Here is a 57,671-nt window from a genome sequence, read left to right as displayed (position 1 = left end):
CGTCGCAGAGAGACCGAGCGCGGACGCGGCTTCCACCTGCCCATGATCGACGCCGAGAAAGCCCCCGCGAATAATCTCCGCGCTGTAGGCGGCCTGCACCAGCGTCAGGCCGATGACCGCAGCGGGAAACTGCCCCAGCACATTGATGGTTTGAAAGTGGCCCCAGGCCAGCGTGGTAAAGGGCACGCCAAACGACAGCTGGTCATAGAGGTAGGAGAAGTTATACAGAATAATCAGCACCACAATCAGCGGCAGCGAGCGGAACAGCCAGATATAGCCCCAGGCCAGGCTGCTGAGCAGCCAGGACGAAGAGAGGCGCGCCAGCGCCAGAAAGCCGCCAAAAATCAGGCTGAACACGGTGCCAAGCAGCGTCAGCAGCAGCGTCTGCCCCAGACCGTGCAGGATCACCGGGTCAAAGAACCAGCGGGCGAAAACGCCCCACTCCCAGCGCGGATTGAGCGCCACGGATTCCGTGACGCCCGCCAGAATAAACAGGGCGACGATCGCCCCGATAGTGCGCGCCGGATAGCGCGCCGGCACCACTTTTAAGTGTTGATGATCCCTGCTCATCGTTTCTCCTTAACTTGCCTGAGCGACGCTGTCGGCGTCGATGACTTTGGTAAAACGCAGACGACCGTCATAAGGGGGCTGCCCGTAGCGCTCAAGATCGCCGCTGAGATCAAACTGCGGCTGATAACCGAAACTGCTGTAGAGATGCACCGCTTCCGGCTGCCGAAACCCGGTCGTAAGGTAGAGACGGCGATAACCGGCAAGCCGCGCGCGCCGCTCCAGCTCCTGCACCACCCGTAGCGCCAGCCCCTGACGCCGCAGATCGCTGCGCGTCCAGATGCGCTTTAATTCGGCGGTCTCGCTGTCAAACGGCTTATAGGCCCCCATGGCGATAATTTCCCCGTCGCGCTCCAGCACGATAAACAGGCCGCGCGGCGGCAGATACCACTCCGTCTTTTCCACCTCCTGGTTATTGCGGAAAAAATCGCCATAGCGCGAGGCGTAAAACGCAAACAGCCCAGTGAGAATCGGCTGAAGCTCCGGGGCCTCCGGCGAGACGTCGCGGAAAAATTGCTGACTCATCTTTCCCTCCTTAGTCGCCCAGACCCGGCGGGTTGATTTCAGAGCGGTCGATCTTCTCCACGCCCTCGCCCCAGCGATTCAGCACCTTGAGGTAGTCACCGTTCTGGATCACCCCGTTTAGCGCGGTATTGATCGGCTCAGCGAGACCGCTGCCTTTTTTCACCGTCACCGCGATATGCGCGACTTTCGGCCAGCCGCCGTCGAAGCTGCCCACCAGACGGGTTTTGCCGGTCAGCGCCGCTTTCCACGCGCCAATCACGTTCGGTCCGAAATAGGCGTCGGCGCGTCCCGCCTGCAACGCCAGCGTCTGGCTGGCGTCATCTTTGGTATAGATCGGCGTGAAAGGCTTCAGCCCTTTCGCCTGATTGGCCTTATCCCACTCCAGCAGCACCGCTTCCTGATTGGTGCCGGAGCCGACGATAATGCGCAGCCCGGCAATATCTTCCGGCTTCGCGATGGCGCGAATCTTGCTGTCGGCCTTCACGTAGAAGCCAAGCGTATCGCGGCGATAGGTGGCGAAATCAAACTTCTCTTTACGCTCTCTGGTGACGGTTACGTTAGAGATGGCCGCGTCGTATTTGCCCGACGCCACGCCAAGCGGCCAGTCTTCCCATGAGGTCGGCACCACGTTGAGCTTCAGGCCAAGGCTGTCGGCAACCAGACGCGCAATATCCACCTCGCTACCCAGCAGCGTTTTGTTATCGTCGGAGAAAACCGTCAGCGGCGGCGAGTTCTGCGCGGCGACCGCCACGGTAAAGGAACCCGGCACCACAAAGTGATGGCCTGCCGGGATCTGCGCCACCGCCCGATCGTTTTTCGGGGTATTGATAGGCTGTTTATTGGCTTCAAGGCTGACGCGCTGGCCGTTGTAATCGACCTGCGTTCCTTCGGCAGAGACGCCACCTGAAACCGTCAGCAACAGCAGGGCGATAAGGGTTTTACTGGTCTGCATAGCAAGGGTGCTCTTAACGTTGTGAAAATTGATTAGCCGGTTCTGCAAGGCCCAGACTGGCGCGCAGAGTTGTGCCGGGATAGTCGCGTCGCGTCAGGCCGCGCGCCTGTAATACCGGCACCACGCGATCGACAAAACGCTCAAAGGTATCGGGCGTGCCGCCCTGAATGATGAAGCCGTCGGTCGCGCCGTTGTCGAACCAGTGTTGCAGACCGTCCGCCACCTGTTCCGGCGTGCCGTAAAACAGCGGGCGCGGCGTCGCCGCTTCCAGCGCAGCCTGACGCAGGGTATGACCATGCTGACGCGCCTTGCGCTTGATCTCGTCGGTGGTGCTGCGAAAGCTGTTCTGACCGATATCGCCCAGCTCAGGAAAGGGTTCGTCCAGCGGATACTGGGAAAAGTCGTGATGGTCGAAGAAGCGCCCCAGATAGTTGAGCGCATCCTGAATCGATACCAGCGCGGCGGTGGTCTGGTACTGCTGCTCCACATCCTCGGCGCTGTCGCCGACAATCACGCTGACGCCCTGAAAAATATGCAAATCGTTCGGCTGACGGCCGTTTTCCACCAGCTGGCGCTTAACGTCGCGGTAAAAGGCCTGCGCCTCCTCCAGCGTCGCCTGATGGGTAAAAATGGCGTCGGCATGACGCGCCGCCAGCTTTTTACCATCTTCAGAGGCGCCTGCCTGGAACAGGATCGGGCGGCCCTGCGGCGTGCGCTGGATATTCAGCGGTCCGGCCACCTGGAAAAAATCGCCGTGGTGATCGATGGCGTGCAGCTTACTGGGGTCAAAGAACTGGCCGCTGGCTTTATCGCGGACAAAGGCCCCCTCTTCCCAGGAGTCCCACAGTCCTTTCACCACGGTAAGGTACTCATCGGCGATGCGGTAGCGTAGCGCATGTTCCGGATGCTGCTTGCGGGAAAAGTTTTTGGCCGAGCCTTCCAGCGGCGAGGTCACCACGTTCCAGCCCGCCCGGCCGCCGCTCAGATGATCGAGGCTGGCGAACTGGCGCGCGGTAATAAAAGGCTCGCTGTAGGAGGTAGACACCGTGCCCACCAGCCCCAGATGCTCGGTCGCGCCCGCCAGCGCCGACAGTAGCGTCAGCGGCTCAAAGCGGTTAAGGAAATGAGGAATCGATTTTTCATTGATATAGAGACCATCGGCGACAAACAGGAAGTCAAGCTTGCCCTCTTCCGCTTTGCGCGCGATGCGTTTTGCATACTCCAGGCTAATGCTGGCGTCGGCCTGCGCGGCGGGATGTCGCCACGCGGACATATTGCCGGACGCGCCATGTAAAATGGTACCCAGTCGAAGCTCTCTTGTGGTCATGATGTGCTCTCTGTTTTTTGTGACAGCGACGCCTGCCGCACGGCGGATCGCTGCGTGCGTAGGCCGTCTCGTTCAGGGGATCAGGTCAGAATGGCGTCGCGACATCGCGCGTTAAGCTGTTCCAGCGCCTGCTGGGCCAGCTGTGCGAAGTAGCGCGCGGCGGGAGCGATAAGCGCCTCGTCGGGATTAAAAGCGGCATGATGCAGGCCAGATGCGCTGGCGCTGCCAATACTGACAAAGGCGCCAGGCAGTTTTTGCAGATAGAAGGCGAAATCTTCTCCGCCAAGATGCAGATCGGCGGTCTGCACGCGATAGCCCGCCTGTTCAGCGATCTCGCTGGAAAAGTGCGCCCAGTGCGGATCGTTGACCAGTACCGGCGGGCCGGCGTGCCAGCTTAGCGTCGCCTCCGCGCCCGCCGCCTCGGCGAAATGGGTAACCAGCGCGCGCACGCGCGCCTCCAGCCCGGCGCGCACCTCGCGATCGTGCGTGCGGGCGGTGCCGCCAAACTCCACGCTGCCGGGCAGCACGTTCCAGGTTTTTCCCGCGTCGATGCGCGTAATGCTCAGCACCAGGCTATCGAGGGTATTAAAGCTGCGGCTGGTCAGGCTTTGCAGCCCCTGAATAATCTGGCTGGCGGCGACGATGGTATCCACGCCCTCTTCCGGGTGCGCCGCGTGCGCCCCTTTGCCGTTGACGCGGATAATAAACTTATCGGCGTTGGCGTAGAATGCGCCGCCGCGCGTGGCGAACACGCCAGTTGGCAAGCCTGGCTCGTTGTGCATACCGAAAATCGCCTGCACGCCGTCCAGCACGCCTGCGTCGATAAACTGACGCGCGCCAGCAGCAATCTCTTCGGCAGGCTGAAACAGAATACGCACGCGGCCGTTAAGCTGCGCCTCCTGCTGTTTCAACAACAGCGCCGCGCCCAGCATCACTGCGCTATGCACGTCGTGCCCACAGGCGTGCATCACGCCGGGATGACGCGAGTGAAATGATACGCCGCTGGACTCATGCACCGGCAGCGCGTCAATATCGGCGCGCAGCGCAATCAGGGCGTCGCCCTGACCCACTTCAGCCACCAGACCGGTTTTCAGCGGGTAGTCCAGCAGCCTGATATCCGCCGCCTGCAACCATGCGCGCAGGCGCGCGGTGGTCGCCTCTTCCTTGCCGGACAGCTCTGGCCAGGTATGGAGTTCGCGACGCCACGCAATCAGCTGAGTTTCAAAGGAGGTGCTCATGGTTGTCTCCGCCAGATCAGGCCGCTACGAGAAGATGTGTCGCCAGCAGCTCCAGCGAGCGCGCGCGCGCGCCTGGCTCTGCGATGGGCGTATCGATAACAAACTCGTCGATGCCATAGTGCTGATGCAGCGCATCAAGCTGGGCGTGCACCTGCGCAGCGGTGCCTTTCAGCAGAGACGGGGTACGGGGTTCGATCACATAGTCGGTAAAGCCGCCCTGACGCACGTAGCGTTCAGCCTGTTCAAGGCTGGCGACATTGACGCCCTGGCCGCCGTTGACCTTAACGTGGTAGTGGCGCAGCCCCTTGACCAGCAGATCCGCTTCCGCCGGGGAGTCGGCCACCACCACCTGCACCGCCACCAGCGCGCGCTGGCCGCTGAGGCGATGGTAGGTGCCGAGGGTGTTCTCCATTAGCTGACGATCGCCGTTGAGATGCGCGGCGAACACCAGCTGCCAGCCCTGCTGCGCCGCGAGCGTGGCGCTCTCTTCGCTCGCGCCCAGCAGAAAACGGTTCGCCGGACGCGGCGGCAGCGGCGTGGCGCGCAGCGTCTCTTCGTCGTCAGCCGCAGGCTGCGGCGGCGCGTCGAGCCACTGGCCAAGCTGCTTCAGCTGATCGGCAAAGCTGCCTTTAGCCTGTGCATCCACACCCGCCTGAAGCGCGCGGGTAGAGAGCGGCAGCCCGCCCGGCGCTTTGCCGACGCCAAGGTCGATACGGCCCGGCGCCAGCGACGCCAGCAGATTAAAGTTTTCCGCCACCTTATAGGGGCTGTAGTGTTGCAGCATCACGCCGCCGGAGCCGACGCGAATATGCTGCGTCTGCGCGATGATCCAGGCGATCAGCACTTCCGGCGACGGACTCGCCAGCTGCGCGCTATTGTGATGTTCGGCCAGCCAGAAACGGTGATAGCCCCAGCGTTCCGCCTGTTGCGCCAGCTGCAAGGTGCGCTGTAGCGCGCTGCTGGCCGGCTCATTGGCGAGCATCGGCGATTTATCCAACAGACTCAGACGATATGACATTCACCCTTCCTCACTTATATCCAGTTGCGACTCAGTGTGAGGCGAGGTTAATCGTTCGTAAAACAACAAATATGAAAAAGGGATGGAGGAAAATGGCATAGCGAAATTTATTTTACCGATAACAAATTTATAGCGGCCTTATATTCAGCCTCGCAGATCAAGGAAAGAAAAATAGTTTTCAGGCGCAGGAGAAATTAATCTTCTTTTCACTGAGCGGCTTATTGTTATTTTTACATAAGCTTTGCGCAATTCGTTGGTTCATTTGCCTCGCGCCGCGTCCGATGATGAATATCGCCGTTAAAGGCGGTTGATAACAAAGGAATTAACATGACGCGATTTCGTTTTTCGCCGCTGCCGCGCGCACTGGCGTTTGCTCTGCTTGCAGGGAGTCTCACGGTTCACGCGGCAGAAACGCCGGTGAAAGGCGGCACGCTGATCTATCTTGAACAGCAGGCGCACACCAATCTCTATCCGCCTGCTGGCGGCTTCTATCCCAACGGCGGCATCCTTAATCAGATTACCGACAAGCTTACCTGGCAGAATCCCGAAACCTTGCAGGTTGAACCCTGGATCGCAGAGAGCTGGAGCAGCAACGCCGATAAAACCGAATACACCTTTAAAATTCGCCCCGGCGTGACCTTTTCCGACGGCACGGTTTTAGATGCGAACGCGGTCGCAAAAAACTTCGACACCTACGGTCTGGGAAATAAAGCGCAGCGTCTGCCGGTGTCGGAGGTGATTAATAATTACGACCACAGCGAAGTCATCGATCCGCTGACGGTTAAGTTTTATTTTAAAAAACCTTCCCCCGGTTTTTTACAGGGCACCGCCACCATTGGTTCCGGTTTAGTGTCGCTGAGTACCCTGGCGCGTAATTTCGATCAGCTTGGCGATGCGCGCCATATTATCGGTTCAGGGCCGTTTGTGGTGAGTGATGAAAAGCTGGGCCGCGAAGTCGACCTGACCGCGCGTAAAGACTATCACTGGGGACCGAAAAACGGACGCCATCAGGGACCCGCCAGTCTCGACGGCATTAAAATCATCGTCACGCCCGAAGACAGCGTGCGTATCGGCGCGTTGCTGGCCGGTCAGGCAGATATTATCCGGCAGGCACAGGCCTATGATGAAAAACAGGCGAAGGATCAGAACTTCCCGATCTACGCCGCCCCAACGCGCGGCGTGAACGACAGCATCAGCTTCCGTCCTGATAACCCGCTGGTCAGCGATATTCGCGTGCGTCAGGCGCTGCTACACGCCACCAATGCGAAGCAGGTGGTCGATACCCTGTTTTCACCCAACTATCCGCAGGCCAAATCGGTGATTGCCGCCAGCGCGGCGGGTTTTGTCGATCTCAGCGACAAGCTGAAGTTCGATCCGGAGCAGGCGAAAAAGCTGCTGGACGAGGCGGGCTGGAAAGCGGACGCCAGCGGCATACGCGCCAGAGAGGGCAAACCGCTGGCGCTGACGGTTTATGAATCCCTGCCGCAGCCGCAGAATAAAGAGGTATTGCAGCTAATCGCCCAGCAGTGGCGTCAGGTCGGCGTGGCGCTGACGGTAAAAGCCGGCGATGCGGGCAGCAAGACGCTCGACAACCTCGATCCGCTGAAAACGCCGCTTACCGTCTCGGAGGTTGGCCGCGCCGATCCTGACGTGGTCAAAAGCCAGTTCTATCCCGCCAACCGCGACGCGCTGCTGCAAAAAGGCGGCTCCAGCGACAAGGTACAACAGTTCCGCGACGATAAACTCAACGCGCTACTGCTGGCGATCTCTGCCGAAGTCGACCCGGCGAAGCGGCTACAGCTAACCGGCGACGCGCAGCGCTATCTGCTGGATAACGCCTACGTCATTCCGATTTTCGAAGAGCCGCAGGTATTCGCCGGCGCGCCCTGGCTGAAAGGCGTGCGCTTTGAAGCGGTCGGTCGTCCGGCGTTTTACGGCGCCTGGCTGGAAAAACACTAAGACGGGGGTGAATGATGCGACACTCTCTGCTGCATCGGCTGGGTACGGGGCTGCTGGTACTGTGGGCGGCCTTTACCCTCTCCTTTGTGCTGTTGCAGGTACTGCCCGGCGACGCGGTGCTGATTAAGTTTCAGAACCCGGATCTCGGACTCAGCCCGCAGCAGATTGCCGAAATGCGTGTTGCCTACGGCGCGGACAGCCCGCTGTGGCAGCAGTATCTGCATACGCTGCTCGCCATGCTGCGCGGCGACTTTGGCTTTTCGGTGCAGGCAGGCGTGCCGGTCAGCGCGCAGATTGCCGATAATCTGCCAGGCACGCTGCGCCTGGCGCTGTGCGGCTTCCTGCTCGCCGTGCTGCTGGCTTTTACGCTGGCGGCGCTGTCGCGTCAGCCTGCGCTGCGCGCGCTGCGTTCGCTGTTGCAGTCAGCCCCAGCGCTCTTTATCTCCATTCCGACCTTCTGGCTCGGCATTGCGCTGATTCAGGTGTTCTCCTTCCAGCTGCGCTGGATCCCGGTGATCAACCCCTCGCCGTGGCAGGGGCTGCTGCTGCCGATTGTGGCGGTCGCCGTGCCGATCTCCGCGCCGCTGGCGCAGATCCTGCTGCGCAGCATTGATGACGTCTCTAGCCAGCCCTTTGTGGCGGTGGCCCGCGCCAAAGGCGCAAGCGAAAGCCGCGTGCTGTGGCGTCACGTGCTGCGCAACGCCATGCTGCCGGTCCTGACCATCGCCGGGCTGCTGCTTGGGGAATTAATCGCGGGCGCGCTGATCACCGAAACCGTATTCGGACTCGGCGGCCTTGGCCAGCTGACGCAGCAGGCCGTAAATAATCAGGATGTCGCCGTATTGCAGGCCATCGTCATGATCTCCGCGCTGGCCTTTGTGGTTATCAACCTGCTGGTGGATCTGCTGATGCCGCTCTTTGATCCGCGTCTGAAATCCGTTGCCGGAGGTACCCTGTGAGCCTTGTGGATTACGCCAGCGCGCGCCGCGCGCCCTCCCAGACTAAAGGCGCCGCGTTGCGCATTCAGCCCGGCCTGTGGCTGGCATGGCTGGTCGTGCTGCTGGCGATCGGCGCGGCCATCGCGCCGGGACTCTTCACCCACTACAGCGCCACCGAAGGCGTTGCCGGGGCGCAGCGCCTTGCGCCGCAGGCAGGACACTGGCTCGGCACTGACCAGCTGGGGCGCGACCTCTGGGCGCGCATGGTTTACGGCGCGTCGGCGTCCCTTTCCGCCGCGCTGATTGCCGTCGCCATGGGGCTGACGGCAGGCACTCTTCTCGGCGTGCTGGCGGGCGCAAGCGGCGGCAAAATCGAGACGCTGATTATGCGCGCCGTGGATGTGCTGCTGGCTATTCCTTCCCTGCTGCTGTCGCTGAGCATGCTGATCCTGCTCGGCTTCGGCACGCTGCACGCCGCGCTGGCGGTGGGCATCGCCTCCATCGCCAGTTTCGCCCGTCTGGCGCGCGGCGAAGTGGTGCGCATTCGCCACAGTGACTATGTCGAGGCGGCCTTTGGCAGCGGCGGCACCTTTCTCGCCGTGCTGCGTCGCCATATTCTGCCTAACGCGCTGACGCCGGTTATCGCCTTTGCCGCGCTTCAGTTTGGTCAGGCGATTCTGGCGCTCTCGACCCTGAGCTTTCTTGGCTACGGCACGCCGCCGCCCGCTCCCGAATGGGGGCTGTTGATCGCCGAAGGCCGTAACTATCTCTCTACCGCATGGTGGCTGACCACTTTTCCCGGCCTGCTGGTGATCGCCGTGGTGCTGGCCGCCAACCGCATCAGTATTCAGCTTGCAGGAGGCCGCCGATGAGCGCTGTCACGCCGCTGCTGCGGGTTGAACATCTCAGCCTGAGCTATCGCAGCGGGCATCAATGGCGTCAGGTGGTGCACGACGTCAGCTTCTCGCTTCAGGCCGGGGAAATGGTGGCGCTGGTCGGCGAATCCGGCTCCGGCAAAACCACCACCGCGCAGGCGATTATCGGCCTGATGGCAGAGAATGGCCGCCGCGACGGCGGTGAAATTCGTCTTCACGGCGAGAATATTGCCGACTGGCCGCAGCAGCGTCTCGACCGGCTGCGCGGCGTGCGTATCAGCCTGGTGCCGCAGGATCCCGGCAACTCGCTCAACCCGGTCAAAACCATAGGCGCGCAGGTGGATGAAATCCTGCGCCTGCACAGCGCGCTTAACGGCGAACAGCGACGCAGTCGCGTGGTGGAACTGCTGACGCGCGTGGGTCTCAGCCATCCGCAGCAGCGCATCGATCAGTATCCGCACCAGCTGTCTGGCGGCATGAAGCAGCGCGTGCTGATCGCCATCGCGCTGGCGCTCAGCCCGGATATTATTATCGCCGACGAGCCGACCAGCGCGCTCGACGTGACGGTGCAAAAGCGCATTCTCGATCTGCTTGACGCCCTGCGCCGCGAGTCCGGCACCGCCGTTCTGTTTGTTACGCACGATCTGGCGTTAGCCGCCGAGCGCGCAGACCGCATCATGGTGTTTCGGCACGGCGAAATTCAGGAAACGGCCCCTGCGGCGCAGCTGGTCAGCGCGCCGCAGCACGCCTATACCCGTCAGCTGTTGCAGGACGCGGCGCCGCGCGCGCATTCGCGCCGCCTGCCCGAACGGCAAGCCGCGCCGGCGATCCGCGCCAGCAACATCAGCAAAGCCTTTGCGCTGGGTAAAAACCAGCGGCTTCAGGCGCTGAGCGACGTCAGTGTTCAGGTGGCGCGCGCCTCGACGCACGCGCTGGTCGGCGAATCCGGCTCCGGTAAAACCACGCTGGCGCGCATTCTGCTGGGTTTTGAACAGGCCGACAGCGGTAGCGTGACGCTGGATGGTCTCTCTGTCGGCGGGCTGCGCGGCGAGGCGCTGCGCCAGCTGCGGCGTAAGATCCAGTTCGTTTACCAGAACCCTTTCGCCTCGCTCGATCCGCGTCAGACGCTGTTGCAGATCGTTGAAGAGCCGCTTCGCAATTTCGAGAAACTCAGCGCCGCCGAGCGCCGTAAACGGGTCGAGGCGGTGATAGCCCGTGTGGCGCTGCCGGAGGAGATCCTGTCGCGCAGCGCGCGCGAACTCTCCGGCGGCCAGCGCCAGCGCGTTGCCCTTGCGCGCGCGCTGATCCTTAACCCTGAAATTCTGGTGCTTGATGAGGCCACCTCGGCGCTCGACGTCACGGTTCAGGCGCAGATATTGCAGCTGCTGCAACAGCTTCAGAATGAACTGGGTCTGACCTATCTGTTTATCACGCACGATCTGGCGACGGTACGCCATCTGGCCGATAGCGTCACGGTGCTGCGCGCGGGCAGCGTGGTGGAAAGCGGTGACGTTGTCACCCTTTTTACCGCGCCGCAGCACGCCTATACCCGTGAACTCATCGCCGCGATCCCCCAGTTTTCTCCGCGAATGAGGGCTTCCGCATGACGCGACGCATTGGTTTTTTTACCCGACTGCTGGATAAGGCGCCTGCGCAGCAGCGCTACCGCCTGGCGACCGAGCAGATCCAGCACGCCGAGCGGCTCGGCTTCGACAGCGCCTGGATTGCCCAGCATCATTTTCACGAAGCAGAAGGCGGCCTGCCCGCGCCTCTGGTGTTTCTGGCGCATATCGCGGCTCATACCCGCTCTATTCGCCTCGGCACCGCCATCATCACCCTGCCGATGGAGAATGCCCTGCGCGTAGCGGAAGATGCCGCCGTGCTGGATCTCCTGGCGAATGGCCGTCTGGAGATCGGACTGGGTTCCGGCGGCACGCCAGACTCCTTTCTGCCGTTCGGCCTGACGTTTGACCAGCGCGCCGAGGCCTTTGCCGACAACCTGCACCAGCTGCTCAGCGCCTGGCGAGGCGATTCGCTGGCGCATCCCGACAATCATCTTTACCCCGCCGCGCCGCAGCTGGCGAACCGCGTCTGGATCGCGACCTTTTCCGCCGCAGGCGCAGCGCGCGCCGGGGCGGACGGACACGGTTTAATGCTGTCACGCACTCAGCCGCGTCCGGCGGATGAGGCCGGGCTGCCGCTGGATGCGATCCAGAATCCCATTATTGATGCCTATCTGGACGCGCTGCCAGCGGGCGTCGCGCCACGCATTCTGGCCTCGCGCACCGCCTTTATCGCCGATTCGGATGGCTATGCGCGTCGCATCGCCGAACCCGGCATCCGCCGTCAGGCGCAGCAGTATCGCGCGGCTGGCCACGCCCTGCGCGGGGAATCGCTGGACGATCTCTTCGCCCAGTTCGATGCGCATGTCGGTGACGCTGTCACGGTGCGCGCCTCCCTGGCGCAGGACTCGGTGTTGTCGCGCGTAACGGATATTTCATTTCAGGTGCACTCGGTTGAACCTTCGCCCGCCGACACGCTGCGCTCTATCGAACTTATTGCCGAACAGATTGCGCCCTGGCTGCGCACGCTCACACCTCAGGAGAGATCATGACTCAATCCAACGACCTGCTGGCTGAACTGGCCGACATCGATCCCGCCAGCGAGCTGGCGCAGGCGCGCGCCACGCGCGATGCCGCAACCCGACATACGCAGGGCAGCTATGATGTGCTGTTCAGCCAGCAGGACAGCGATTTTCCGCTGGTCGAGCGCGTCGCGCTGGCGGCGCAGGTGGCTGACTGGCACGGCGCGGAAAAACTGCGCGCGCACTACAGAGCGCATCCGGCGTTTCAGCCGCTGGATGACGCGGATCGTCAGCGGCTGGCGCGTGATTTCGCCAGACGCCTGACTGAAGAACCCGTCGCGGCCGCGCCGGAACATATTCAGGCGCTGCGCGACGCGGGCTGGAGCGCGCGCGGCGTGGTTACGCTGGCGCAGCTGGTGGCGTTCGTCAGTTTCCAGAGCCGCCTGCTGGCGGGTCTGCGTCTGCTTCAGGGCAGTGAAACGGGCAGTGAACCCCACGCCGCCGTTGCGGGCCGCTGGCATACCGCCGCGCGAACCGCCAGCGGCCAGACGGCGCTGACCGCCTTTACCCAGGCGGAGCTGGGCTGGGAACCCTGGCTGGCGGCGAAACCGCTGGCGGAATTCGACGCCGACGAGCAGGCCCTCCTGGCGCGCTTCGGCCACAGCGACTCTGACTATTTTCGCCTGCTGGCGCGTAACCAGCCGGTGCTGGAGCAGCGAACCCTGACCGACAAAGGGATTTTTTATACTCCGGGCGGCCTGCCGCGCGCCGAACGGGAACTGGCCGCGACGGTGGTCAGCAAGATCAACGGCTGTATCTACTGCGCCTCGGTGCACGCGCGCAAGGCGTCGCAGCTTTCTAAAGATAACGATGCGGTGCAAAAACTGCTTAACGTCGCGCCCGGCGCGGCGCTGGCGCATGGGCAGTCGCCGCGCTGGGCGGCGGAAATCGAGTTCGCCGCCGCGCTCTCCGTAACGCCCCCCGCGGCCAGTCTGACGCAGCTTCAGGCGCTGCGCGCGCAGGGTCTGGATACGCTGGCGCTGCTTGATCTGATCCAGTCCACCGCTTTCTTCGCCTGGGCCAATCGTCTGATGCTCACCCTTGGCGAACCCTTTCTGCCCGCTGATACACAAGGATAACCATGTCTCTCTCTGAACAACTGATCGCCTGGCGGCGCGAGCTGCATCAGCATCCTGAACTGTCGAATCAGGAATTTCAGACCACAGGACGGATTACGCGCTGGCTGCAACAGGGCGATATTCGCCTGCTGCCGCTGCCGCTAAAAACCGGCGTGGTGGCGGAGATCGGTCACGGCGAGCCGCTGATTGCGCTGCGCGCTGATATTGACGCCCTGCCGATTGACGAAGCGGTCGACCATCCGTGGAGGTCCCGGCAGCCAGGGGTGATGCATGCCTGTGGTCACGATCTGCATACCGCCGTGATGCTCGGCGTGGCGCATCGTCTGCGCCAGCAGGAATCGCAACTGCCGGGTCGGGTACGCATTCTGTTTCAACCGGCGGAAGAGACCTTTAACGGTGCGCAGCAGCTGATCGACGCCGGAGCGCTGGACGGCGTGCAGGCGATTTTCGGCATGCATAACGCGCCGGATCTGCCGCTCGGCACGCTGCGCACTCGCGGCGGGGCCTTTTATGCCAACGTCGATCGTTTTGTCATACGTATTCACGGTAAAGGCGCGCACGCGGCGCGGCCACATGAAGGTATTGATTCGATTGTGACGGGCAGCCATATCGTCACCGCGTTGCAGACTCTGCCGAGCCGGGTGTTTAGTTCGCTGGAGTCGGTGGTCCTGAGCGTCACGCGCTTTACCGCGGGCAATAGCTGGAACGTGCTGCCGCAGAGCGTGGAGCTGGAAGGCACGGTGCGCACGCATAACAGCGCGATCCGCGAGGCGATGCCGCATAAGATGCGTCAACTGATCGGCAGTATCGCCGCCGGTTTTGGCGCGGAAGCGGAGCTGGAGTGGATTGCCGGGCCGCCCGCGCTGGTCAATACCCCCGGCTGGGCGGACTTCGCGCTGGAGCTGGCGCAGGCGCAGGGTTTCCGCACCGAGCGCGGAACGCCGCAGATGGGCGGCGAGGACTTCGCGTTCTATCTGCATCAGGTACCGGGCGCGTTTGTCAGCATCGGCAGCGCCAGCCAGTTCGGCCTGCATCATCCCGGCTTCGATCCGGATGAGGGCGTTATCGCGTCGGCGGTAGAGTATTTCACTCAGCTGGCGCCGCGCGCGCTGGATATCGTGGCCAGCGCATGACAAACAAAAGGAGATCAGCAATGACGATTCCCGTTCCCGTACCGGTGCTGGATCACGTGGTGATAAACGTGGCCGATCGGCTGGATGAGGCGAGCGCGCTCTATCGTCGGCTGGGGTTTCAGCTCAGCGAACGCGGCCACCATACGCTCGGCTCAAGCAACCATCTGGCTATTTTCGGCGAGAACTATCTGGAGCTGCTGGGCTACGAGTCGGGCCGCGGCGAGCAGCGTAAAGATCTGTGGCAGGCCCCGCTCGGTCTCACCGGTCTGGTGTGGAAAACCGAGGATGCAGAGCGGGAGTTTTTGCATTTGCAGCGCCAGGATCTGGACGGCGATGCGCCCGCTCTGTTTCACCGCCCCGTGACGCTGCCGAACGGCGAAGCCAGCGAGGCGCACTTTCGCACCGTGCGGCTGCGCCCGGCGCTCATTCCTAACGGCCGCAGCTTTTTCTGCCAGCACGACACGCCGCATGCGGTGTGGCAGTCAGCCTGGCAGTCGCATCCCAACGGCGTGCGCAATATCAGCGAATTTGTCATCGTCGCGCAGGACCCGGCGCTTTCCGCCCAGGTTTACAGCCACCTGTTCGGCGCGGATCGCATTCTCGCCTGCCAGGATGGCGCGTTCGTGCTGAAGGCCGGTGAAGCCAGAGTGCGTTTCGCCTCGGCCGCCTATGCACATGCGCGCTTCGGCTCGCTGCCGGAAGATTATGACGGCTCGGCGCGCATGTCCGCCCTCAGTTTCCGCAGCGACGATCTGGCGAAGGTGAAAGCCAGCCTGCTGCTGGGCGATATTCCGTTCCGCGAGGAGCAGGATGCGATAATAGTGGCGGCGGAACAGGGGTTTAACGTGGCGCTGCGCTTTCACTTGTGAGGGGCCTGTAAAACAGAAAGGGGGCGCGATTAGGGCGCGCCCCTCCTGACATTATCTGCTGAATAACAGCTCAGCCGCCCTTAACGAGCCGATTAAAAAGACCATCTCACGCCCGCGTTATAGCGCCAGCCTTTGGCGCCGTTACCGTCGATCTCTTTGCGGTAATCGACCTCCGCATAGAGAGAAATATCCTTTTTAAAGGTCGCGGTGCCGCCGAGACCGACGTCCCACATCTGGCCAAATTTGCCGCTGTAGAAGTTCTGCGCGCTGTCACTACTGCCGGAGCCGACTTTTACCTTCGCTTCGCCGCCCCACCCACGATAGTAATTAACGCGCAGATAGGGCGTATACGCGCCCTGACGGTCATCCTGCCAGGTACGATCGAGGCGCGCGCCCAGACGGCCAATAGTCTGCTCATACCTGTCCCATGCAACTGTAGCGTCATCCTTATCGGTAAGATCATCCATTTTGAGGCTCAGATGCGTCAGCTGCGCCTGCGGCTCCAGGTGAAAACCATTGCCCAACGTCAGCGGGTAGCCTGACTCCAGCGATGCCGTCCAGCCGTCGCCCTTGGGCGATGCCACCTCTTTTTGCCGCGCAATGTCGGTTTCACCGCGGTGCCAGTTCCACGCCAGCGAACCATCCAGATAGAGACCGCCGTCGCGCTGCCAGGTGCCATATAGCGCGACGCTGTCGCTGTCGAAGCTGGTAGAGCTATATCCGTCGGCGGCGTGCGGACGGATGCGCGTGTTGCCGTGCGTCCAGGCGACGCCGCCGCGCAAACTATCCTGCGCGCCGTCGACACGCAGCAGATTGCCGCCAAGCTGTACCGCGTTGTAGTCGAGATCAAAATCATAACCATACCGGCTGAGCGTCCGGTTGCTTTGCCATTCCATATTAGAGCCGAAATAGCGCAGGAACATCTCGCCGCCGACGGCATCCGGCGTCGTTTGCTGATGACGCAGTTCGCCGAGACGTCTGTGAAGATCGTCGGTAACCGCCAGCGTGTAATAGGCCAGACCAACAGGCGCGGAGAGATAGGAAGGCACCTGCGGCGTCACCGCAGGGCGAACTGCCGCCTCGCGGCTTCCCGTCTGCGGCTGACATAAAGCTCCATCCTCACACACCCAGGCGTTCGCCAGCCGGTAATCCCAGAAAGGCTCGTCGCTGCCCGGCGCGAAACTGTAGAGCCTGTATTGCCACGGTCCCGACGCGACGTAGCCGTTTTGCAACGCAAAGCTGCCTGCTTCGGCGCTGCCTGACACCTGCGCCAGGGAGACGCCTTCAGCGACATCGGTCACCCGGTTGTCATTGGCGTCGGTTAGCGTGCCGCCCGCCAGCGTATCCTCGATAAGGGTGACGCCGCTGACGTTGCCGTTGACGCGCAGCAGATCGCTCTGCGCGGCGGTGGAATTAAGGCGCAGACGGCCGCCTGTTGAGACTAAGCTGCCGTTGATGGTCAACGTATTTTGCGCCGTCGCGCCGCCATTGGTCAGATCCAGCGTGCCGGCATTATTGACGATAAGCGAATCGTCTGCGCCGCCCTGTAACACCGGATTGACGTTATCGCCAGCGAACAGCGTTGACCCGCTGTCGATATTGATGGTGCTGTGCGCCATCCGAATATTATCTGTCAGGGTCCAGCGGGTGTGGTAAAAGTTAAGCGTGCTCCAGCCGGAGCCGAGATTGGTGCCTTTACTGAGATCGTCGTCAGCGAAAGAGCCGCCGCGCGCATTAATGTCGCTCAGGTTCAGCGTACTCTCCGCGCCGCCCGCAGAAGTAATATGACGGGTATCGCCCAGATCCACCCGCTGAACGATGGCCTGATTGCGCGGCCCGCTGCCCATTGCCAGGCCACCCTCCAGAGTCCCGCCTGCCAGAATAAGCGTATCGCCGCCGTCGCCGGTGTTGACCTCTCCCACTACGCTGCCGTCCAGCAGCGCGATTTTATCGCTGGTCGCGCCGCCCGCGACGACTACGGTGTCAGGATCGGGCGTAAAAATCGTTCCTTCGTTAATAAACACCGTCTGCCCGCCGCGTAAATCAATAACAGGCGCAACCCGGCTGAATGAGGCGATGGCGCCCTGATTAATGACTTCGCTGGCGGTGCGGGTAATGATTGCGGAGCCGCCGCTGACGTCCCTGATGGTGATAGCGCCCTGCGAAACGACGCGGCCGGTGGTGTTAGCGCGAATGCCGTCGCCTTCGCCGGAGACGACGATCGCGTAGTCCCTGCCCGTCGTCAGATCGTTGTGGGTTGTTGAGCCATCGGCGTTGGCGAAAAGGTAACCGGTGCCGCCATTGCTGACGTTAATACGCGCGCTGCCGTCGGGATCGAACGAGGTGGCCGAGCGAATGCCGGTGCTGCCGTTCACGTCGAGCGTGACATTTTGCAGCGAAATAGCTGGGGTTTCGGCGCGATTATTGATGACGCTTCCCTCGCCGTCAGCGGACAGCACCACATTGCTGATCTCAGCAGAACGCGCCCCGACATCCAGCAGCAGCGCGTCAGCGCTGCCGCCGGCCCGTATTATACCGCTCTCCTGATTATCGCCGTTAACGCGCAGCGAGGCGTCCTTGCCGACGCGCAACGCCGCGATGCCGTCATCGGCGCGCAGCTCGCCCGCTATCGGCCTGTACTCGCCCAGGCCGCTGCTGACATTTAGCCCAGTGCCGGATGCCACACGCACGCTGCCGCTATTGATAAAGCGGCCGCCGTCATACAGGCGCACGCCGGTGCTGTCGGGACCGGTCAGTTCGACCTGTCCCTGCTCCTGATTCTCTAGCATCGCGCCCTGACCCGCAATGAAGGCGGTCGCGTTAGCGCCGTCGCCAGCGACGCGGGACGACACATAGGCCGTCGCCGCATCGCCTTCGCTGACCACCCCGACGCTGCTTTTGCCATCCAGCGTAATGGTCTGAGAAATGTTTCCTTCTGCACCGTCGGCGATGCGCACCGCCGTTGCCCCTTCGCCTGTGACCCTGAAATTATCGGTGCCAAACAGAACCGTACTCTCGCCGGATGCGATAATCCCGTTGCTGTTGGCGCCGCTCAGCGTCACGCTGGCGGGCGTCAGCGGATAGAAGGCCGCGCCGTCGCTGAGGCGGTATAAGGTGGAACCCGCGGTGCTGACATCGTTGCTGCTGGCGCGGCTGACCAGGGCTGAATCGAGCTCCTCGGCCTGATAACCCGTTTGACCTGGGCCGTGGAACACAACTTTGCTGTCTGGCCCCAGATTAATCGTTGCGCCTGTTAAGGCTTGCGCGCCCACAACCTTATCCCCGTACAGATTGATGGTCCCGTTCTGATTAACCCGCGTGACCGTGTCGGAGGCCAGTATGCCGTAAGTGGGCGACGTTCCGACGCCTGTTCCGCCGTAAATATTGAGCGTGCCAACGTTCGTGACCAGCGTTGGCTCAGTTAACTCAAGGGTATAGTAATAGCCATAGGCGCGAATCCCGGTGCCGCCGCGCGCCACGGTTACGTCGCCGCTGTTCATGACTTTTGCGCCGCTGTAAGCCTCAATGGCGGTGCTTATCCGGCCGCTAAAGGTGAGATCGCCGGTATTGACCAGTTGCGCCTGATTCATCGCCTTCAGGCCCGACTGGAAGTCCGCAGCGCCGTTAACAGCAGCGTGGTTAGTGAGTAGCGTACTGGTCCACAGGGCCGCGAACGGATCGATGTATTCGCTGTTCAGCTTACGTTTATTGCCATCCACCGTTGCCGCGTTGGCACTCTCCGCGGTCATATTAAGCCTGGTATCTGCATCAATAGTGCCCTGCGCGCCGCCCTCGACCAGTACGCCGGTTGCCAGCTGACCGATATTAATGGTCGCGTCATGGGTCTGGATTTCGGTGCCTTCGCCGCTGCCCATCACCCCAACGGAGCCGTAGCCTTTAGGTGACAGCGTCATGCCCCGGCCGTCAAAATCCGCTCCATCCTGATAGCGAAACAGCGTCGAAAAGTAATTTGACGTTGCATAGCTGCCGTTAGCCGGCAGGTTGATTCTGGCGTCCTGACCAATCGCCAGGAAATGGATCTGGAACCAGCCCTCGCCTGTTTGCGGCACCGCTGAGGAGGTCAGATTAGCCGTGGCGTTGCCTTCGGCCCGGATACCGATACCGGCATAGCCGTTTAGCCTTATCGGGCCGCTGATGTCCGCTTTTACATTGCCTCCCTCTTCACCCAGCAGCCAGACCGCGGTGTTATGCTGATCGGCATTATAATTAGCGTTGCCGTTTAGGTTGATCGAGCCGGTGGAGAAGATGCTGGCGCTGCTGTTGTTACGGGCGATCGCTCTAATGCCGGTAGCGTAATTACCGTTGAGGTTAATGTCGCCGATATTGCCGACCCGTCCGCCGCTTCCGGCGTTGATTGCCAGCATGCCGATACTTTCGGCTGAGACTGTGTCCAGCGCGGCGTTGATGTCAATCACGCCGCTGTTGATCGCCAGCGCATTAGGCCCCTCTTCAATGCGCATACCAACCGCGCCCTGCATCTTAGAGCCAATGACAATATGGCCGTTATTGATCGCGCTGGAATTTCCGCTCTGATCGATGGCGCTGACGCTGCCAGCCGGATCGACCTCCAGATCCGTGGTGGCATCGGTTTTTTTGTTCTGCGGCGAGCGGCCAAGATAAAGGGTGCCTTGTTCCCCGTTGATAAAGGTGCTGTTACCACTCAGTTTCACGCCGGTCATCGCGCTGGCGTTTGCCACCTCCGCCACGCCGACGTTTATCGTGCCGTTGTTGACCGCGCTGCTCTTGTCGAGCCAGATGGCCTGACTGCTCACTGATGCAGGAGCCAGCGCGGCAGAGAGGTTAATAACGCCGTTGTTGGTGAACTGGCTGCCGTTAAGAACAGCGACGGCCTGGCTGATATAGCCCAGCGTGTCCCGGTCTACGCCACTGCCGTCGGCGTTGTTAAAAAAGCCGCCGTTAATCACGCCGTTGTTAGTGCCAGTACTGCCATTGATCAATTCCAGCGCCCTGCTGTGCGGCTGAACCGGCCCGGTACTGGCGAGTTTGCCGTCTACGGTCGCGGCGGCGCCATTGCTGGCGCGCATTGCGGCGGTGCTGTTGTTCATCACCTCAAGCGTTTTGCCGCTGCGAATGGCGACGCTGGCTCCAGGACCATCCGCGCTTAACACGACCTGATCGCCCAGCTGTTGCGCGATTTCATCGCCGCTATTATCCGTGCTCATAAGGTAAGTGACGCTGCCGTCGCTCAGCGAGAAGGCTTTATTGAATTCACTGTTATAGCTGTCCGGCTTCAGGTTCGATCTCGCCAGCTGGCGAATCAGCCAGGTGTTATAGTTTTGCAGATCGCTGAGGCTGGAAACGTTGAACGTTTCGCTATTGCCATCCAGGGTGGTAACAGCAATGTTTCCCTTCCAGGTTACCACGCTGTCTTTAGTGAGCGAGAGCTGGTTACCCGTAGTGGGCGGCGTGGCGGCGGTGAAGGCGATACGGTTGCTGGAATCCCAGTTTAGCTCTCCCTGTCGGGTCGCGGTAAAAAGCGCGCTCTGCTTCGCCGCCATCGACCAGCTATTGGTGGCTGCGCCGGGCGCGGCGGCAGGATCGCCGATGTTTATATTCAGCACGCCCCGTTTGACCGAGGCTACCCGCGCATTAATATACTGCGCGTCGTTCACGTCTATGTAATCCGGCACCACCGTGTCCGGCGCGACAACCGGCAGGTTGGCGATCTGATTATTATCGTAAACCTGATAGGTCGAGAAGGTATTAGTCTCAGCATTAAAAATCAGGATGTCGCGATTTTGCTCGCCGGGATCAAGACGCTCCTTATTAATCAGGTCGTCATTGATAATTTTGCCGGTACGCTGTAGTTCGTTCAGCGTTACGCTGATTTTGCCGCTTGCGCCGCGCGCAAACTGCGGCAGACCGCTTAAGGTTTGCGTTGTGCCGTCGCGCACGCAGTAAGCCCCGACTCGGTTGTCATTTAATTCAGGCGAATAGGGTTTTAATTCAATTGCCAGGCCATTGAGGGCAGGAAACATCACACCCAGCGACGCAATAAGCGACAACGTTATTTCATTGAGTTTGCACAAAATCTTTCCCTCCCCAGGAGAAAAGAAATTGCCTGTATGACGATTCCCGTCATGTTGTTTGTGCAATCCGCTAATTTAACTGCTTTTTAAAGAAAGTTATTCAGAGTTAAACCCTGCCAGCCACTTCGCTTCTCTTTGAAATTAGCGAAACACTTAATGATTTTAGTCTGTAAAAATATATTTAAATAAATTTCACTGTAAGGCAATCGATTATGAGATTATAAAATTTGCATAATCATAACGTTGCCACTTTATTCTATTGTTAAATAAAAGCAGCCGCCTGATTATCGCTTTTTAATATAAATACTTTTTCCTTGCATTTTGTTTTATCACTGGAATAAGTCTTATTTGGTAATTAATTGTTTGCGTGTCTGCATTTCCCGGTCTGTGCTGGGATAAAGTCAGTTTGCATAGCGCTCTGAAGCGTCACGCTACTTTATTTATGAGGACGCGCTGCGCATTATGCCAACTGGCGTCGGCGCTGATGCCTCCCGCTACGGACATCAGGCGATACAGGGCGCTGCGCGCAACCTCTCTCATATGTGCCTGCTCAAAACCGCTGTCACATCACTCTCTGCCCTCCTTCCCACCAGCAAAGTGTGCGCCTGGCTGCAAATTAATAACATGCTGATTGTCAGCCTGAAGGCCGCCTCGTAGGCTGCTAATGGTCACATTAAGCCATTTCAACTTAAAACGAAAAAAACATTCCACCCAACCCTACTCTGGAGTTCGTGATGAAGACGCTCAAGGCGATAGTGTTACTTGGTCTACTGTCCAGCTCTGCCTCAGCGCTGGCTGACAAAATCGGCGTGTCTATGGCTTACTTCGATCAGAATTTTTTAACCATTATCCGCCAGTCGATCGATAAAGAGGCCAAAGCGCGCGGACTGGACGTGCAGTTTGAGGATGCGCGAGGCGATGTCGGGCGCCAGACCGATCAGGTGCAAAGTTTTATCGGTTCCGGCGTGGACGCCATTATCGTCGATCCCGTTGACTCCGCCAGCACGCCCCAGCTGACCAGACTGGCGCAGCAGGCGAAAATTCCGCTGGTCTACGTGAACCGTTCGCCGGGCGATAAAACCCTGCCGGACGGCGTGGTGTTTGTCGGTTCTGACGAGCGGGAATCCGGTACCTTGCAGATGGAGGCGCTGGCTAAAATGGCGGGTTACAAAGGCAATGTGGCGATCATGATAGGCAATCTGACTGATGCAGGCGCACTGCAACGCACCAAAGACGTGGAACAGGTGGTGGCGAAATATCCGGGCATGAAGGTCGTGCAGAAGCAGCCTGCTAATTATGCGCGCAATGAGGGCATGGATCTGATGCTGAACTGGCTCGGCAACGGTGAAGAGATCGACATTGTCGCCGCCAATAATGATGAAATGGCGATTGGCGCAGCGATGGCGCTGGCGAAGAGCAACAAGAAAGTGCTGGTAGGCGGCATTGACGCCACGCCGGACGGACTGAAAGCCCTGGCGCAGGACAAAATGCAGGTGACCGTGTTTCAGGATGCGGTCGGTCAGGGAAAAGCGTCGGTGGAGGTAGCGCAAAGGTTAATTAAAGGCGAGAAGGTCGACTCTCACCTGTGGATCCCGTTTGAACTGGTAACCAAAGAGAATATGCAGAAGTACGTCGAGAAGGGCCAGTAAGTCAAAGACGAGGCGTTCTCGCCTGCGCCTCGTCACTGATAATACGGTTAATATTCTCCTTAGTGAAAAGGCCATCCTTATCGCTGCCGGGCCATTACCGGGATGAAAAAATCCCTTCAGTGCTGGTGGGATTCGTTGCTTCTCTCGTTTCCCTCCCGCCCCAACCGGCTTCTCACTCAGGTAACCTGACCGTCGTCATCGGGCTGAGCGATGTATGCCTGATTCGCCAGCCCGCTGCGAAGCCGTTACGCTCTTTTCGTGCATGAAAAGAGGCGCATAACTTCAATCCGGCGTAGCCTTTTCTTCCCCCCAGAAAGAAATGGCCCTTTCTGCCACCGGCCATAATCGGCTATCGCTTTTCCTCTCGCCACCCGTCGCGGTTTAGCCATCCGTTGAACGCGTGAGTTTTTCCCATTGTTCGATCTCCTTCCCTAATGCTGCGAGTTTTTGCCGCACCAAATTTAGCGCATCGCTTCCCAACAACAGGTGCGCAGGGGGATTTTCGCTCTCAATCAATGCCAGCATGGCACGGGCGGCCTTAACGGGATCGCCCAGTTGTCTGCCGCTTTTTTCCTTGCGCGCCTGACGAATGGGTTCGAATAGCGAGTCATAGTCTGGAATGCGGCGAGCGCTACGAACCATTGAACGCCCGGCCCAGTCGGTACGGAATGAGCCTGGCGCCACGGCGGTAACCGGTATATTGAAGGGCGCAAGCTCTTTGCCCAGGGTCTCGGATATTCCTTCCAGCGCAAATTTACTGCCGCAGTAATAGCTGATGCCGGGTAAGGTAATAAAACCGCCCATTGAGGTGATATTAATAATGTGCCCGCGACGGCGCTGACGCATGCCAGGCAGTACCGCTTTGATCATCGCCACCGCGCCAAACACATTCACCTCAAACTGGCGGCGCATCTCTTCAAGGGGGGACTCTTCCAGTATGCCTTCATGACCATAACCGGCGTTATTCACCAGCACATCAATCTGACCGACGCTGGATTCAATCTCTTTGACCACCTCCTCAATACGCCTGACGTCCGTAACATCCAGCAGTCGGCCAACCGCGCGCTGCGCATCAAGCGCCTCGAAAGCCTGCTGCGCTTCACGACTACGCAGGGTTCCGATGACCCGATGGCCGGCGGCGAGGGCTTCCTGCGCCAGCGCGCGTCCAAAGCCGCTGCTGACGCCAGTGATTAAAATCGTTTTTGCAGATGACATAAATAACTCCCATGACCAGTGAAGATTGCATGGTATTCTCCTCTCTGCCGCATTTTTAGGCCGTATCTTCTCTTTTTCTTGCCTGATTTTATGAGGTATCGGGATGTCCGGAATGATTGCTCTGGTGAAAGCCCTTGCGCCGCAGGAGGGATACAACCTGACGGCGTTGCCTGATGTGCGAATTCTGCGCGCCGATCGCCCGCTTGCCAGAACGCCTGTGCTTTACGACCCAGGTATCGTAATTGTCTGCCAGGGCAGCAAACGCGGCTACTTCGGTCAGCAGATCTACTTATATGATGAGCAGCACTACCTGGCAGTTTCGGTACCGGTACCCTTTGTTATGGAAACCGACGCGTCGGCAGAGCATCCGTTGCTCGCTATTTATATGCATCTGGATTTTCAGCTTGCCGCTGAGCTGATGCTTCAGATTGAACAGCATGACGCCCCGCATCCTCCCGCCGCGCCGCAAAGCATGATGTCGAGTCCAATGGATGACAAAATAAAAACCGCCGTGCTGCGGCTGCTTGACGTCCTGAATGACCCGCTGGAGGCGGCGATCCTCGGCCCTGGGCGAGTGCGCGAGCTTTATTTTCGCATATTGACGGGCGCACAGGGCCATGCGATGCGGGCTGCGCTGGCCCTACAGGGGCAGTTCGGCAAAATTGGCAAAGCGTTGCAGCGCATCCATGCCACTTATGCGGAGCCGCTAACGCTAACGCAACTGGCGATGGAAGCCGGAATGAGCGTTCCGACATTTCATCTCCACTTCAAAGCCATCACTAAGATGCCGCCGATGCAGTATGTAAAGTCGGTGCGCCTGCACCAGGCGCGCATGCTGATGGTACGCCAGCAGATCACCGCCGCCGCCGCAAGCTACGCCGTGGGCTATGAAAGTCCGTCGCAGTTTAATCGCGAGTTTAAGCGCCTGTTTGGTCTGCCGCCGGCAGAAGAGATAAAACGCATGCAGCGTCACTTTGCCGTTCCGCCTGCGCAGCCAGCCTCGCTATTTGTTTCATCGCATTGAGGCATCCTCGGCATCGCTTAATATCGCCGGGACATTGCGCGTCAGCTTCCGGCATCGGGCCTGAAAGCAGGCTTTTTACGAAAAACACGGCGCGCATAATGACTATCAGTGCGAAGGGAGAATGAAAAGGCTGCTCTGTACCCTTGAGAATTATGCTGCTGGCGATAGCCAGGCGAGCCGTGCGGCGTCCCTGTGCTGACCTTAGCCCCTGGCGCTGTTTACCCCGTTCCCTGTGCGGTTTCAGTAGCGGGAATTAGAAAACTGCATATTTTCATAGGGGTGCTCTCTGCATGCGCTGAGGCGACTTTTTAAATCTCCGTCGTGGATTTCCAGTTTATGTCCATCCGGGTCCAGAAAATAGACAGATTTCCCTTCGCTCTTGTTAACTTTCCATTCTGTTACGCCCAATGATTTCAGACGCTCAGCGAACACATCGAAATCTTCGCTGCGGATACTGAATGCGTAGTGGGTGTAGTCCGCTGGCGTAGCGACACGATCAACAGAAAGACACAGCCACAGGTTACCCAGGCTCAGCTAAGCGCCACCAGTCCATCGGGCTTCAGGGGTAAACCTGAGTATGTTGACGTAGAAATCAAAACTTCTTGAAAGGTTACTGACGGCAAGGGTGATGTGGTTTAGTCCGGTCAGCATAAAAGGATCTCTTCAGCGGCCTGTCGCAGAGGGTAAGCCAGCATAAGCATGTTTCAGTTCACTGTCAGTAAAAGGGTAATCTTCTGTGCCGGCGCTGAGCTGCCGTCAGTGAGGCCGCTAAGAACGACGGCTTATTGCTGTATTCAACCTGCCCAGGCCTGACTCAGCTAGTCGAAAGGATCCACGGCGGATAGTCTTCGCCTCGGTGATATTGGCTCCTGATTACACTCCCTTCCTTGTTCCCATCCGTACCCTCATCTGTTAAGCGAAAAATATGACTAAATTTCGCGGCGCTGGCCGCCCTGTTTATCAGGCTTTGCTCGATACCCGTCTCCGTTCCGGTCGTCTGAGCGGAAGTCATGCTGCGCAAGCCCCAGGACTCGCTATTGACTTGAATGCAGATAACCAGAGAATGATCTGCTCCGGATAGTGAGCAAATGAAAGGGAGTTTATCATCAACAGTTCCACCCGTTTCTTCTGCGCCGCGCGCAACAGGCTGCTGCTGGCCGCCGCGCTGCTGCTGGCGGGCTGCGCCTCTGAGCCGCCGAAATCCCTGGTCACGCCCTTTCCCGCCGTGACGCCGCCGCCGCAACCCACTACGCCGACCGCTGCTCAGCAGCCGGTGCGCGGCGTCTGGCTGGCGACGGTGTCACGCCTCGACTGGCCGCCGGTTAACTCCGTTAACCTCAGCAGCGCCGCTCAGCGCATCAGCCTGCAAAAGCAGGCGCTGATCGACAAACTCGACAAGCTGCAACGTCTCGGTATTAATACCGTCTTTTTTCAGGTCAAACCGGACGGCACTGCGCTCTGGCGCTCAGATATTCTGCCCTGGTCCGATATGCTGACCGGCACTATCGGCGCCGATCCCGGCTACGATCCGCTGGCCTTTATGCTGGATGAGGCGCACAAGCGCGGCATGAAGGTTCACGCCTGGCTCAACCCCTACCGCGTGGCCGTTAATACCCGACCCGCTACCCTCGCGGCGCTTAACCGCACCCTGACGCTGCATCCGGCCAGCGTTTATGTGCTGCACCGCGACTGGATACGCACGGCAGGCGATCGCCTGGTGGTCGACCCCGGCATTCCCGATGCGCGGGACTGGATCACCAGCATCGTGGCGGAAGTGGTGACGCGCTACCCTGTCGACGGCGTGCAGTTTGATGATTACTTCTACGCGGAAACGGCGGACTCGCCGCTTAACGATGCGCAGACCTTTCGCACATACGGTCAGGGCTTTGCCTCCAAAGCCGACTGGCGACGACACAATACGCAGCAGCTGATCGAGCAGGTTTCACGCACCATTAAACAGCTTAAACCGCAGGTGGCGTTTGGCGTCAGTCCGGCTGGCGTCTGGCGCAACCTGTCGCACGATGCGGCGGGTTCCGATACGCGCGGCGCGGCGGCCTATGACGAGGCGTTTGCTGACACCCGCCGCTGGGTGCAGCAGGGTTTGCTCGACTACATTGCGCCGCAGCTCTACTGGCCTTTTGCGCGCGAGGCCGCACGCTATGATGTGCTGGCGCGCTGGTGGGCGGACGTGGTGAAACCCACCCATACGCGCCTCTATATCGGCGTGGCGCTGTATAAAGTCGGCGAGCCGTCGCGCACGGAACCTGACTGGACGGTGCAGAGCGGCGTGCCGGAGCTGAAAAGGCAGCTCGATCTGAACGAGGCGACCTCCGGCATCGAGGGGACCATCCTGTTCCGCGAAGATTACCTTAATCAGCCGCAGACGCAGCAGGCGGTTAACTATTTGCAGCAGCGCTGGGGAAACTAAAATATCCGCTGGTGGGGATAAATCTTACTTTATCCCCTTGCAGGTATAAATTCCGGTTTATCTCCAGACGAGGATAGACTACTGCTCGCCGTGATGTCAGGAGCCGCTATGATCTTCAGCCCAAAACAGCTTGCCTCGCTTATCAGGCTTGAACGACAAAAGCGCGGCTGGACGCAAAGCGATCTGGCGCGCCGGGTCGGCATCAAGCAGGCCACGGTATCGAACTTTGAAAACAATCCCGACAAAACCACGCTGACCACGCTGTTTAAAATCCTGCAGTCGCTGGAGCAGGAGCTGGTGATTCAGGGCAAGTCGCCGCACAGCGGCAAGGAGCCTGACTGGTAATGGAACAGCTCAGCGCCTGGATGAACGGCCTGTAAGCTGGCACGCAGGCGCCAGATGCATCAGAGGTTAATCAGAATGAAAAATAAGCGTAAAGGTGTTTCCCTCGGCGAAACACATGATACAATGTTTCTCATGACGAAACATGGAGTGCGAGCGTGATCAAGAGCTGGAAGCATAAGGGATTACAGAAGCTTTTTGAAAAAGGTGATGCAAGCGGCGTGCAGTCTAAAGATGCAGAACGCATCAGGCTGCGCCTGCTGGTGATTGATGAAGCTATATCAACGGATGAGTTTAAAAAGTTTCCAGGATTTCGTTTCCATCCCCTGAAAGGCGACCGAAAAAATCTGTATTCAATAACGGTCAGAGCAAACTGGCGCATCACGTTCGAATTTACGGACGGTGATGCATACATTCTCAACCTGGAGGATTACCACTGATGGCTATGTTTAACCCACCGCATCCCGGCGGCCTGATACAGGAATATCTGGAGGATAATGACATCAGTCTGCGTAGCCTGGCCAGACAGTTAGGCGTTTCAGCGGCATCCCTGAGCAAGGTGGCAAGCGGTAAAGCGTCTGTCAGCCCTGAAATGGCTGTGCGGCTGGAGGCGGGTCTGGGAATTGCGGCGCGGCTCTGGCTGTCCATGCAGGCCTCCTGCGATTTGCACAAGGCCCGCGAAACCACAGACGTTTCTGGCGTGCCTCTGCATCCAGGACTCCTGTCGCCTGCCGCGCAGGACGAGACTGCATAATTAACCTCACAACTGATTTCTGCATCAACCGCGCTAACCGGCGCGGTTTAGCTATCTCCTGATGGCCCCCAGCCCTCCGCGCCGATTAAAACCGCTGCTAACGCACCGGTCATCCTTATCCTGCCGCATCGATAAAAACGTTTCACGCCCTTTCCCTGTGACGGCAGAAAGCGTGCCGCCTGCCATTGCCGAGTCCATTTTTACCCACGCGCTGAAAATGCTGGCGCGCCTGACCCCGCAGGCCTAGGCGGCAGCCTGCTCTGCACCCAGCAGCGCCAGTACGCGGCTGCGCAAGGCGACCAGTTCCGGGTCGTCGCGGCGGCGTGGATAGTCCTGGCTTATTTCGATCACATCCAGCACCCGCGCCGGACGCGCGCTAAATACCACCACGCGATTCGCCATAATCAGCGCCTCCTCTACATCGTGCGTCACCATCAGCGTAGTAAATTGCTGCTCCTGCCAGAGATCGACGATCTCCTGCTGCATACGCAGACGCGTCAGCGAATCCAGTTTACCGAGCGGCTCGTCGAGGATAAGCAGGCGGGGATGATTCACCAGCGCTCGCGCCAGCGCGGCGCGCTGCGCCATCCCGCCGGAGAGCTGATGCGGCCAGGCGCGGGCAAACTCCGTCAGTCCGACGCGATCCAGCATCGCGCCGATGCGCCTCTGCGCCGCCGCTTTGCTCTCGCCGCGAATTTGCAGGCCCAGCGCGACATTGTCATAAACGGTACGCCACGGATAGAGCGTCGGGTCCTGAAACACCACTACGCGCGACGGATGCGGCGCGGTGATGGCGCGCCCCTCTTCCGCCAGCAGGCCGCTGGCAGGCTGCTCCAGTCCGGCGAGCAGCCGCAGCAGCGTCGATTTGCCGCAGCCGGAGGGTCCGAGCAGCGCAACAAACTCGCCGGGTCGCACCTGCAAATTGATATTTTCCAGCACCGGCAAATCGCTGCCTTCCAGCGTAAAGTGGTGACTGACATTATTAATATCGATATTTACGCCAGCTGTTTGCGTCGCCATTGATTATTCTCCGAGGTCTGCTTAATAGCATCATAAATAACACGCTCGCCCCGATTGAAATATGCGGATAGCGGTAATGGGTATATCTGGTCTTCATAAGGAAATATCGCATGAGAACATGCGGGATTGTTATTTGGCGGCGTTCGGCACATGCGTTAGCTTGCCGTTAATTAATTACAAGGGATAGCGCTATGGCATTACATTCACTCCCGCTGAGCCGTCGTGCGGTATTACGCGGCCTCGCCACGCTGGGGGCGGGGATCGGGTTAAGCCCGGTATGGACCGGTTCCGTACTGGCGGAGGATCCGCCGCTGAAAACCATTAAGCTCGCCTGGGGCCAGACCGCCGTTTGTCAGTCGCCCATATCGGTGGCGCTGAAACAGGGGTTCTTTAAAAAGTATGGCCTGAACGTCGAGCCGGTGAATTTCAGCGGCCCGACCGACGCGCTGCTACAGGCCATCGCCACCGGACAGGCCGATGGCGGCATCGGCATGGCGCTGCGCTGGCTAAAGCCGCTGGAACAGGGGTTCGACGTTGACCTTACCGTTGGCACGCACGGCGGCTGCATGCGCCTGCTGACGCCGGAAAACAGCGGTATTCGCAGCGTCAGGGATCTGGCAGGTAAATCGGTGGCCGTGACCGATCAGGCCAGCCCAATCCGCAACTTCTTCGCGATTCAGCTGGCGAAGCAGGGCATCGATCCCGATAAAGCGGTGAACTGGCTTCAGTATCCCGCCGACCTGTTTGGCGAAGCCTTGCGTAAGGGCGAGGTGCAGGCGCTGGCAACCGACGATCCGCAGGGCTGGCTGCTTAAACAGCAGCATCAGCTGGTGGAGGTAGACAACAACCTGAATGGCGAATATGCCCGCCTTACCTGCTGCGTGCTGGGGCTGCGCGGTTCACTGGTGCGCGACGACCCAGCAACCGCGCGGGCGATCACCCAGGCGATTGTCGATGCGCAGCAGTGGACCGCCGACCATCCGGACGAAACCGCAAAAATTTTCCAGCCCTACGTGCCCGGCTCGGTGCCGGTCGAGTCGATAGCCGCGATGCTGAAAGAGCATACCCACAGCCATCACTCCACGGGCGCGCAGCTACGCAGCGAAGTGGCGGTCTACGTGAACGAGCTGAAGACGATCAATGTGATTCGCCCGGACACCAATGCGCAGCAGTTCGCCGATCACTATGTGCCCGATCTGCTGCCGGATAATGGTCAGCATCACCACATGAAAATGAGTTAAGGAGAGGAGCATGGCCAGTGACATTCTGACGTTGCGCCGCCGCGCCGCCGCGCGGCGTATTGAACCGGCGCTGTGGACCGCGCTGCTGGCCTGGTGGGCGCTGGTGGCGCTGATGGTCATGGTGCCGGACAAACCCCAGGGGTTCGCCGCCCCCCGTTTCGTCAATGAAACCCATGAGCTGTTTATAGTGCTGGCGGGGCTGCTTACCTTACTGGTGCTCGCCTCCAGCGCCGCGCCGTCGCTGAAAGCCTGGCAGCCGCTAAAGCGCAGCGGTCGCTGGCTGATTGCGCTGGCATTGCTGACGGGGATCTGGGAGTACGTGACCGCCAAACAGGCGCTGCTGCCTGCGCCCTTCTTCGCGCCGCCGCGCGCGCTGATCGAAGCCTATGCCACGGACTGGCCGCGCCTGCTCGACAGCGTTGTTAATTCGCTGCGTCTGCTGGCGCTTGGCTTTCTTTACGGCAGCCTGGTCGGCTTTATTACCGGCGTCGCCATTGGCTGGTCGCGCGGACTCGGCTACTGGGTGCACCCGATTTTGCGCTTCCTCGGTCCGGTGCCCTCCACCGCCCTGCTGCCGCTGTCGCTCTACTTCTTTCCGTCGAGCTTTGCCGCCGCGATTTTCCTGATTGCGCTGGCGACCTGGTTTCCGGTCACGGTGCTCACCTGGTCGGGCGTCGCCAGCGTCGATAAACGCTACTACGATGTGGCACGCACCCTGGGCGCAAACTCTCTGTTTCTGGTGCTGCGCGTCGCCGTGCCCGCTTCCCTGCCGCACCTGTTTGTCGGGCTGTTTATGGGGCTGGGCGCCTCTTTTTCAGTGCTGGTGGCGGCGGAGATGATGGGCGTCAAATCGGGGCTGGGCTGGTATCTGCAATGGGCGCAGGGCTGGGCGGCTTACGCCAATATGTACGCCGCGCTGATCGTGATGGCGGTGCTCTTTTCATCGCTGATTACTCTGCTGTTTATCGTTCGCGACCGCACGCTCGCCTGGCAGCGCAATGCGGTGAAATGGTAAGGCTTAACTGGAGGATTCACCTGTGGCTGCATCCATCTACGGATCCATCACTGAACTAATTGGCCAAACGCCGCTGCTGCGCCTGTCGCGCTTCAGCGAGCAACAGGGCCTGCGCGCCGAGCTGCTCGGCAAGCTGGAACTGTTTAATCCTAACCACAGCGTTAAGGATCGCATCGCGCTGGCGATGATTGAACAGGCGGAACGCGATGGCCTGCTTAAGCCGGGCGATACTATCGCTGAAACCACCAGCGGCAATACAGGCATCGGCGTCGCCTCGATTGCCGCGGCCAAAGGCTATCGCTTTCGCGTCTACATTAATGATTTCGTCAGCATCGAGCGCAGCAGGATTATCCAGGCCTACGGCGCGGAGGTGGTGCCTTTCAGCACGGTGCCGGGCTTCGCCGACTACTATGCCTCAAGCGACGGCGACTTTGTCGCCGCGACGCGCTGGCTGGTGACGCAGGTAACCGAGGCCGAACCGGACGTGCGCTTTTTACAGCAGCTACAGAATCCGGCGAACCCGCGCGCGCATGAGCTGACTACCGGGCCGGAAATCTGGCGCGATACCCAGGGCAGGCTGGATATTTTTGTCGCTTCAGTGGGAACCGGCGGCACGCTTTCCGGCACCGGCCGTTTTCTGAAATCGCAGGATCCGCTGATTCATATTGTGGCCGTGGAGCCAGGCGCGGGTTCGCAGCCGAGCGCGCAACATCCGGAGCCGCTGGAAATTACCGGCGTTCACGCCTTTAGCGGGCAGCCGCCAGAGCGCATTCCGCCTAATCTTGACCATCAGGTCTACGATGAGACCATCGCGGTGGAAACCTGGCAGGCGTATCAGGCGGCGCGCCAGTTTGCGCTGACCGAGGGCGTGCTGGTGGGAGATTCGTCGGGAGCCGTTCTCTTTGCGGCGCAGCAGCTGGCGGCGCGTCCGGAAAACGAGGGTAAACGCATCGTTCTGCTGCTGGCCGATGGCGGCGCGAACTATCTGAGTACCCGCCTGTTTGACCACGGCCAGCCTGCCGAAAGCCTGAAGCAGGCGACGGCGGTGCAGACGTCGCAGCAGTTGCTGTAAAAAGTCGCAGCTGTTACAACAGAAAACAGAAAAAGGGCAGCCTGGCGCTGCCCTTTGCGCTATACCAGCACGTCAGACGTAATCCCTTTGGCAAACAGCAGCGGATCGGTTTCCGGCCGCAGTACGTTAATGGCCTTCAGGTCGCGCGCGTAAATATCAATCTCCTTCACAAAAGCGTCGCCCACCGAATAGTGACCATGCGTATGGGTTTTCAGTACGCTGGCGATCTCCTGCGGAGTGGTGTTGAGCGCCTGACCGTTAAAGGCGTCAGCGATAACCTCAGGGTGCTGCGCGGCGTAGGCGTGCGCCTGCAAAATCGCATGGGTAATGGCGGCGGCGACTTCAGGCCGATCGCGGATCAAACTGCCGCGCGTGCCAATAACGCAGCAGCTCAGGTTAGCGTAGGTGTCGCTGAGGTTAGTGGCGACCTCCCGATAGCCCGGCTGCTGCGTCAGACGCCACATCACCGGATCGGAGCCGCTTGCCGCCTGAATTTCGCCCTTTTGCAGCACCATCGGCAGCAAATCCTGCGGGAAAACGCGCCAGTCTACGTCGCTATTGGGATCGACGCCGTGCCGCTTAAGCAGCAGCGAAAAGAAGTTTTTATCCGCGCCCGCCATATCGGTAACGCCAATGGTTTTGCCTTTAAGCGCCTCCAGCGAAGTCGGCCCATCGTCGCGCGTCAGCAGACGCATACAGCCGCCGTGCGTGCCTGCCGTCAGTTTGACGTCGAAGCCCTGCTCCAGCGCCTTCAGCCAGCGCAGCGCCATCCCCACCGCCGCTTCCGCTTTGCCGGTCGCGATGGATTCCAGCAGCAGTTCAGTGGAGTTACCGAAGTTAACAAATTCCACCTCCAGATTGTGCGCCTTAAAAAACTGATGCCGATCCGCCACCACCACCGGCGCCAGGCAGATGGCGTTAAGGTTTACCGCCAGACGAACCGGCGTGGGCTTCGCCAGCGCCCATTTGCCCGCTCCGCCCTGCAACAGATCCGGCGACATCGCCATACCCTGCATCGCGTCGTGGGCAAAGAGCGCCGGTGAAAAGGCGCTGGCAGCGAGCGCAGTCGCAGAATAATTCAGAAATTGCCGCCGTGATAAACCATTATTTACTGGCACGATAGTTCCCCCGCATGAAATAACCTTTCCCGGAAATGAAATAACCACAAAATAACCAGACGACGGCAGAGTAATGGGAAATAGCGCAGGCAACCAGCCTGTAAATTATGCCGATTACGCATGTGGTTATCCGCTTTAATGCTTTTACATCGATGAGAGAAAAATAAAGAATCGATCATCACTCTATTATTCTGAGGCAACAGAATGGCGCTTAGCGAACATGTTGATGAACTGCTGCCGGTTATCAGTCAGACGCTGGCCAGTAGCGCGGCGGAAGTCGACCGGCTTGGCGCGTTTCCCGCCGCGAATTTCGCTCTGCTGCGCCAGCATGGGTTGCTGAGTTTCGCGCTGCCGACGTCGGCAGGGGGCGCGGGCGCCGACCTGGCGGCGTGCCGCACCGTTATCGCGGCGGTGGCGCAGGGGGAACCTTCAACCGCGCTGATCCTGATTATGCAGTATCTCAACGCGCGCCGGCTCGGCGAGGATTCCAGCTGGCCTGCGGGCGTGCGGCGCGCCGTGGCGGACAGCATCCTTGAGCGCGGGGCGCTGATCAACGCGCTGCGCGTCGAGCCGGAACTGGGCACGCCGGCGCGCGGCGGCTTGCCGGCCACCACGGCGCGACGTACCGCCGACGGCTGGCGCCTCAGCGGGGAAAAGATCTACTCCACCGGCAGCGTCGGGCTGAGCTGGTTTCTGGTGTGGGCGCGCAGCGACGATGAAGATCCGCTGGTGGGGGCCTGGCTGGTGCCCGCCTCCGCCTCCGGCATTCGTATCAAAGAAGAGTGGGATCATCTGGGCATGCGCGCGACCTGTAGTCACCGCGTCGTGCTGGAAGATGTCTGGGTGCCGCGGGAAAACGCCGTTAACCTTAGCCGCTGGAGCGCGCCGCGTCCGGGTCTTAACGAGGAAGAGAGCCTGTGGATGGCGGTACTGCTGGGCAGCCTGTATGACGCCATCGCGCGCGGCGCGCAGAGGGAGTTTATTCACTTTCTGCAACAGCGCGTACCCGCGAACCTGGGGCGGCCGCTGGCCAGTTTAGCGCGCTTTCAGGATGTCGCGGGCCGTATTGAAACCCTGCTGTTTACCAGCCGCACGCTGCTTAATAGCGCCGCAGCCGGAGAGATCGCTGCGGCTGACGCCGCAAAGGTCAAGCAGGTCACTATCGACAATGCTATCCGCAGCGTACAGCTGATGGTGGAGCACATCGGCAACCACGCGCTGACGCGCACGAATGGTTTTGAACGTCACTTACGCAACGTCTTGTGCGGCCGTATTCATACGCCGCAGGACGATGTCATTTTCACCGCCGCCGGTCAGGCGGTCCTTCAATCCAGCAGGAGTAAATGATGGCGCTTGAATTTATTGGTCTGGTCGGCGCGCATGAAGCGAGCGAATCCGATCCCGGCAAGGGTCAGGTAGTTGATCTGCCCTTTATCAAAGCCTTTGCCCAGACGCAGGAGTACGCGGGCTTTGACAAAGTGCTGCTGGCGGTCAACACCCGCGCGCCCGACTCGATGATTATCGCCAGCTATGTCGCGGCGTTGACCGATAAGCTGGGTTTGCTGGTGGCGCATCGCCCTGGCTTCCAGGCTCCGACCTTTGCCGCGCGCCAGTTCGCCACGCTGGATCAGCTTAGCCAGGGGCGGGCGGCGATCAATGTCATCACCGGCGGGGACAGCGGCGATTTGCAGCGTGACGGCGACTTTCTCGATAAGGACACGCGCTATGCGCGCACCGGGGAGTATCTGTACATCATGCAGCAGGTGTGGGAATCACAGCAGCCCTTTAGCTATACCGGCGATTTTTATCAGGTGCAGGATAACCTGACCGAGGTGAAACCCTGGCGGAAGCCGCGCGTGCCGGTCTACTTTTCCGGCGCGTCAGAGGCGGCCATCGACGTCGCCGCGCAGCACGCTGATGTGTATATGATGTGGGGCGAGCCGCTGGAGCAGGTTAAAGCGCGCATCGCGCAGGTCCGCGCGGCGGCGAAGAAGGTGGGCCGCGAGGATCAGATACGTTTTAGCCTGTCGCTGCGTCCGGTTCTGGGGGCGACCGATGAGGAAGCCTGGCAGCGCGCCGATAATTTGCTGGCGCAGGCGCAGCGCAATATCGGCGGTAAGGCGATCCAGCCGGACAGCAATGTCGGCTCTCAGCGTTTGTACCAGCTGGCGACGGCGCGTCAGGTCTATGATCGCTGCCTGTGGACCGGCATCGCGGCGCTGTCCGGCGCGGCGGGCAACTCCACTTCGCTGGTGGGTTCGCCGGACACCGTAGCCGAGGCGGCGCTGGAATACTATAAGCTGGGGATCACCACTTTTCTGTTTCGCGGCTTCGACCAGCTACGCGACGCGGCGGAATACGGACGACTGCTGCTGCCGAGGATCCGCGAACGCGTTGCGGCATACGAGGCGGAAAAAGCACGGCGGGCGTCGGCGGCCTGAGGCTTATCCGGGGCGTTTTAAGCGGTTTTTTGTATTATCTCCCTTCTCTTTTGCCAGACGCCCCGAACAAAAGACGCTCTGGGCATACTGATGCCTGCTCTTCCCCGCCTGATTTTCTGCGCGGAACGCCTGAACAAAAACGGCGACGCCTTTTCTGCGTCGCCGTTGTTTTATGCCGCCCAGTTTATTGTCTCATCAGAAACGATAGCTTGCCGACAGCGAGAAGTTACGCGGTGCGCCATAGACGTTATAGGCGCCGACCCAGGTATCGTACTCTTTATCGAACAGGTTATTCAGGTTGGCCTGCAACGACAGATTTTTGTTGACGTCATAGCGCGCAAACAGGTCCACCAGCGTATAGCTGCCCTGGCTGGCGCGCCAGGTGCCATTGCCTTCCGGCGCGCCGACATTCTGCCACACGCGTGACTGCCACTTCGCCCCGCCGCCCAGCGTCAACTGCTCCAGCATCGGCAGACGATAGCTGGTAAACAGATTGAACGTCGTGCGCGGCAGCTGCGAGTTATAGCTATTGCCATCACGATCCTGCGCCAGATAGGTGGTGCCGCCAGCACTCATTTGCCAGTTATCGGTGAGCGCGCCATTGAGTTCAAATTCGACGCCGCGGCTGACCACGCCATCTTTCGCCACATAGGCGTTAGACTGCGATCCCGGTATGATCTGCCCGGTATCTTCCCCTACGTTGTCCAGTTCGGTGCGGAATAGCGAAAGCGTGGTGGTCAGACGGCTGTTAAACCAGTCGGACTTGACGCCCACCTCATAGTTTTTACCGATAACCGGCGACAGGAACGCGCCGGTGCTGTCGCGATAATCCTGCGGCTGGAACACCGAGGTGTAGCTGGCGTAGGCGGACCAGTTCTCGGCAAAGTCATAGATCAGACCGCCGTAAGGCGTGGTGTTGTTCTTTTCCAGCTCTTCGCCGGTCAGCTGCGTCTGGCGGTTCCAGTTGGTGTAACGCGCGCCCAGGATCAGATGCAGCGGATCGGCCAGCGAAATGCGCGTCGCCAGATAAACCGATTTCTGACGCACGGTGGTGCTGTCAGCCGTCAGCTCGCGCGGTCCCCAGTCAGTTTCCGGAAAGTCGCCATTGAAATCGTTGTAGTTACCCAGCTCCTGCGCGGAAATGTTCGCCCACGAGCTGTAATATTTGTTGTCCTGACGGCTGTAGTTAACGCCGACCATCAGTTCATGCTGGCGACCCAGCAGCTCATACGGACCGCTGGCGAACGCATCGACCGCATCGACTTTGCGCTTGCCGCTGTTATAGCCGGTTCCGCCCACCACCGGGTAGTCAGCATATTGCGATACGCCCAGACCGCTGGTTTTATCAAAGTAGCCGTCGAGGTAGAGCTGCTTGCTGTCGAGGAACATCTCGTTGTGCGTGCCGTTTAAGGTAATGTTCCAGCCGTTATCAAAGTCCTGCTTCAGGTTAACAAAGACTTTCTTGTTCTCTTTATCGTTGTAGGCCCACTCCGGCGCGGTGTTGTAGCCGCGACGCGAATGGATCTGAGTACCGTCGGTGTACCAGCGCGGCGTGCCGCTCCACATAGGCGAATCGGTATCCACCTGCGAGAACTCATAGCCCACGGAAACCGTGGTGGAGTCCGTCAGGTCCGCATCGACGACGCCGTAGACAAACTGTTTTTTCGCGCCGTAGCGCTCGATAAAGCTGTTTCTGTCGTCATAGCCGGCCACCAGACGACCGCGCACGCTGCCGTCCGCGTTAAGCGGCGTAGAGAGATCGGCAACGTAACGCTGTTTACCCCAGCTGCCGTAGATGGCGGAGACGCTGCCGGTGAAATCTTTGCTGTCGGCATGTTTTCGCACCATGTTAATGGCGGCGGAAGGATTGCCCGGCCCGGTCAGCAGACCGGTTGCGCCGCGCACCACCTCAATGCGTTCGTAGAGCGCCGTATCGGACTGGGCGTCGCCCAGGTTCCACTGCGAAGCGAAAGTGGTCGGAATGCCGTCAACCATAAAGTTATCGATGGGAAATCCACGCGAATAATAGGTTGTGCGATCCATATCGGCGCTGACGCCAGTGATGCCCATGGTGTTGTGCAGCACATCATTCAGCGACTGGAGCTGCTGATCCTCCATGCGCTGCTTGCTGACCACCGTCACCGACTGCGGAATATCGCGCGCGGTTAAGGCCATTTTGGTGCCGGCGCGCGTAATGGGCACGCTGTAATCTTGCGCAGCCTGCTGCGCGGGGTCGCTGGCGCTGCCGTCCACGGTGAGCGTCTGCTCGCTGGAAGCAGCCGTCTCGGCGGCCTGAGCGCTATGCGCTACGCTGGCGGCGATAAGCACCGCCAGGAGTGAACGTTGCAAAGGATGTTTCTGGGTGCCGGCAGGCTCGCCCGCACAATTTTCCCTGACGCGCTGAACATCAAAAGACATCACTGATCCTCGTTTTCATTTTTTATTGTTGCTGCCACTGGTTGCCGGTGCGAGACGCATGGCCGGCGGTAGATTGCGGTCTTTACGTGATGCTGCGATAAAGCAAATGAGAAATATACGCATTGCCATTATCATTGCAAGAAAATGTTAATAAGTGCTGCAAAAAAAATCAGCAGAGAAAGGCGCTCAACGTATTGATCCCAAAAAAGTTGCTGAAGTAACAGGCTGTAAGGATGCGACAACCTGCTCCCTTAATGGCGAAAGGTAGCGAGAAGGAATTAAAACAGGGCGATCATGCGCGCTAAATTTAACAATAAAATAACAAAGACGCGACGGTAAAATAGCCATGTTTTACGGTTTAACAGATATTTGCGGCACTACGCTTAATCGCAGTTATTGTTACGGCCGTGATTACCTGCGCGAGCCGATATACACCTCATGACTATGTCAACGGGCAAATATCCCCGGCGATGACGATCACGCTGAGAAAGCGCATATTCCGCCGCGCCATTAATATCAGGCAGCACGGCGAACAGACAGCGTCGGTATAAATGTATCCTGCTATCCGCATCCGGGCATAATAAGCAATTAATACTGGTTAATCAGTCTGTTTACTCTTCTGCCAGCCTTAAGCTCACCTCTCGCAATACCTGCCAGGGTGTCTGACAGGCCCGCTATTCCGCAATTGTCTCTGACAAGGGAAGACGCTGCGCTTTATTCGGGCCGGTACGTCGCCTGTATGAGTTACCCAAAGAGAGATTTTCTTACCGCCCTAATAAATAGGGTTGATCTACGTGTTCGCTTATTTCATTTATGTTTTTTTTGCCGTAAACTGCGCGCTTTACATATTTAGATTCGTTAAGGGCTATATACATGAGTGATGCGCTGAAAGCATTGAACAATCTTCGTACGCTGCGCGTTCAGGCACGTGAAATCGAACTCGACGTGTTAAACGAAATGCTCGAGAAGTTTTCTGTGGTCGTGGCTGAGCGTCGCGAAGAAGTTAATGCTGAGCAAACCGCACAAAAAGAAAAAGCGGAGAAGCTGGCGTTGTATAAAGAAATGCTGATGAAAGACGGCATTGATATTTCCGACCTGGCTGAGCTGACGAAAAGCGAGAACAAACCAAAAGCGAAACGCGCGCCGCGTCCGGCTAAATATAAGTTTACCGACGAAACGGGCGAAACCAAATTCTGGACCGGCCAGGGTCGCACGCCTTCGCCAATCAAAAAAGTACTGGATGCAGGCGGCTCCCTCGACGAGTTCCTGATCTGATACCACGGCGCTGATATTCAGCGCCTTTTTTATATCTGCTTTTCTGCCGCATCGCGCAATAACGCGCCCAGCCGGCGCTCTCCTCAGCTGGGGCGTTCACGCGCGTCAGGCAAAGCTTGTAATTAAAACGAACAGCCGGCGCGCGGATATAACCCAGAAACAGTTATCTGACGAGATAACGGCAAAAAGCGCCGCAGGAAACGGCACTGATAATCTCAAGGCGGCCGGCGGCCGCCTGAGAAATACGCGGATCAGAGCGACGGCAGGCCGAGGTTTTCCCGCAGCGTGGCGTAGGCGTAGTCGGTGGGAAAGAGACCACGACGACGCAGTTCCGGGATCACCAGCTCAACAAACAGGTCGAGCTGGTCGGGCATAATGGCGGGCATAATATTAAAACCATCCGCACCGCCCTGCTCCAGCCACTGCTGGAAGTCATCGGCAATGTCCTCCGCCGTGCCGACAATGACGCGGTGTCCACGCGAGCCTGCGGCAATCGCGGCCAGCTCGCGCAGCGTCAGATTCTCCCGCTTCGCCATATCCGTCATCAGCTTCACGCGACTCTGGTTTCCTTCGCCCAGCGGCACTTCCGGCACCGGACCGTCCAGCGGATAAACGGACATATCCATACCAAAACGCAGGGAGAGCTGTTTAAGGCCGTTGTCGATATCCACCAGCGTATTCAGCTCTTTCCACAATGCTTGCGCCTCTTCGCGCGTGCGGCCAACGATGGGCATCACGCCGGGCATAATCACCACATGATCCGGGTTGCGCCCTGCCGCTTCGATCTGCGCCTTCTGCGACTGATAAAACGCCTGCGCCTCTTCCAGACTGGCCGCTGCGGTAAACACCACCTCAGCGGTCTCAGCCGCAAGCTTCTGACCGTCGGACGACGAGCCAGCTTCAATAATCACCGGGCGGCCCTGCGGCGAGCGCGTAATATTCAGCGGTCCCTGCACCTGAAAATGCTCGCCCACGTGATTGATTGGGTTGATTTTATCGTTGACGAAGTACTGTCCTGTGCTGGCATCCGGCTGCACAGCCCCCTCCTGCCAGCCTTCCCACAGCTTATTCGTCACCTGTAAAAACTCACGCGCGCGGGCATAGCGTTCGGCATGATCAGGCATGTCGTCGCGGCTGAAGTTTTTCGCCACGTCGGCGGAGAATGAGGTCACTACATTCCAGGCGGCGCGGCCACGGCTGATATGGTCGAGTGAGGAGAAGGTGCGCGCCATGGTAAAGGGATCGCTGAAAGTGGTCGAGGCAGTCGCCGCGAGACCAATGCGCTTCGTGTTGACGGCTACCGCCGAGAGCATGGTCAGCGGTTCAAGGCGCGCCATGGTCGATGGCAGGCGATACATACTGGTCGCCAGCGCATCGCCAACGAAAAAGAGGTCAAAGCGCCCCGCCTCCGCTTTCTGCGCCAGGCGGATCAGCCAGTCGATGTCGGTAGGCGCGCCCAGCTCTTCGGTCAGACGCCAGCCGCTGACGTGGTGCCCTACCGGCTGAACGAAAAGACCAAGACGCAGACGCGTTTTTGCAGATGAGCTGTCCATATTGTTTCCCTGATTATGATAAGCGCCGTCTTTGGGCAGCTATAAAAAATGTTCGGTGGCAATAAGCGCTTTTTCCAGCGCTGCCGGTGATACCTCAAACGGCAGACGCGCCGCGCTGGCCGCCGGAAAATGAATCTGAGCGGCCAGCTGGCGCAGCGCCTCGGCGCGCTCGCCCGCCAGCGCAGGCAGTCGGAGCGGCGCGTCGAAGCGACGCAGCAGCGCCACCAGCGCCGCGTCAGGTTCGCCGTCTGGCTGTTCCATCATTGACTGAACCAGCAGACTGTAACCCACTATTTCTCCGTGCAGCCAGTCGTGCATCTCTGGCAGGTGCGTCAGCTGGTTATGAATAGCGTGGGCGAATCCCGGCGTCGGTAGCGTATCGCGCATACTGTTCGCCAGTCCAGCCAGCACGATGCTGGCGTCAATAACGCGCTCAAGGGCAAAGGTAACCTGCTGTTGCTCACAGGACGCCACGGCTTCATCGCCCCACTGCCGGTAGGCGTCCAGGGCGCGCTGCGCCGCCATGACCTTAAGATCCAGCGCCAGGCTATCGGGATTATGTTGCTGCCAGGGGCGAAACTCATACCACTTCGCCAGCGCGTCGACGATGCCGGCTTTCAGATAGCGCGCGCCGCTCCTGGCAATAACCTCACTGTCCACCAGTACCAGCGCAGGCATTTTGCGCAGCGGCTGGCTGCGCAGATGACCGCCCTGCGCGTTATAAACGATGGCCACCGGCGACCAGGCGGCGCAGGTAGCGGCAAGCGTAGCAAAGTTAATGATCGCGACGTTATTCAGGCCGTCGCCTGCCGCTTTAGCGCAGTCCAGCACGCGTCCGCCGCCGACGGCGAGAATGGCTTCCGCTCCCTGCTCTGCCGTATTGGCCTGAAGCTGACGAATCGCCTCATCGGTACATTCGCCGTCGAGATACTCCAGTTGCCAGCGGATGCCCTGGCTCTCCAGGCTTTGCGTCAGTTCGGGATTTACGGCCTGCCAGGCGCGCGGGGAAGAGAGAATACGCAGATGGGCGGCTAACGGGCGGATATGTTCTCCGACCCGCGCGCGGATCCCGGCCTGCTGTAGATAGGCTTGCGGCGATTTTATGGCTAACACGGCTTATCCTGAGGTTGTTCTGTTGCGCCAAAAAAGATTGGGTAAACAGAGAGATAGAGGGAGAAACTTTTCGCGCGACGCATGCAGTGCATAGTACGACAAACGGTGATTTAAGCAATGCGTAAAGCCGCCTTCCTTCTTCACAAATTTGCATTAGCTTAGCGACATTTCACATATAGCGACCCGTAACTTTGTTGCTACTCTGCTGACTCGGCTTCTTTTATTCCGGAGACATCAATGCTTCGTTCGCTATTTCCGGCGGTTGCGCCATGAGCCTTACTGCGCGACTCAGCCAGCTGATCCTCTCTTCTCAACCCGATAGCGCGGCCCGTCAGCGCGCGCGCGAAGGGATGCAGGATTTCCTTGCCGTTAGCTGGCCGGTGCTTGCCCGGCAGGTGCCTGACAGCGGTTTGCCGCGCCTTCAGGGGCTATACCGCGACAGAGGAGCGGCGTCGCGCGCCCTGCTGCTGGGTTATGCCGGACACGCGCTGGATTACGATGACTTTCATGCCGATTTTCGCGGCCATCCCAGCGTGGTGATTCTGCCCGCGCTGCTGGCGTGGACGGCGGAGAGCGGCAGTTTCAGCCTGACGCGTTTTCTGGACGCTTATGTGGTTGGGGTGGAGATGGCCGGTCGGCTTGGCCTGGCGATGACGCAGCGCCACTATACGCTTGGCTATCACAATACCGCCTCGCTTGGCACCCTGGCCGCCGCCGCCGCGCTGGCGCATTTTACCGGCGCAAACAGTCGCCAGACAGCGGTGCTGCTGGGCATTGCGGCCACCGACGCCAGCGGGCTGCGCGCCCAGTTCGGTTCGGCGGTGAAGCCGTTGCACGCGGGCCTGGCGGCAGAGCGCGCGGTGCGCGCCGCACAGCTGGCGCTGGCGGGATTTGATGGGCAGGAAGAAGGCGTTCTGGAGAGTTTTATCGCTCTCGCCAGCGCGGACGAAGCGCAGTCGGAAAAACTTAGCGACGGCTGGGGAACGCCCTGGCGCATCGTAACGCCGGGGCTGGAGTTTAAACCCTTCGCCACCTGTGCCGGTACGCACAGCGCGGCGGAGGCCGCGCGCGAGATCCGTCAGCGCTGGACGGGTTCATCCACGTCGCTGGTTAACAGCATCGACCGCATCACCGTGGCCTTTCCCCCCGGCGGCGATATTGCCGCCTCGGTGCGCCAGCCGCAAAACGGGATCGAAGCGCGTTTTAGCCTTGAATATGTTATCGCCGCCATGCTGATCTACGGCGATTTACGGATGGCGGACTTTGCTGAAGGCGATGTGAACCCGCAGATTATGGCGCTGGCCGCAAAAGTCACCCGTCAGCCCGACGAGCAGGCGCCGCCTGATGCGCTTAATCCCGCGCTACGCTTTCACGAGGTCACGCTGTTTCTTAACAACGGCGAAACCCTGAACGAACGCCGCACCCGACAACAGTCGCTGGCGACCCCGGTCAATGTCGCGGGCAAATTGCAGGCGGCGCTGGCTGATTACAGTGAACTGTTTCAACACAGCCGTCTGGCCGACGATAACGACCTGCGCGAAGTGGCGCGCAGGCTGACAGCCGCGCTGTAGCGCGGCGCTGTCAGCCTTGCGGCGGGGTAAAGGCGGCGACTGCCGGCGCCTCGCCGGTGAACTTCCGGACGCTGACCACTGTAATCTGTCCGGTGCAGCCCTGCGCCAGCGACGACGTGCCGATATCCTGCGTCAGCACGTTAGGATTGCCGTGGCGACAGAGCGGACGCGCGGCGGCCGGGTCCACCGGATCGTACCAGGCGCCGGTCGGCAAGCGCACCACGCCAGGCATAATACCTTCCGTCAGCCGGGCGCTCGCCAGCAGATGCCCACGCGCGTTGAACAGCTCAATAACGTCATCATCGGCAATCCCCAGCCGCTGCGCGTCCTGCGGGTGGAGGCTACACACCTCCCGCCCGTTGCGTTTGCCGCTGCAGCTGTAGTCGCCGAAATCGAGCTGGCTGTGCAGTCGCGTCGCGGGCTGGTTGGCTATCAGCCAGAACGGACAATGAGCGGAGGGCTGTTCGCGCGGCGCGCGCCATACCGGATGACCGGGGCAGTCGTCATAGCCGAAACCGGCGATCGCCTCGGAATAGATCTGAATCTTACCCGATGGCGTGGGCAGCGGATGCGCGGCGGGATCGGCGCGAAACGCGTTCATCATGCGCCCGCCGTCATGCAGCTGCGGCAGCGCCAGCACGCCCTGCTGCCAGAAAGTCGCGAAATCAGGCACATCGACCTGATGCGCCGCCAGCTTTTCCTGTAGCTGTCCGTAGAGATGGGCAAGCCAGCCGCGCGCGTCGCGGCCCTCGGTAAAGGCCGCCTCGCGCCCCAGACGACGCGCCAGCTCGCTGAAAATCTGGTAGTCATCCCGCGCTTCGCCATAGGGCGTCGCCACCGGCTGCATAGCGATCAGATGGCGATCGGTCGGCGCGCCGCCGATGTCTTCGCGTTCCAGCGTCATGGTAGCAGGCAGCACGATATCCGCATGGCGCGCGGTAGCGGTCCAGGCGTTCTCATGCACGATCAGCGTATCGAGACGGCAAAAAGCCTGACGCAGACGCGCCAGATCCTGATGGTGATGAAACGGATTTCCGCCCGCCCAGTAGGCCAGCTTAATATCGGGATAGGTAAGATGACGGCCGTTATAGTGAAATTTCTCGCCGGGATGCAGCAGCATATCGGCGATACGCGCGACTGGAATAAAGCGATCGATGCCGTTTTTACCCTGCGGCAGCGCGGGAAAGCTCACCAGATTATGGTGCTTGCCATAGTGTCCCAGCGCGCCAAGGGCATAGGTAAAGCCGCCGCCAGGCAGGCCGGGCTGGCCAAGAGCGGCCGCCAGCACCAGGCCGAGCCAGACCGGCTGCTCGCCATGCTCTGCGCGCTGTAAGGCGTGCGCCACGGTGATTAGCACGCGTCGTCCATGCAGCGCCTGGGCCAGCGCGCGGATCTGCGCGACAGGCACGCCGCAGATGGCGCTGGCCCAGGCGGCGTCGCGCGCCGCGCCATCTTCCTCGCCCAGCAGCCAGGCTTTCATCTGCGGCCAGCCGTGGGTGTAGCGCGCCAGAAAATCGTCGTCGGTCAGTCCCTGAACCGTTAGCTCATGCAGCAGCGCAAGGATCAGCGCCGCATCGGTGCCGGGGATCAGCGGCAGCCATTCGCCGTTCGCCTCGTCAGGCAGGTCGCTGCGCAGCGGGCTGACAGAGATAAAACGCGCGCCTCGCCGCGCCGCTTGCAGCATAAAGCCGCGCTCGGTGTGTTCGCTCAGTCCGCCGCTCGCCACCTGAGAGTTTTTTAGCGCCAGCCCGCCAAAGGCGAGCACCACTTCGCTGTGCTGCGCGATCGATTCCCAGCTTACGCCGCGCCGCGCGATCTCGTTCATATCGCCGACGATATGCGGCAGCAGCACCGAGGCCGCGCCGGAGCTGTAGCTGTTCACTGAACGCACATAGCCGCCCATGACGGTGTTGAGAAAACGGTGTACCTGACTTTGCGCATGGTGAAAACGCCCGGCGCTCGACCAGCCGTAGGAGCCGCCAAAAATAGCGGCCGGTCCGTACTGTTCGCCCACGCGGCGCAGTTCGTCGGCGACAAGGGCGTAAGCCTCTTCCCAGCTGACCGCGACATAGCTGTCCAGACCGCGGCACGCGTCGGCGCCCGGCCCTTTTTCCAGCCAGCCGCGCCGCACCATCGGACGCGCAACGCGCGCGGGGTGATTCAGCGCGTTGCGCAAATTGCCGAGCAGCGGGCTGGGATCGGGATCGGCGCTGAAAGGCGCGATTTTCAGGGAGTCGCCCTCGCGGCGCGCGCGAAACGCGCCCCAGTGCGAGCTGTGCATCACTTCGGTCATGATGTTCCTGCGGAGTAATAACGGATGCTCAGAGCACCGTTGCGATGAAGTTACGCACGCGACCGTTGTTGGGGTCTTCGAGCACCTGTTGTGTCGGCCCGGCAGCGACAATTTTGCCGCTCTCCATAAACACAATGTTGTCGGCGACTTCGCGCGCAAAGCCGATTTCATGCGTCACAATCACCATCGTGATGCCGGAATGTGCCAGCTGCTTAATGACCTGCAACACCTCGCCCACCAGCTCCGGGTCAAGCGCGGAGGTCGGCTCATCAAACAGCAGAACGCCGGGGTCCATCGCCAGCGCGCGGGCAATCGCCACGCGCTGCTGCTGCCCGCCGGAAAGGTTTTGCGGCCACTCCTCTTCGCGGCCCGCCAGGCCAACCTGCTGCAACAGCGCGCGCGCTTTCTCTGTCGCCTGCTGACGCGGCACCTTTTTGACGCGTATCGGCGCGTCGGCGATGTTCTGCAATACCGTGCGGTGGGGAAAGAGGTTGAACTGCTGAAACACCATGCCCACGTCGCGGCGCTGGCGCGCCACCTCTCGACTGTTCAGCTCATGTAGCGCCTGGCCTTTTTGCCGATAGCCCACCAGCTCGCCGCCGATGCGAATGGTGCCGCCGTCCAGTTTTTCCAGATGATTGATACAGCGCAGCAGGGTCGATTTGCCGGAGCCGGACGGTCCCAGTATGACCGTGACCGAACCGGCCGGCAGATCAAGATTGACCTCGTCAAGGATGGTTACGCCAGAAAAGCGCTTGGTGACATTGCGCAGCGCGATTGCCTCAGCCATGAGTGATACTCCTTTCGCTACGCGTCGGCGCGAAGCCGTTAAACAAGGCGCGCAGCAGCGTGCGCTGCGGGCCGCGCGAAACGCCACGCGAGAAATAACGTTCGATATAGTACTGCCCCACAGAAAGCACAGAGGTCATCAGCAGATACCACAGCGTCGCCACCAGCAGCAGCGGGATAACCTCATAGGTTCGCTGATAGATAATCTGGGCGGAAAACAGCACATCCTGTAGCGAGATCACCGATACCACCGCCGTGGTTTTTAGCTGGCCGATCACCTCATTGCCCGCCGGCGGCAGAATGGCGCGCATCGCCTGCGGCAGAATGGTAAAGCGAAAAATCTGCGCTGGGCGATAGCCCAGCGCGCGCGCCGCCTCAAGCTGACCGTTGCCTACACTCTGAATCCCCGCGCGCACAATTTCCGCAGCGTAGGCGGACTGGTGCATCACCAGCGCAATCACGGCGGCGCTGAACGGGCTGACCAGCGCGTTGGACTGCACGCTCCAGATTTCGCCTGCGCCCGGCAGCGACAGCGACAGCGTGGGATAGAGCGCGGCGATGTTGTACCAGAGAAACAGCTGCACCAGCATCGGCACGCCGCGAAAGAACCAGGTATAGGCCCAGCTTACCGCCACCAGCACCGGGTTCGATGAGAGGCGCATCAGCGCCAGCACCGTGCCAAAAGCGAACCCCAGCACCACCGAAATGGCGGTCAGCTGTAGCGTCATCAGCACGCCTTGCAGAATAGACGCCTCGGTAAAATTATCGGCGATCACGCCCCACTCAAAGCGCGGGTTGTTGATCATCGAATGCGCCATCGCCACGACGCACAGCAGCACCAGCAGCGCGCTTAGCCAGCGCCCATAGTAGCGTTTGCCGACGATACGCAGCTCATCAGTCTGGTCTGGCGTGGGATTCATAGAAAGATGTCCTGGTTACGTTTCGCCTCTTTCACCGCGCCGAAACCAATGCCCCACTTATCGAGGATTTTCTGGTAGCTGCCGTCTTTGATGAGCGAGTTGAGCGCGGCCTGCACCGCTGGCTCCAGCGGCGAATCTTTCGGGAACGCCACCGACACAGGCGCGTCGTTGACGCTGATCTCCCCGCTCATGGTCAGCGGCTTAATCAGCTTCACCTGCCAGGTGAGACCTTCATAGGGACCGAAGAACATCGGAACACGGCCGCTGACCACAGCCTGCACGCCAGCCGGACGGTCCGGGAACACTGCAACCTTAATCGGCGGCTTGCCAGCGCTTTCACAGGCCTTACTCGCCTCTTCCAGACGGGTAATCTGCGTCGTGCCGGCTCCTGCGCCGACTTCTTTGCCGCACACGGCGTCAAAGGTGGTAAAAGGCGCGATATTGGCAGATTTCAGAGAGATAATGCCGAGACGGCTGGCGTTATAATAACCAACAAAGTCCACCTGTTTCAGACGCGCCTGGGTGGCGTTGATATTCGACAGCGCCACATCGTAGCGACCGGTTTTCAGACCGGGAATAATATTGTCAAAACCGCCGGTATCGCGCCACTGCACCGTCACGCCGAGGCGTTCGCCGACGGCATTCATCACGTCGATTTCCCGCCCGGCCAGGGTTTTATTGTCTTCTTTATAGAAGGTGGTAGGCGGCGTGTTGGGGTTGGTTCCGGCGACGATGTAGCCACGCTTCACGATGTCGGCGGGAAGCAGACTTTTTAGCGCGGGGTCGGCCGTCACATGCAGCGAACTGTCGGTTGGCACTGAGGTTTCAGCCGCCATCGCGCTCTGGGCGGTCAGAGCGAGAGCAATAAGGGTGACGTTTTGCATGAGTTTCACGGGAACCTTTCTCCTGATTAATTAACCCCCTTGCGGGGAAACGCGTAGCCGGGGCGGCGACGCCAGCGTGCGATCATCTCTTCTTAATACGTAAATAAGGGTCTACATGGCCAGACGGCCTTATTCTCGTGGAGAATATGCAGCCTTAACAAATGCGAAAAAACGCTAACCAATGCTGAATTTCGGCATTAGCGCGCACCGCGATGCGATAACGCGGAGCGCGGGCGTCTGCGCTGCCTTGCAAGGCGCGCAGGTTATCCAGAACAACGCCATAAACGGCGCTAAGTTATTTCACTTCGGTCTAAAGGCGAGCCGCCACTGAGCCTGGCGTAGCAGGTAAAAAAGAGCGGATTTATCACCTTACCGCTTTCCCTTTCCCCGCCTGATGCGCCCTTGCTGGCGGCTACGACACTTTTTCTTTCCGTTAACCCGTTGTGGCGTAATGTAAATCTGCAAATTACGTATATACAATGATAATCATTATCACTATCATGCGCATTTACTTACACTCATTAACGTATCAGGGAGAAAGTTTAAATGAATGTAACGACTCGTTTCGGAAAGCGCCCTTGTGCTCTGCTGATGGCCGGGATATTAAGTGCCCCAGGCCTGAGCGCCGCTGAAGAAACCGAAAAACTGGCCGACGACGAGACAATGCTGGTCACCGCCGAACAGATCCTGAAGCAGCAGCCCGGCGTCTCTACTATCACCGCCAAAGACATTGAAAAAAGTCCGCCTGTTAATGACCTCTCCGACATTATTCGCAAAATGCCCGGCGTTAACCTGACCGGTAACGGCGCCAGCGGCAGCCGCGGCAATAATCGTCAGATTGATATTCGCGGCATGGGTCCAGAAAATACGCTGATTCTGATCGACGGCGTTCCCGTCTCATCCCGCAACTCGGTGCGCTACAGCTGGCGCGGCGAGCGCGATTCGCGCGGCGATACCAACTGGGTGCCGCCTGAAATGGTGGAGCGTATTGAAGTTATTCGCGGCCCCGCAGCCGCGCGCTATGGCTCCGGCGCGGCGGGCGGCGTGGTAAATATCATTACCAAACGCCCGACCAATGACTGGCATGGCTCGCTTTCGCTGTTTACCAACCAGCCGGAAGATAGCAAAGAGGGCGCAACCCGACGCGCTAACTTCAGCCTGAGCGGGCCGCTGGCAGGCGACGCCCTGACGATGCGCCTCTATGGCAACATTAATAAGACCGACGCCGACGCCTGGGACATCAACACGGCGCAAAACGGCTCTTACGCGGCTGGGCGCGAAGGGGTGCGGAATAAAGACATCAACAGCGTCTTCTCCTGGAAAATCACTCCAGAGCAGATCCTCGACCTCTCCTGGGGCTACAGCCGTCAGGGCAATATCTATGCGGGCGATACGCAAAACAGCAACGGCAATAACAGCGCCAATGGCCTGGTCGAATCGCTGGTCGGCAGCGAAACCAATCGCCTTTACCGCCAGTCCTATGGGATAGCGCATAACGGCATCTGGGACTGGGGGCTGTCAAAGCTGACTTTCAACTATGAAAAAACCAACAATACGCGTCTGAAAGAGGGATCGGCAGGCAGCGTTGAAGGAATGATTAACAGCGACACCTATGCCACCAGCCGACTGGAGAGCTACCGCAGCAACGCAGAGATTAACTTTCCGCTCGACTGGCTGCGCGAACAAACGGTGACGCTGGGCGCAGAGTGGAACTATGACAAACTCAACGATCCCGCCTCTATGCAGGCCTTTAATCAGTCAGGCATCACCATTGGCGACATCAGCGGCAACGCAGCGGAGCGCAGCAGCAGCAACAGCGCGACCCTTAGCTCGCTCTACCTGGAAGATAATATCGCCGCAACCGACTCCACAGAGGTGATCCCTGGGGTACGTTTCGACTATCACGATAAATTCGGCGCTAACTGGAGTCCGAGCCTTAATCTGTCGCAGAGGCTGGGCGACGATTTCACGCTGAAGGCCGGTATCGCCCGCGCGTTTAAAGCGCCGAACCTTTATCAGTCCAGCGAAGGCTACCTGCTTTCATCGCGCGGCAACGGCTGCCCGAAAAACCTCTCCAATAGCTGTTATCTGATGGGCAATGGCGATCTTGACCCGGAAGTCAGCGTCAATAAAGAGCTTGGGCTGGAATACACTCATGACGGCTATGCGGCGGGTATCACCTGGTTCCGCAACGATTATAAAAATAAAATCGTTTCTGGTCGCGAACTGACTGGCACCGCGTCAAACGGCAACGATATTCTGCGCTGGGAAAACGCGGGCAAGGCGGTGGTGGAAGGTCTTGAAGGGAACCTGACGATCCCGTTAGTGGCGGATACGCTGGAATGGCGCAGCAACGCAACCTATATGCTGAAGTCAGAGGATAAGGAAACGGGCAATCCGCTGTCGATTATTCCTGAATACACCATCAACTCTCAGCTGGAATGGCAAATTAGCCAGAACTTCTCCGGTAATATTAACTGGACAATGTATGGCCGGCAGAAACCACGGGAATTTGCCGAAACGCGGCTGGACGCGCGTGGAATGTCGACGCGGGAAATTGGCGCATACTCGGTGCTGGGACTCAATGTTAATTACGATATTACCAAAAATATGCGCGCGAATATCGGCGTCAGTAATCTGCTGGACAAGCGTCTCTACCGCGAAAATGACGGCGCATCAACCTATAACGAACCTGGCCGCGCCTACTATGCCGGTTTGACCTACGATTTCTGATCGATCTTGCGGTCGCGTGCCGGGGTGCGCGACCCTTTCTCGTCTTACTCTTTCTGTGGGCAAACTCGCCAAAGTTCCGCCTCGTAAGCAGCGATTGCAAATAAGAATGGAAACCGTCTCGCAAAGTGCTGTCACCGGGCTTTTCCCCTGCCGCTCGGCCCGCTATAATGCGCCGCTTATAAGATGTAACTGGTTAATTAAATGGCAATTATCGATCCCCACCTTGAACATCTAAAACGCTGTCTGAAGAAAGAAGTTATGGTTTCTTCAGAGCCGTTTTCCTGGGGAAAAACAATACATAAGGCGATTAAGTGTCCCGGCAGGCGTTATTACTTCTGGTGGCGTATCGCAAATTATCTCTATCTCAGCAAGCGTAACCGCAAACTGGCTATTCGACTGGCGCGTAAACTGCGCAATAAGTATGCCTGTGATATTCATCCCGGTACGCAAATCGGCGTCGGCCTGCGCATTTCCCATTTCGTGGGTATTGTTATTTCTCACCGCTGCATCATTGGCGAAAACTTTCACATCAAGCAAAACGTAACCATCGGCGTGCGTCATATCAATCAGTCTGGTCATATTCACATCGGCGATAAAGTCGAGGTGGGCGCTAACAGCTGCATAATCGGCGATGATATTTATATCGGTAATAATGTGCTGATTGGCGCGATGACATTCGTCAATAAGAACGTGCCCGACAATGCCGTGGTCATGAACAAAAAAGAGATGACGATTCTTCCCGTCGGCGTCTGATCCTCTCCTCCTTCAATGCGCGACCTGTGACTCACGCGGCGCGCATGCCTTGATGTGAATCACTCAAAACAGGCGTAGTCGTGCCTGATGCCCTGCTCTATTTTTTTCCTGTTTTTACTCTCTGAGGAAACAGGAAAATGATCCAGCAAACCTTTTATTCGACCAACGCCGCCAGGCCTGAACTGGGCGTTAGCCCGCTGTCATGGGTGAATGAGGTACTGCTTGACCTGGGCGGCGATACCCGCCCTGAGCAGTGTCTGCATGAAGCAAGCCAGGCCGGCTATCAGGGCGTTGAAATGAGCCGCATTTTGCCGCGCAGCGCCGAGGCGCTTCTCCCCCTGCTGAACCAGCATCAGCTGCGGCTTATATCAGGCTGGTACGACGGCTTTCTCACCGAACGCAGCGTGGAGGCAGAGCTGCAAGCGGTCCATCAGCATGCCTCGCTGCTTAGCCACTGCGGCGCAAAGGTTATGGTGTACGGCGAATGCGGCTGGATGGCGGAGCGCGCGCTGGATATTCCGCTGAGCCAGCGTCGGCTGCTGCCCGCCGACCGCCTTGCGGCCTATGCCGATCGCCTGTCGCGCTTCGCCGCCCAGCTTTATGCCCGATATGGCCTGCGGCTGGCCTACCACCATCACCTGATGATGGTGGCGGAAACCTGGGATGAGATTGCGCGCCTGCTTAACGCCTGCTCGTCCGAGGTGGGGCTGCTGCTGGACACCGGGCATGCCTTCGCGGCTGGCTTCAGCTATCAGCAGCTGATTGAGCGTTTCCCTGAGCGAATCTGCCATATCCACTTAAAAGACGTGCGCCGCGATCGGCTTCAGCAGGCGCGCGCCGGTGAGATGACCTTTAACGAGGCGGTGCTGGCCGGTCTGTTCTGCGCGCCTGGCGAAGGCGACCTGGACTTTGCGCCGCTGGCCCGCTTTATCGCCGCCAGCGGCTACAGCGGCTGGCTGGTGGTAGAGGCTGAACAGGACCCGGCTAAGGCACCGCCGCTCGCCACGGTTACGCGCGCCCATCACTATGTCACGCGCCATATACTTCCCCAGGAGAGCCTCGCATGAAGAGAAAAACCCTCAATGTTGGTCTGATCGGTTCCGGATTTATGGGTCAGGCGCACGCTGACGCCTGGCGACGCGCCAGCCTGCTTTATCGCGATCTGCCGTTTCAACCGGTGCTGCATACGCTGGCTGACGCGACCCCTGCGCTGGCGCAGCAAGCGGCGCAGCGCTTTGGCTTTCAGCAAGGCACGGCAGACTGGCGGTCTTTAATCGCCGATCCGGCGATCGATGTCGTGGACATCACCACGCCAAATCATCTGCACGTCGAGATGGCGCGCGCGGCCATTCGCGCCGGGAAACATGTTTACTGTGAAAAACCTCTGACGGTATCGCTCGCCGATGCGCAGATGCTGGTCGAGGAAGCGGAACGCGCGGGCGTGCATACCTTTGTCGCCTTTAACAACATTAAAACGCCCGCCGCACAGCTGGCGCGGCAGCTTATCGCGCGCGGCGACATCGGCACCCCGACACGTTTTCGCGGCTGGTTCGATCAGGGCTTCTTTAACGATCCTGAACTGCCGTGGAGCTGGCGCTGTTCGCGCGAGCAGGCCGGTTCCGGCTCGCTGGGCGATTTAGGCTCCCACGTTATCAGCGTGGCGCAATACCTGATGGGCCAGATAGACAGCGTGGTGGGTCAGGAGCAGATAGTGATTGAAACCCGTCCTGCGCCTGGCGCAGGCTCCGGCTATGGGGCGCAGGCTGACCGGGACGCGGCGCGGCTCAAGGTAGAAAATGATGATCAGTTTCAGGCGCTGGTGACCTTCGCCAGCGGCGCAGGCGGGGTGATTGAGTCGTCCAGGGTCGCCGCGGGCAAAGTCTTTGGCATCGCCTGGGAAATCTCAGGCACGGCCGGCACTCTGGCGATGGACGGCGAGCGCTTTAATGAGCTGAAAATTGCCCGCTACGGCGATGAGAAGCACGATCGCGGCTTTAAAACCCTGTATGCGGGATCGCAGGTTGAGGCCTTTAACGGCTTCTTCGCCTTTGATTTTGCCGGTGGCGGACTGGGATATTTCGATGTCAAAGTGATCGAGATCTATGACCTGATTCAGGTTCTCAGCGGCGCGCATCCGCCCGTGGCGGATTTTCGCTTTGGCCTGGATAACCAGCGCATCATTGAGGCTATGACGCGCTCTTCCGCCACAGGTCAGCGCATCAGGCTCGCCGATTTATCCAGATGAAAAGCGCAGCGCGTAAGGTTATGATGCGGCGCTGGCGATGCCAGTCTTGTAACCCTGTACGCGCCTTCGCGATAAAAAGCAGCCAGATGCGCAGGCGCGGGTTTCGAGGCCAGGCTACGCTGAATAAACCCGTAATTATGGAGAGTAAAGCCCGTGAAATTTGAAAATCAGGATGCGTTTAAACTGGCGGTGGCGTATATGGAGCGGAAAGAGAATGTCACCGGCATTACCGTCTATTTTAAATCCTTTATCGAGACCTACCAGAAATTTGATCGCTGGCTAAGCGCCGCCGATCCTGTTCAGGCTGTCGAGGAAGAGAAAAAAGCGGCAAAAGCCAATCCAGACTCCCTGCTCTGACGCGCCTGACGGCGGATAAGACGCGAACCTTTACTGTCGAACCTTACCCGCCGTCTTGCTCTTTCCCGCCTGGCGCTGTCTGGGCGCGCCCTGCTTGCTACATCAGTTCTCAGGCGCATTCGTCGCTTATCATTCGCTGCTGTTTTATGCTTAACTCCTGCTTCAGGTTTGCTTGTATGTGGTAAAAATGCACTATTTCAACGAGGTTATGGGGTTTATTGAAGGGAACGTCGCCCTTTCCGCCACCTTTAATATTATTATGCTGATCATCGCCGGTATGGTGGCGCATCTTGTCTGTAAATTCTTTGTCGTCAAAGTCGTGCGCAAAGTCTTTTTCAGCGCCCACAAGAGCGACGTGCCGCTGGATAAAGACGTCAGGATTTCCGAGAAGCTCTCTAATTTTATTCCGGTGATCACCGTCTATTACCTGTTGCAGTTTATGCCGGAGCTGCCGGAACATCTGCTTATCGCCATTAAGACGTTGTGCGGCATCTTGTTTTTTGTCTATTTATCCCTGTTCTTCAATGAAGTGCTGGAGATCGTCAACAACTCCTATTCGAAGAAATCGAAGCGTAAAAATCATTCGATAAAAGGCTATATCCAGATCGGCAAAATCCTGGTGCATATTCTTTCCGCGATTATGATCCTGGCTATTATGTCGAATAAATCGCCGGTGATTATTATCTCCAGTCTGGGCGCCGCCGCCGCCGTATTGATGCTGGTTTTTCAGCATACGCTGCTGTCGCTGGTGGCGAATATTCAGGTCTCCTCTAACGATGTTCTACAGCTGGGCGACTGGATTGAGATGCCGGATAAAAACCTGAGCGGCGAGGTGACGGATATTGCGCTGCATACCATCACCATACGCAACTGGGATAACACCATTTCCCGTATTCCCACCAAGAATTTTCTCACCGAGACCTATACCAACTGGCAGGCGATGTTCTCGTCGGGGGCGCGTCGCATCATGCGCAGCTTTTATCTCGATCTGGATTCCGTGACCTTTGTGAATCAGGAGATGCTGCAATCAATGGTGCAGCTGCGCGGCGTCAGCGAACCACTGACCGCCCTGCTTGATGGTCGGGATATTAGCGCGGTCGGCGATCGCTGGTTTGTCGAAAACGGCATGACCAATCTGACGGTGTTTCGCCACTATCTGACGGCCTGGCTGTCGCAGCGTGACGACATCCGCAAAGATATGTATATCGTGGTGCGCGCGCTTAAACCTTCGCCAGACGGGTTGCCGATTGAGATTTACTGTTTTACCTCGTCCACGCTGTGGGTCGATTATGAAAACTCGCAGTCTGAAATTTTTGAATATATCTATGCGGTAGCAGGCTTTTTCTCTTTGCGTATCTATCAGCATCCTGCCGGCGCTAATTTCTGGCGTCTTTCGCACGAACGCCATCAGACATCCCGCGATAGCAGCACGCCGTCCGCCTGACTGTTTTACGCTTAACATCCCTTGCTGCTGCTGCTGCGCGCGGCGGCAAGGAAACGCAACCTAACCAGCAGAAATCGTTGATTTTTTCCTGCCATCCCCTTGCGCAGGCGCAGCAGCAGGCTACGCTTGAAAGGTGACTAGCTAGTCCTTTTATCTACGGGAACACTGATAGGAGTACTGTCTATGACACAACAGAAGTACAGAGGTGGGGCCGGTAATTTTGCCCACGATCCGGAACGCGCAAAAGAAGCGGGCAGCGCAGGAGGCAAAGCCAGCGGAGGCAACTTCAGGAATAATCCTGAACGAGCCAGGGAAGCGGGTCGGAAAGGTGGCAAAAAGAGCCGACGTCCGCCTGGTAATTCTGAGTAAGGCGCCTCAGGAGGTGGTTCGCCATGGACTGGCTTATCTGGCAGGTCATTTCCGCCGACAGAAAAGCTGCCTGTATGGCAGTGAACCTCATACTGCTCCCGCTGCGCATCTGTCGGCTTTCTAAGCTGCCTGTTCGGCAGTGAACCGGGGGCAAAAGAAAGCCACTCGTTGTGAGAATTGCTAAGCTGCCTGAGCGGCAGTGCGCCAGCGAGAGGAGGATTTGCGGGAAGTTTTCGATTTCTAAGCTGCCTGTACGGCAGTGAACGGTCATCTACAGCCTCTCCTGTCACGGCGACTTTTCTAAGCTGCCTGTACGGCAGTTAACTGGATACGCTTATTCAGTGTATTGATGAAGTCTTTCTAAACTGCCTGTACGGCAGTGAAGCTGACGCTGTTAAGAAACGTCTGTGGGCGCTGTTTCAATGCTGCCTGAAGGCGGC

Annotated in this window: 46 protein-coding genes, 1 pseudogene and 1 CRISPR repeat array (1 of these 48 only partly in view); of the genes and pseudogenes, 29 read left to right on the top strand and 18 right to left on the bottom strand. The window is 59.2% G+C overall.

Features of this window, described 5'->3' with window-relative positions:
- The 6 genes from BBB56_RS13085 to BBB56_RS13060 form a co-directional block, all read right to left on the bottom strand.
- Positions 1–570, bottom strand: partial view of an amino acid ABC transporter permease gene (locus BBB56_RS13085; protein WP_123801387.1) — the 5' portion only. The gene continues 360 nt to the left of window position 1, outside the view; only the first 570 of its 930 coding nucleotides appear in the window; it begins with the start codon at positions 568–570; its stop codon lies off the left edge, out of view.
- A gap of 9 nt (positions 571–579) precedes the next feature.
- On the bottom strand, positions 580–1,092 hold the full coding sequence (locus BBB56_RS13080; RefSeq protein ID WP_123801386.1) for a GNAT family N-acetyltransferase: 513 nt from the start codon (positions 1,090–1,092) through the stop codon (positions 580–582).
- A gap of 10 nt (positions 1,093–1,102) precedes the next feature.
- Positions 1,103–2,044, bottom strand: coding sequence for an ABC transporter substrate-binding protein (locus BBB56_RS13075; protein ID WP_123801385.1), 942 nt, complete (start codon positions 2,042–2,044; stop codon positions 1,103–1,105).
- Positions 2,045–2,057: 13 nt separating this feature from the next.
- On the bottom strand, positions 2,058–3,371 hold the full coding sequence (locus BBB56_RS13070; RefSeq protein WP_123801384.1) for an LLM class flavin-dependent oxidoreductase: 1,314 nt from the start codon (positions 3,369–3,371) through the stop codon (positions 2,058–2,060).
- Positions 3,372–3,451: 80 nt separating this feature from the next.
- Positions 3,452–4,609 (bottom strand): amidohydrolase, encoded by a 1,158-nt coding sequence (locus BBB56_RS13065; RefSeq protein ID WP_123801383.1) that lies wholly within the window; start codon positions 4,607–4,609, stop codon positions 3,452–3,454.
- A 16-nt stretch (positions 4,610–4,625) separates the two neighbouring features.
- A complete protein-coding gene (locus tag BBB56_RS13060) occupies positions 4,626–5,627 on the bottom strand; it encodes an MsnO8 family LLM class oxidoreductase (RefSeq protein WP_123801382.1) in 1,002 nt (333 codons plus the stop codon).
- Between the two features lie 327 nt (positions 5,628–5,954).
- On the opposite strand from BBB56_RS13060, the gene BBB56_RS13055 reads away from it, so the two are divergent.
- The 8 genes from BBB56_RS13055 to BBB56_RS13020 are packed head-to-tail and all read left to right on the top strand — an operon-like array spanning position 5,955 to position 15,124.
- On the top strand, positions 5,955–7,586 hold the full coding sequence (locus tag BBB56_RS13055) for a TIGR04028 family ABC transporter substrate-binding protein (protein ID WP_123801381.1): 1,632 nt from the start codon (positions 5,955–5,957) through the stop codon (positions 7,584–7,586).
- A gap of 14 nt (positions 7,587–7,600) precedes the next feature.
- Positions 7,601–8,545, top strand: coding sequence for an ABC transporter permease (locus BBB56_RS13050; protein ID WP_199756240.1), 945 nt, complete (start codon positions 7,601–7,603; stop codon positions 8,543–8,545).
- A complete protein-coding gene (locus tag BBB56_RS13045; RefSeq protein ID WP_123801379.1) occupies positions 8,542–9,396 on the top strand; it encodes an ABC transporter permease in 855 nt (284 codons plus the stop codon). Before BBB56_RS13050 ends, BBB56_RS13045 begins: the two co-directional genes overlap by 4 nt.
- Positions 9,393–11,006 carry a dipeptide ABC transporter ATP-binding protein gene (locus BBB56_RS13040; protein ID WP_123801378.1) on the top strand — a complete coding sequence of 538 codons (1,614 nt, stop codon included), beginning with the start codon at positions 9,393–9,395 and terminating at the stop codon, positions 11,004–11,006. The genes BBB56_RS13045 and BBB56_RS13040 overlap by 4 nt, the downstream gene beginning before the upstream one ends.
- Complete coding sequence (locus tag BBB56_RS13035) at positions 11,003–12,013, top strand: putative FMN-dependent luciferase-like monooxygenase (protein ID WP_123801377.1); 1,011 nt, start codon at positions 11,003–11,005, stop codon at positions 12,011–12,013. Before BBB56_RS13040 ends, BBB56_RS13035 begins: the two co-directional genes overlap by 4 nt.
- Positions 12,010–13,122 (top strand): alkylhydroperoxidase domain protein, encoded by a 1,113-nt coding sequence (locus tag BBB56_RS13030; RefSeq protein WP_123801376.1) that lies wholly within the window; start codon positions 12,010–12,012, stop codon positions 13,120–13,122. The genes BBB56_RS13035 and BBB56_RS13030 overlap by 4 nt, the downstream gene beginning before the upstream one ends.
- Positions 13,119–14,255: an amidohydrolase gene (locus tag BBB56_RS13025; protein ID WP_199756239.1), complete on the top strand. Its 1,137-nt coding sequence runs from the start codon at positions 13,119–13,121 to the stop codon at positions 14,253–14,255. The genes BBB56_RS13030 and BBB56_RS13025 overlap by 4 nt, the downstream gene beginning before the upstream one ends.
- 20 nt (positions 14,256–14,275) lie before the next feature.
- Positions 14,276–15,124, top strand: coding sequence for a VOC family protein (locus BBB56_RS13020; RefSeq protein ID WP_123801374.1), 849 nt, complete (start codon positions 14,276–14,278; stop codon positions 15,122–15,124).
- Between the two features lie 92 nt (positions 15,125–15,216).
- Here BBB56_RS13020 and BBB56_RS13015 read toward each other — a convergent pair whose 3' ends face one another.
- The gene (locus BBB56_RS13015; RefSeq protein ID WP_233593030.1) at positions 15,217–21,171 is read right to left on the bottom strand and encodes an autotransporter outer membrane beta-barrel domain-containing protein; all 5,955 of its coding nucleotides are present in this window, start codon (positions 21,169–21,171) and stop codon (positions 15,217–15,219) included.
- A gap of 486 nt (positions 21,172–21,657) precedes the next feature.
- Here BBB56_RS13015 and BBB56_RS13010 point away from each other — a divergent pair, with 486 nt between their 5' ends.
- Together BBB56_RS13010 and BBB56_RS13005 are read left to right on the top strand one after the other, a co-directional pair.
- A complete protein-coding gene (locus BBB56_RS13010; protein ID WP_123801372.1) occupies positions 21,658–21,852 on the top strand; it encodes a hypothetical protein in 195 nt (64 codons plus the stop codon).
- A gap of 77 nt (positions 21,853–21,929) precedes the next feature.
- Positions 21,930–22,844, top strand: coding sequence for a sugar ABC transporter substrate-binding protein (locus BBB56_RS13005; RefSeq protein ID WP_123801371.1), 915 nt, complete (start codon positions 21,930–21,932; stop codon positions 22,842–22,844).
- 381 nt (positions 22,845–23,225) lie between these two features.
- On the opposite strand, the gene BBB56_RS13000 is transcribed toward BBB56_RS13005, so the two are convergent.
- On the bottom strand, positions 23,226–24,059 hold the full coding sequence (locus tag BBB56_RS13000) for an oxidoreductase (protein ID WP_123801370.1): 834 nt from the start codon (positions 24,057–24,059) through the stop codon (positions 23,226–23,228).
- Positions 24,060–24,162: 103 nt separating this feature from the next.
- On the opposite strand from BBB56_RS13000, the gene BBB56_RS12995 reads away from it, so the two are divergent.
- Positions 24,163–25,083 (top strand): AraC family transcriptional regulator, encoded by a 921-nt coding sequence (locus BBB56_RS12995; protein ID WP_123801369.1) that lies wholly within the window; start codon positions 24,163–24,165, stop codon positions 25,081–25,083.
- A gap of 240 nt (positions 25,084–25,323) precedes the next feature.
- Here the strand turns inward: BBB56_RS12995 and fos are convergent.
- Positions 25,324–25,734: pseudogene (gene fos / locus BBB56_RS12990) on the bottom strand (fosfomycin resistance glutathione transferase).
- A gap of 451 nt (positions 25,735–26,185) precedes the next feature.
- On the opposite strand from fos, the gene BBB56_RS12985 reads away from it, so the two are divergent.
- The 4 genes from BBB56_RS12985 (at position 26,186) to BBB56_RS12970 (ending at position 28,607) form a co-directional block, all read left to right on the top strand.
- Positions 26,186–27,511, top strand: a complete 1,326-nt coding sequence (locus BBB56_RS12985; RefSeq protein WP_123801368.1) for a glycoside hydrolase family 10-like protein — start codon at positions 26,186–26,188, stop codon at positions 27,509–27,511.
- Between the two features lie 108 nt (positions 27,512–27,619).
- Positions 27,620–27,856 (top strand): type II toxin-antitoxin system antitoxin HipB, encoded by a 237-nt coding sequence (hipB, locus tag BBB56_RS12980; protein ID WP_123801367.1) that lies wholly within the window; start codon positions 27,620–27,622, stop codon positions 27,854–27,856.
- 155 nt (positions 27,857–28,011) lie between these two features.
- The gene (locus BBB56_RS12975) at positions 28,012–28,293 is read left to right on the top strand and encodes a type II toxin-antitoxin system RelE/ParE family toxin (protein ID WP_123801366.1); all 282 of its coding nucleotides are present in this window, start codon (positions 28,012–28,014) and stop codon (positions 28,291–28,293) included.
- Entirely contained in the window at positions 28,293–28,607 is a 315-nt protein-coding gene (locus BBB56_RS12970; protein WP_123801365.1) for a HigA family addiction module antitoxin, read from the top strand. The genes BBB56_RS12975 and BBB56_RS12970 overlap by 1 nt, the downstream gene beginning before the upstream one ends.
- 243 nt (positions 28,608–28,850) lie before the next feature.
- Here BBB56_RS12970 and BBB56_RS12965 read toward each other — a convergent pair whose 3' ends face one another.
- Positions 28,851–29,627, bottom strand: a complete 777-nt coding sequence (locus tag BBB56_RS12965; protein ID WP_123801364.1) for an ABC transporter ATP-binding protein — start codon at positions 29,625–29,627, stop codon at positions 28,851–28,853.
- A gap of 191 nt (positions 29,628–29,818) precedes the next feature.
- On the opposite strand from BBB56_RS12965, the gene BBB56_RS12960 reads away from it, so the two are divergent.
- From BBB56_RS12960 to BBB56_RS12950, 3 genes are read left to right on the top strand one after another with little or no spacing between them, the layout of a single operon-like run.
- Positions 29,819–30,868: an ABC transporter substrate-binding protein gene (locus BBB56_RS12960; RefSeq protein WP_123801363.1), complete on the top strand. Its 1,050-nt coding sequence runs from the start codon at positions 29,819–29,821 to the stop codon at positions 30,866–30,868.
- A 10-nt stretch (positions 30,869–30,878) separates the two neighbouring features.
- A complete protein-coding gene (locus tag BBB56_RS12955) occupies positions 30,879–31,883 on the top strand; it encodes an ABC transporter permease (protein WP_123801362.1) in 1,005 nt (334 codons plus the stop codon).
- Positions 31,884–31,905: 22 nt separating this feature from the next.
- Positions 31,906–32,955: a PLP-dependent cysteine synthase family protein gene (locus BBB56_RS12950; protein WP_123801361.1), complete on the top strand. Its 1,050-nt coding sequence runs from the start codon at positions 31,906–31,908 to the stop codon at positions 32,953–32,955.
- A gap of 59 nt (positions 32,956–33,014) precedes the next feature.
- Here BBB56_RS12950 and BBB56_RS12945 read toward each other — a convergent pair whose 3' ends face one another.
- Positions 33,015–34,073: an ABC transporter substrate-binding protein gene (locus tag BBB56_RS12945; protein WP_123801360.1), complete on the bottom strand. Its 1,059-nt coding sequence runs from the start codon at positions 34,071–34,073 to the stop codon at positions 33,015–33,017.
- A gap of 204 nt (positions 34,074–34,277) precedes the next feature.
- Between BBB56_RS12945 and BBB56_RS12940 the strand changes: the two genes are divergently transcribed.
- Positions 34,278–35,420: an acyl-CoA dehydrogenase family protein gene (locus BBB56_RS12940; protein ID WP_123801359.1), complete on the top strand. Its 1,143-nt coding sequence runs from the start codon at positions 34,278–34,280 to the stop codon at positions 35,418–35,420.
- Positions 35,417–36,514 carry an LLM class flavin-dependent oxidoreductase gene (locus BBB56_RS12935; RefSeq protein ID WP_233593029.1) on the top strand — a complete coding sequence of 366 codons (1,098 nt, stop codon included), beginning with the start codon at positions 35,417–35,419 and terminating at the stop codon, positions 36,512–36,514. The genes BBB56_RS12940 and BBB56_RS12935 overlap by 4 nt, the downstream gene beginning before the upstream one ends.
- Before the next feature lie 195 nt (positions 36,515–36,709).
- Here BBB56_RS12935 and fhuE read toward each other — a convergent pair whose 3' ends face one another.
- The gene (gene fhuE / locus BBB56_RS12930) at positions 36,710–38,932 is read right to left on the bottom strand and encodes a ferric-rhodotorulic acid/ferric-coprogen receptor FhuE (RefSeq protein ID WP_123801358.1); all 2,223 of its coding nucleotides are present in this window, start codon (positions 38,930–38,932) and stop codon (positions 36,710–36,712) included.
- A gap of 873 nt (positions 38,933–39,805) precedes the next feature.
- On the opposite strand from fhuE, the gene BBB56_RS12925 reads away from it, so the two are divergent.
- Positions 39,806–40,207 (top strand): H-NS family histone-like protein, encoded by a 402-nt coding sequence (locus BBB56_RS12925; protein ID WP_123801357.1) that lies wholly within the window; start codon positions 39,806–39,808, stop codon positions 40,205–40,207.
- 251 nt (positions 40,208–40,458) lie between these two features.
- Here BBB56_RS12925 and BBB56_RS12920 read toward each other — a convergent pair whose 3' ends face one another.
- Together BBB56_RS12920 and BBB56_RS12915 are read right to left on the bottom strand one after the other, a co-directional pair.
- On the bottom strand, positions 40,459–41,760 hold the full coding sequence (locus BBB56_RS12920) for an LLM class flavin-dependent oxidoreductase (RefSeq protein ID WP_123801356.1): 1,302 nt from the start codon (positions 41,758–41,760) through the stop codon (positions 40,459–40,461).
- Between the two features lie 39 nt (positions 41,761–41,799).
- Positions 41,800–42,873, bottom strand: a complete 1,074-nt coding sequence (locus BBB56_RS12915) for an iron-containing alcohol dehydrogenase family protein (protein WP_123801355.1) — start codon at positions 42,871–42,873, stop codon at positions 41,800–41,802.
- Positions 42,874–43,142: 269 nt separating this feature from the next.
- Here BBB56_RS12915 and BBB56_RS12910 point away from each other — a divergent pair, with 269 nt between their 5' ends.
- Positions 43,143–44,444: an MmgE/PrpD family protein gene (locus BBB56_RS12910; protein WP_123801354.1), complete on the top strand. Its 1,302-nt coding sequence runs from the start codon at positions 43,143–43,145 to the stop codon at positions 44,442–44,444.
- Positions 44,445–44,454: 10 nt separating this feature from the next.
- Here the strand turns inward: BBB56_RS12910 and BBB56_RS12905 are convergent, their stop codons facing one another.
- The 4 genes from BBB56_RS12905 to BBB56_RS12890 are packed head-to-tail and all read right to left on the bottom strand — an operon-like array spanning position 44,455 to position 49,330.
- The gene (locus BBB56_RS12905; protein ID WP_123801353.1) at positions 44,455–46,737 is read right to left on the bottom strand and encodes a molybdopterin-dependent oxidoreductase; all 2,283 of its coding nucleotides are present in this window, start codon (positions 46,735–46,737) and stop codon (positions 44,455–44,457) included.
- Between the two features lie 28 nt (positions 46,738–46,765).
- Entirely contained in the window at positions 46,766–47,527 is a 762-nt protein-coding gene (locus tag BBB56_RS12900) for an amino acid ABC transporter ATP-binding protein (protein WP_123801352.1), read from the bottom strand.
- Positions 47,520–48,446, bottom strand: coding sequence for an amino acid ABC transporter permease (locus BBB56_RS12895; RefSeq protein ID WP_123801351.1), 927 nt, complete (start codon positions 48,444–48,446; stop codon positions 47,520–47,522). The genes BBB56_RS12900 and BBB56_RS12895 overlap by 8 nt, the downstream gene beginning before the upstream one ends.
- Positions 48,443–49,330, bottom strand: coding sequence for an ABC transporter substrate-binding protein (locus BBB56_RS12890; RefSeq protein WP_199756238.1), 888 nt, complete (start codon positions 49,328–49,330; stop codon positions 48,443–48,445). Before BBB56_RS12890 ends, BBB56_RS12895 begins: the two co-directional genes overlap by 4 nt.
- A gap of 546 nt (positions 49,331–49,876) precedes the next feature.
- On the opposite strand from BBB56_RS12890, the gene BBB56_RS12885 reads away from it, so the two are divergent.
- From BBB56_RS12885 to BBB56_RS12855, 7 genes are all read left to right on the top strand, one after another.
- Positions 49,877–52,063, top strand: coding sequence for a TonB-dependent siderophore receptor (locus BBB56_RS12885; protein WP_123801349.1), 2,187 nt, complete (start codon positions 49,877–49,879; stop codon positions 52,061–52,063).
- 201 nt (positions 52,064–52,264) lie between these two features.
- Positions 52,265–52,816, top strand: a complete 552-nt coding sequence (locus tag BBB56_RS12880; RefSeq protein WP_123801348.1) for a serine acetyltransferase — start codon at positions 52,265–52,267, stop codon at positions 52,814–52,816.
- A 137-nt stretch (positions 52,817–52,953) separates the two neighbouring features.
- Entirely contained in the window at positions 52,954–53,883 is a 930-nt protein-coding gene (iolE, locus tag BBB56_RS12875) for a myo-inosose-2 dehydratase (protein ID WP_123801347.1), read from the top strand.
- Positions 53,880–55,061, top strand: a complete 1,182-nt coding sequence (locus tag BBB56_RS12870) for a Gfo/Idh/MocA family protein (RefSeq protein ID WP_123801346.1) — start codon at positions 53,880–53,882, stop codon at positions 55,059–55,061. The genes iolE and BBB56_RS12870 overlap by 4 nt, the downstream gene beginning before the upstream one ends.
- 153 nt (positions 55,062–55,214) lie before the next feature.
- Entirely contained in the window at positions 55,215–55,418 is a 204-nt protein-coding gene (locus tag BBB56_RS12865) for a hypothetical protein (RefSeq protein ID WP_033748479.1), read from the top strand.
- A gap of 187 nt (positions 55,419–55,605) precedes the next feature.
- Positions 55,606–56,862 (top strand): mechanosensitive ion channel family protein, encoded by a 1,257-nt coding sequence (locus BBB56_RS12860; RefSeq protein ID WP_123801345.1) that lies wholly within the window; start codon positions 55,606–55,608, stop codon positions 56,860–56,862.
- A 183-nt stretch (positions 56,863–57,045) separates the two neighbouring features.
- Positions 57,046–57,231, top strand: a complete 186-nt coding sequence (locus BBB56_RS12855; RefSeq protein ID WP_123801344.1) for a con-10 family general stress protein — start codon at positions 57,046–57,048, stop codon at positions 57,229–57,231.
- Between the two features lie 117 nt (positions 57,232–57,348).
- Positions 57,349–57,612: a CRISPR direct-repeat array (repeat unit 24 nt; unit sequence TTTCTAAGCTGCCTGTACGGCAGT).
- Positions 57,613–57,671 lie beyond the last annotated feature (59 nt).

It is taken from the genome of Candidatus Pantoea deserta, from assembly GCF_003813865.1.
In the GTDB taxonomy this organism is placed as follows: Bacteria; Pseudomonadota; Gammaproteobacteria; order Enterobacterales; family Enterobacteriaceae; genus Pantoea; species Pantoea deserta.
The sequence above is the reverse complement of the archived record's forward strand: the minus strand, read 5'-3'. Positions and strand labels throughout refer to the sequence as shown.

What these genes read in the sequence shown, in the direction of transcription:
- BBB56_RS13080 (WP_123801386.1), bottom strand. Translation starts at nt 1,092, where the DNA reads ATGAGTCAGCAATTTTTCCGCGACGTCTCGCCGGAGGCCCCGGAGCTT.
- BBB56_RS13075 (WP_123801385.1), bottom strand. Translation starts at nt 2,044, where the DNA reads ATGCAGACCAGTAAAACCCTTATCGCCCTGCTGTTGCTGACGGTTTCA.
- BBB56_RS13070 (WP_123801384.1), bottom strand. Translation starts at nt 3,371, where the DNA reads ATGACCACAAGAGAGCTTCGACTGGGTACCATTTTACATGGCGCGTCC.
- BBB56_RS13065 (WP_123801383.1), bottom strand. Translation starts at nt 4,609, where the DNA reads ATGAGCACCTCCTTTGAAACTCAGCTGATTGCGTGGCGTCGCGAACTC.
- BBB56_RS13060 (WP_123801382.1), bottom strand. Translation starts at nt 5,627, where the DNA reads ATGTCATATCGTCTGAGTCTGTTGGATAAATCGCCGATGCTCGCCAAT.
- BBB56_RS13055 (WP_123801381.1), top strand. Translation starts at nt 5,955, where the DNA reads ATGACGCGATTTCGTTTTTCGCCGCTGCCGCGCGCACTGGCGTTTGCT.
- BBB56_RS13050 (WP_199756240.1), top strand. Translation starts at nt 7,601, where the DNA reads ATGCGACACTCTCTGCTGCATCGGCTGGGTACGGGGCTGCTGGTACTG.
- BBB56_RS13040 (WP_123801378.1), top strand. Translation starts at nt 9,393, where the DNA reads ATGAGCGCTGTCACGCCGCTGCTGCGGGTTGAACATCTCAGCCTGAGC.
- BBB56_RS13035 (WP_123801377.1), top strand. Translation starts at nt 11,003, where the DNA reads ATGACGCGACGCATTGGTTTTTTTACCCGACTGCTGGATAAGGCGCCT.
- BBB56_RS13030 (WP_123801376.1), top strand. Translation starts at nt 12,010, where the DNA reads ATGACTCAATCCAACGACCTGCTGGCTGAACTGGCCGACATCGATCCC.
- BBB56_RS13020 (WP_123801374.1), top strand. Translation starts at nt 14,276, where the DNA reads ATGACGATTCCCGTTCCCGTACCGGTGCTGGATCACGTGGTGATAAAC.
- BBB56_RS13010 (WP_123801372.1), top strand. Translation starts at nt 21,658, where the DNA reads ATGCCAACTGGCGTCGGCGCTGATGCCTCCCGCTACGGACATCAGGCG.
- BBB56_RS13005 (WP_123801371.1), top strand. Translation starts at nt 21,930, where the DNA reads ATGAAGACGCTCAAGGCGATAGTGTTACTTGGTCTACTGTCCAGCTCT.
- BBB56_RS13000 (WP_123801370.1), bottom strand. Translation starts at nt 24,059, where the DNA reads ATGTCATCTGCAAAAACGATTTTAATCACTGGCGTCAGCAGCGGCTTT.
- BBB56_RS12995 (WP_123801369.1), top strand. Translation starts at nt 24,163, where the DNA reads ATGTCCGGAATGATTGCTCTGGTGAAAGCCCTTGCGCCGCAGGAGGGA.
- hipB (WP_123801367.1), top strand. Translation starts at nt 27,620, where the DNA reads ATGATCTTCAGCCCAAAACAGCTTGCCTCGCTTATCAGGCTTGAACGA.
- BBB56_RS12970 (WP_123801365.1), top strand. Translation starts at nt 28,293, where the DNA reads ATGGCTATGTTTAACCCACCGCATCCCGGCGGCCTGATACAGGAATAT.
- BBB56_RS12965 (WP_123801364.1), bottom strand. Translation starts at nt 29,627, where the DNA reads ATGGCGACGCAAACAGCTGGCGTAAATATCGATATTAATAATGTCAGT.
- BBB56_RS12960 (WP_123801363.1), top strand. Translation starts at nt 29,819, where the DNA reads ATGGCATTACATTCACTCCCGCTGAGCCGTCGTGCGGTATTACGCGGC.
- BBB56_RS12955 (WP_123801362.1), top strand. Translation starts at nt 30,879, where the DNA reads ATGGCCAGTGACATTCTGACGTTGCGCCGCCGCGCCGCCGCGCGGCGT.
- BBB56_RS12940 (WP_123801359.1), top strand. Translation starts at nt 34,278, where the DNA reads ATGGCGCTTAGCGAACATGTTGATGAACTGCTGCCGGTTATCAGTCAG.
- BBB56_RS12935 (WP_233593029.1), top strand. Translation starts at nt 35,417, where the DNA reads ATGATGGCGCTTGAATTTATTGGTCTGGTCGGCGCGCATGAAGCGAGC.
- fhuE (WP_123801358.1), bottom strand. Translation starts at nt 38,932, where the DNA reads ATGTCTTTTGATGTTCAGCGCGTCAGGGAAAATTGTGCGGGCGAGCCT.
- BBB56_RS12925 (WP_123801357.1), top strand. Translation starts at nt 39,806, where the DNA reads ATGAGTGATGCGCTGAAAGCATTGAACAATCTTCGTACGCTGCGCGTT.
- BBB56_RS12920 (WP_123801356.1), bottom strand. Translation starts at nt 41,760, where the DNA reads ATGGACAGCTCATCTGCAAAAACGCGTCTGCGTCTTGGTCTTTTCGTT.
- BBB56_RS12910 (WP_123801354.1), top strand. Translation starts at nt 43,143, where the DNA reads ATGAGCCTTACTGCGCGACTCAGCCAGCTGATCCTCTCTTCTCAACCC.
- BBB56_RS12905 (WP_123801353.1), bottom strand. Translation starts at nt 46,737, where the DNA reads ATGACCGAAGTGATGCACAGCTCGCACTGGGGCGCGTTTCGCGCGCGC.
- BBB56_RS12900 (WP_123801352.1), bottom strand. Translation starts at nt 47,527, where the DNA reads ATGGCTGAGGCAATCGCGCTGCGCAATGTCACCAAGCGCTTTTCTGGC.
- BBB56_RS12895 (WP_123801351.1), bottom strand. Translation starts at nt 48,446, where the DNA reads ATGAATCCCACGCCAGACCAGACTGATGAGCTGCGTATCGTCGGCAAA.
- BBB56_RS12890 (WP_199756238.1), bottom strand. Translation starts at nt 49,330, where the DNA reads ATGCAAAACGTCACCCTTATTGCTCTCGCTCTGACCGCCCAGAGCGCG.
- BBB56_RS12885 (WP_123801349.1), top strand. Translation starts at nt 49,877, where the DNA reads ATGAATGTAACGACTCGTTTCGGAAAGCGCCCTTGTGCTCTGCTGATG.
- BBB56_RS12880 (WP_123801348.1), top strand. Translation starts at nt 52,265, where the DNA reads ATGGCAATTATCGATCCCCACCTTGAACATCTAAAACGCTGTCTGAAG.
- iolE (WP_123801347.1), top strand. Translation starts at nt 52,954, where the DNA reads ATGATCCAGCAAACCTTTTATTCGACCAACGCCGCCAGGCCTGAACTG.
- BBB56_RS12870 (WP_123801346.1), top strand. Translation starts at nt 53,880, where the DNA reads ATGAAGAGAAAAACCCTCAATGTTGGTCTGATCGGTTCCGGATTTATG.
- BBB56_RS12860 (WP_123801345.1), top strand. Translation starts at nt 55,606, where the DNA reads ATGCACTATTTCAACGAGGTTATGGGGTTTATTGAAGGGAACGTCGCC.
- BBB56_RS12855 (WP_123801344.1), top strand. Translation starts at nt 57,046, where the DNA reads ATGACACAACAGAAGTACAGAGGTGGGGCCGGTAATTTTGCCCACGAT.